The sequence below is a fragment of the Sulfidibacter corallicola genome, from assembly GCF_017498545.1.
Taxonomy (GTDB): domain Bacteria; phylum Acidobacteriota; class Holophagae; order Acanthopleuribacterales; family Acanthopleuribacteraceae; genus Sulfidibacter; species Sulfidibacter corallicola.
On sequence record NZ_CP071793.1, the window covers coordinates 9,482,962 to 9,540,632 of the forward strand.

Consider the following 57,671-nt stretch of genomic DNA (forward strand, 5'->3'; position numbering starts at 1 on the left):
TGTGTACTCAAATCAGGGTATGACGACTCAACAGATACTCATTGAGGAAGCCATGAAGACATCGATATTGTTAGTGTCCGCGAATCCAGACGGACACTTGAGTGAGGTTCTCTTGGACCGGCTCTATCGCGAGCTGAAAGACAGTCTCAAACTGGCCACGAATCGCAACGGTCTCTCCTTGGATCTCCGCCCGGCCGCCCATCCTTCGTGCCTGCGTCGCATCATGCTCGAGCACGGCGAAGGTCCGGTCATCCTGCAGTTCTACGGTCATGGCAAAGGAACGCGAGGCATCGTGTTTCAAGACAAGGCGGAACAGATGCAAGTGGTCTCCACCCGAGCCCTGACCGATTTCTTCCGCATCTTTGCGGATTCGGTTCGATGCGTGGTCCTGACGTCGTGCTACTCACAAACCCAAGCCGCTGAAATATCGAAATATATCCGGTATGTGATCGGCATGAACGACGTCGTTCAACAAAACGCCGCCATCGAATTCAGCGCGGCGTTCTACGACGCCTTGGGTTCGGGCACATCCATCGAAAAAGCGTTCGCAGTCGCCCGGAATGCCATCCAGATGTGCGGTCTGCCAGGACATCGCGTGCCGGTGCTGCACGTCAATGAGGCAATCGAAAACAGCCGGAAAAGCGGAAGTTCCCTGTACGCGTCGATCGAAAGCAACATCCGTCAACAAAAATACGCCAGCGCCCTGGCCGCACTTTCCGAGAAGCTGGCCGAAGATCCTTCCAATCCAAATCTCTGCCTGCTCCATGCCTTCGGTCTGTTGGCGGATCGAGATCCGAGATTCCTGCCGCGACGGTTACTGGGCCAAATCGAGTCGCGGCTCCTGAACGCCTTGGAAGATGCGGAGACGGAAAAGACAGCGGCGCTATTCTTATTGATTCTGCAGAAAAGATTTTATCAAACCAACGCGATTAAAATACCCGTCCAGCCATCCCTTGGTCGACTCGTCCGGATCGCAAAATCCTGTAGGCCCCAGCATAAATATCTACACCTTTTGGAGACTATCAATTGCCCCATCGACTCAACACAGGGCATTCAAGGATAGAATATGTTTCAGAAAACACAATTGGATCCAGCGTTTATCACTCATTTTGCAGTATTCGATCTCCCAGGCTTACCCTATGAACCCAAGGAAAGCTTACTCCAGGCGCTTGGCAATGCAGGAGCATACATCGGTGAAAGAACACACATGTTTTGTGAGATCCCGAATGAAAAATGGCGAATGGTAACTTATTATGGCGACGAACCCCATAGTTACCTTATCGTCACAAACGGCAGAGCCATCGAAATGTGGAAACCCTGCCAAAGCGGGCTGAGCGAAAGATTATGGGATTACTTTGTCTTCGAGACACTGTTCGAGCCCGCCGATACCGAGTTCAAGCACGAACGGTCTGGCCGATCTTTCATCAATGGCTGGGATCGACTTGCCTTGACAAACAAAGAAAGCATATTGCGTTGGGATTACTTCTTCAGACCTAGCCGTCGGTGTTTGGCAAATACCCACCAGCGTGTTCTCAGAAGCGAATCCAAGCGGGCGCAAGAGGAACGTAACAGGATTATCCGGTTGAAGATCTATCTTGGCATAGCCGCTGTCTTCGCCACTCTAACGATCGTCTCATTGATTTCCGGGGAGCATCGGGGACTTGTCTTTCTAGCGGCAATTGGCATGGTATATCACAATATTTTCGAAATTTTTCAGAGAACGAACCATACCCAAAAAGATCGATGTAATAACCCAGGAAGAAGAGATTCTGGCTTAACAGCATTTCTTGTCTCGATCATGTTAATATCTATATTCATTCTTTTCCCCGCACTAATCGGCGGATTAATTATTTCGAAACAGAGCGGTAGTACAGCAATCTTGACGCCAATCATTCCCTACTGCGCCGCGTACGGCAGCCTCCTCTACTATTGCATCAAAAAGTCCGCAACCAAACTCGCCTATTTAGAGCAATTGATCCAAACTTACCACACGGAGAACACCAACCTCATCCGATCCATACCGGCGAACCGTTACGATCCAAGCAGGATTTTCATTCGATTAAACCAGCAACTGCAAGAAGTCGAATACAAGGCTCTCGAATTCCTCAACATCGATCCTTTGGATTTACTCGACTTACCAAAAGAAAGCCAAACGCGCGATCTATCTTGTATCAACATCGTGGAATGGGGTGGGATTCAACAGCCTCATCGGATCAAGTTATCGACGGTGCCCCGGAGCTTCCTCGGAGCCTATCAAGTCACATCCGCCAAGCAACCCATCTATGCCGTCTATTTTGTTCAATTACTGTTCCTGACCGACACTCATATTGCCGCATATGGATTTTTCTACGACTCGATCAACGACACGTTATCAGGTGTCGAAACTGAGGAATACTACCTTCAAAATGTGGTCAGTGTCTCCACCAAAATTGTCGATCAACATTACGTATTCACTTCGAACATGGAAACACAAACACTTATCTTCCGTTTGGCAGTTCAAAATGGAGATGCGATCGAAGTGGCGTTGGTGGACAAGAAGACAATCAACGACATCAACCTTCAAGTTGATACTGCGATTAAAAAACTTCCGCCACCCAAAAAAGCCGACAGCTTTTCCAACCACTTCGGCGAGGACGCCTTCAACAAAATGTCGCTTGAAGAAACACTGAGCCCCTCCACCAACGCCGAGCGAGCGATTCGATTCATCCGGCATCATTTGAAAGAGATCAAACGAAAGGACGGGACCTTCGCCTGATTTGCCAATCTCTATCGAATCGGATTCGTTTAAGGTAGGCTGGAAATGAAGATATTCCTGTTGATCGCGCTGTCCGTATTTACTCTCGACTTCGGTGAATCGATTGTCTCCTCCAATAATCTCGAACGCACATTTTCGGGACTGAGATGGAACATCAAACCCAAGAAGACCCGGAAAATGCTCTTAAAAACCGGGGCAGACCTAGTCAATCCAGCCCACTTTTTCGAAGATCTGGATCATCAGGATACCTATTGGCACCTGCTACACCTCTACATGAACCAACGAGACAAAGGCAAGAAGAAATGGCGCTCCGGTTTGCATCGATTCGATTTGTTCGAGAAGCGGCGCTCGGTTATAGTGGCCCAGTTTTATAACCGAAAACTAGAGGCGATCTACCACATCACGCATTCCAGCATTCGGATCTTTCGGTCTCCCAAATCGGCGGGTAAAAAGCTCCCGTTTGACTTCGGAGCTATCCTCGAACGAGAGTCCGACCAGGAAACGATGGTCCCCATCCCGGAACCCAGATCGCCTAGTGCCAACCCGGAAACCAAACCCAATCCAAACGCCACCCAGGAGGTCGACTCGAGCCCCGAAGACCTGCCCCTTGTTACGAATCCGCTTTTCGTCACCGACCTCCAACATGAGAACTCTGATTCCGTCGAAACCGTGAGCGAAGTTCAAACCACACCTCAAACACTCGCGTCAAAGGCTCGATCCTCCGCATACGAGACCAAATTAGAAGAGCCCGACACAGCGAAATCGAATGCAGTTCCAAGTGAACGACTTGCGGCGGCCAGGCCAGAGCTTGTGCTCGAAAAGACAGCACTTTCGGCACCGGAACCAGCTCCCGCCCAAGATTCGCCACCCGAGATCGAGCTACCGACCTATGGGTTGCTGATCCTTCTCGTGACCATCTCGCTACTCCTGTCATTCACCTACCGCGGTCGCGTTAAACTCAATAACCGATTCAAGCAGCAGGCACGCCATCATCAAGAGGCCCAAACCGTCATCGGCAGGCTCAGTCACGAGTTATCCCATGCCAGGGAACAGTGCGAGCGCTACAACTGTCAGATATCCGAACTGGAAGCCCAAAAAAGAGAACTGGAGCGCCAAAATTTGGATCTGCGCTACCAGAAGAACGCGCACACCAAGAAGGGCGACGGTTTTATCGATCGAACCAAGAAGTTCGTTCGTCGCTGTCGTGAGGTGGATACCCGCAAATACAGATCCTGCAAGACCTCCCTCCAAAAGGCCTTCCACCCGGACCATTACCCCGAGGTACTACAAGACGAAGCAACCGAGTTGTCCAAGGAAATCAACAGCTTGTTCTAAGCCGTTCCTCGAGCATTCCCCGAGATTCCTCAGCGGCGCATCGCCAATCGCCACAGGGCGCCGAGCCCGATCAAACTCAGGCCCATGACCCAGATCCGCACCTCCACCCAGAACGCGAGGCCCAGGCAACCGACCAGACCCAGCCAAGAGAACAGGCGGGGATAGAGGCGCTCGGAGGAGGTCAATTTCAGAGCGCTGGCGTTGGTGACGGCGTAGTATCCCAACACCGTGAACGCGCTGAACGACCAGGTCGTGCCCACGTTGCCGATGAACACCATCGCCAACACGATCGCGCCCATCCCCAGAATGGCGGCACGTGGGGAGCGCGACGCGGTCACCTGGCCGAAAACCCGCGGCATGTCGCCCTCGCGCCCCATGGCGAACAGGACGCGCGAGAGACCCAGGACCAAATTGAGCAACACCCCGATCATCGCGGTGGCGGCGCCGAGCGCGATCAAACCGGCCAACAGCGGCGACTCCCAACGCATCGCCACCGATTCCAGTGGCGCCGCGGGGTTCGCCGCCAACCACTCGCGCGGCACGGTGGCGAGGTTCCAGGCGATCGCGCCGTAGAGCAAGGCCGAAAAGGCAAGGGTCCACAGAATGGCGCGGGGAATGTTGCGGCGGGGATCGGCGACCTCCTCCCCCAACGTGGCGATACGGCCGTACCCGGTGTACGCCACGAACATCAGGGCCGTGGCCTGCAGGAACACCGGCAGGGACGCCTCCTCACCTTCGATCGACCAGGAACTGACCGCACTCTCCGGTGCGAAGAAAAACCCATAACCCGCGAAACAGGCCAGAACCAACACGGAAAATCCCACGATCAGGGTGTTGCCGAAGTTGGAGCGCTTGAGGCCGCTGACCACCAGGGCCGTCACCAGGACGACCACCGTCACCGCGACAGCGGTTTGAAAGGCGGGGTGTTCGATCTCGAACACGACGGCGAGGTAGCCGGCGAATCCCAGCGCCGCCGTCGCCGCGGAGAAGCTCTTGGCCAAGAGAAAGAGCCACCCGGCCATGAACCCCGGCCAGGGGCCGAGGTATCGGGTTCCGTATGCGTAGGTCCCTCCGGAGGTGGGGTGGTTGGCCGCGAGTTGGGCGCTGCTGAGCGCGTTACACAACGCCAGAAAGGCCGCGGCCAGGGTGGCCGGCAACACCCAGCCGCCGGCTTGGATCACGACCAGGCCCACTGACACGAACACGCCGGTTCCCAAAATGGAACCCAGGCCCATCAGAACGGCGCCGAACGGCCCCAATTCCCGCAACAGTTGGGCACGCTGCTGATTTGAACTCAAGGGTGCTCCTTTTTCCCCACGAAAGACGACGGAAAACCGAACCGGATCTCACCCGTGATGGCCGAGGCAGTCCCCCCACTCGACACCAACGCAGGGATCGAATTCATCGAATCCCGTCACGATCGCAAATTTTCCAAAAACCCGAATCGAGGTTAGGCTATTGCTGTTTAGGGTTTCAGGTTCGGGCCACGCTCCGATCGTCATGCCGATCGGGCGGTTCGTCGAAACGGTTCGCCGGGATCGACCCGATACCGCGGTCGTGTGCGCCAGGTTGTGCCACCGGGTCGCGGAAGGGTCGCCGCCACGGAATGGATACTTGACAAAGATGAACGAGGAATCTCTGATGCAGAAAAAATACGTGAAAATCGGTTTCTATGTCGGCGTGGTGCTGGTCGCCTATTTCGGCAACGTCGCCCTTCAAAGTCACTGGGGTCGACAGGCGGTGGAAGCCACCGGCCTGGAAATCCTCAGCCTGGAACAGGCGCTCACCAAAGCCAAAGCCGAAAACAAACTGGTGCTCGCCGATCTCTCGGCGATTTGGTGCGCCTCCTGCCGCAAGTTCGACGAAAAGGTGTTGAGCGACGCGCGCGTGCGCGCGGCCGTCCAACGAGATTTCGTGTTTGCCCGCATCGAATACGAGTCCGAGGCCGGCACCGCGTTCGCCGAGAAATACAAGGTCAGCGGTTTTCCCAACCTACTGATTCTCGACAGCGAAGGTACCATGAAGCGCCACCTGGATCTCACGTTCGAACCGGAACGCTTCCTGACCCAACTGGAACGATAAATACAGGCCAAGCGAGCAGGAAAAGGCCGCCGTCTTCGCGAGAAAACGGCGGTGTGTTTCATGGACAGGTCGACCGATGGAGCCTCAGCCGGCGAGTTTGCGAATCAAGTCGACCATGCGGTTGCTGTAACCGAACTCGTTGTCGTACCAGGTCACGACCTTGACGAAATTGCCGTCGAGTACCTGGGTCAGTGGCGAATCGAAGATCGAGCTGTGGGGATTCCCCAAAATATCGGTCGAGACGATGGGATCGACGGAATAGCCCAAAATGCCCTTCATGGGTCCTTCGGCGGCTTCTTTCATGGCGGCATTGACTTCGTCGGCCGTCACTTCTTTTTGAACCTGCAGCACCATGTCCACGACCGAACCATCGGGTACGGGCACGCGGTAGGCCATGCCGTCCAACTTGCCCTCGAGGGCCGGAATCACCTTGCCGACGGCCTTGGCGGCACCGGTGCTGGTGGGAATGACGTTGACCGCGGCGGCGCGAGAACGGCGCCAGTCGCTGTGCGGCATGTCCATCAGGCGCTGATCGTTGGTGTAGGCGTGAATGGTGTTGATGAAGCCTTTCTCGATCCCGAAAGCGTCTTGAATGACCTTCACGACGGGCGCTGCCGCGTTGGTGGTGCAGCTCGCGTTGGAAACCAGTTTTTCGGAACCGGTCAATTCGTGGTCGTTGACACCGAACACGATGGTCGCATCGAGGGCATCCTTGGCGGGTACCGACAACAGGACCCGATCCGCACCACCGGCGAGGTGTTTGGCGATTTCGGCGCGTTTCCGAAAACGGCCGGTCGATTCGATGACAAAATCCACCTTGAGCGAAGCCCAATCGATTTCGGCGGGGTCCTTGATGGCGGTGACGCGAGCGCGATACTTGGGGGTCACCAACAGGTCGCCTTCGGCATGAACCCCTTCCATGCGTCCAAAAATGGAATCGTACTTCAGGGCGTGCGCGAGTTGCGCGGGTTCGGTCAGGTCGTTGATAGCGACGAGCTCGATATCATCGCTTTGGGAAATGATGCGGGTGACGGCGCGGCCGATGCGGCCAAAACCGTTGATGGCGATGCGAATCGTCATTGGCTTGCCTCCTAGTTACCCATCGGGAGGGGGTCCTTCCCTGGGCGGATTTCGTGGGGGGAATGAAGAACGTGAACAGGCTCATTGGGATCACCGCGATGCTAGCACAGGCCCCACGGCGATGCCACGGTTTCAGGTCGCTTTTTGGTGCCGCAGCGGGACGCGGCGGGTCCCGCGCCGCCAAGGCTCGTGCCACGCGTCGGAAGGGAAAAAATTCCATTCGACCGCGCCGCACACGCATCCCCGGTGCGGGGTGCGCGTCGGCCCATCGCCTATCTCGTGAAACGCCAGGACATACGGTCGTTAATTTTTCGTAAAAAGCTCAAAATAAAGATCGTCACCAGTGGCCCCGGGCTTTCCTCCAACGTCGCGATGCGCGAGAATAGGCACAGTTTGCGTTGCCGGGAGGACGCGTTGACCACACCGACATCTTTTTCCATTGCAGGAGCCGCCGATCACGAATTACGGCGCTCACCCGCAGCGGCCGCGGTCGGCCGTCTCGCCGCGGCAAGCGGGTTGTTCCTGAGCCATTTCGAATACCGCGTGGCCATGCCGGCCCCCGAGCACTGGTTGCCGGCCGACCGACCCGACCTGGGCAGCGTCCGGGACTGGCAGGCCGGCGTCCTGCCGGAAAGTAAATACCAGGGGTTCCGCAACGACGTGATGATCGGCAGCTTCCATCCCGGGCATCGGGCCAAGTGGACCGCTCACGAACTTTGTCACGGCCTCGTGGGCTTCGCCTGGCGACCCGGTGCCTCGAACCTCTTTCACGCGACCGCCGCCCGCCTTTCCGAGCTGTTGCCGGTGGCGCTATTCTATTTCTTCGATGAAGCGGGCCTGCGGCGATGCCCCGATCACGCCGGCGCCGGTCCCCTGTTCGGCCGCTATTGTCGCGCATGTGAGGAAGCCGCCATGCAGGGCCCGCTCGAACGGGACCCGGACGCGGCGTCCTGGATGGCGCAGGGCCGGGAATTCGTGACGCGAGAGCTGGACGCGGTCACCAAGACCCTGCGTTTGGGCCGACCCATCGCCAGGCCCTGGGCCGCATTGGATCTGTGCAGCGACGGTTTGGCCTACGCCGCAGCTCAGGCACGCCGACTGAACAGCGAGGCCTTCGCCCGCTATGTGACGCAATTTCATCACCCCGATCGCGGCCGGCATGCGGACCTGGATAGCCTGATCACGCGCATCGAAACGGTCATGGATTGGCTATGCGGCACTGGCTCGGCATCGCCCTGGCCGGCGAACCCAGCCCTGTGGAAAGTCCAGGACGTGGCCTGGCGGCTCTTCGAAGTCATGGAGGAAACCGAGGGCGAATTACATGGCGAGCTGGATCGCGCACTGGACAGATTGGCAGCCAACCCCGACGAGACCGGCTTGGCCGAAGCGATCGCCACCTACCGCGCTCTTCACGAAGAATATTACATGCCCGATCCCGAAGACGTATTCGCGGTAGGGTATCCCCTCCCGGACGGACTGGGCCTGAGCGCCCGCCAAATCGAGGCCGGCATCGCATCGGCCTGTCCCAACGCCTGGCATCTGCTCGGCGAAGCCGATGCCGATCACCGCGCAGCGCAGGTCACCGCCTTCGCCCACGCGGAACGGCCGGAGCGGCGCGGCATCGGTCTGCGCTTCACCGACTGGTTGACCCGGCACCATCCCGGCCAGGCCGCGGACCTCGCCAGATTCGAAGCGGCCTGCGTGCACGCGCCTCAGGCCGACGCCGCGGTCCTGACGCTCGAGCCCGAGCCCGGTGGGTCCGAGCTCGCCCTTGCACCGGATGTCACGTTGCTGCAAACCACCTGGCCGGTCCTTCGCCATTTGGAATTCACCCAGATCGACATGCCGTCCGGCGTGCAGACCCAACCCACGATCGCGCTGCGTCGCGACGCGTCGGGCGAAGTCCTCGTCTCTCAATTGGAACCGCACATGGCCAAAGCGCTTCGCGTCTTGGAAGTATCGGCGACATCACCAGCGGACCTGGCGTTGCCGCCTGCCGATCTGGATGCGTTGATGACCGCCAAACTCATCGTTCCCCAACGCTGGACGATCTAGACAAACGTGGGCCGCCGTTTCGGCGAGCATCTTTTCCACCAGCGGGTGACTCCGCCGAACGGCCTCGATTCGCCCTCGAACCAGGAACCAGAACATCGAAAAAACGGGAGGAACCCATGGATCGAAGGTCCGAACCACCGCAGCCAACCATCTTGGCTCGCGGTGATTTTGTGCAGTTGGTGCGCGATGGCCATTGGGAATACGCCGAACGCCACAACGCCACCGGTGTGGTGGTCATCGTGGCGGTCACGGACCGGCACGAGCTGGTCCTCGTCGAGCAGTACCGTCCGGCCATCGGGAGTCGGGTCGTCGAAATGCCGGCCGGCCTGGTTGGCGACATCCCCGGTGAAGAACGAGAAAGCATGGAGCGAGCCGCACGTCGCGAACTGCTCGAGGAAACCGGTTACGAGGCCGGCTCCTGGGAATTCCTGACGGAGGGGCCGCCCTGTTCCGGCATGGTGAGCGAAATCATCTCGCTTTATCTGGCGCGCGACCTGACGAAAGTCGGCGAGGGCGGGGGCGACGAGACGGAAGACATCCAGGTCCACGTGGTTCCCCTCGAAGACATCGACGGTTGGCTCGAAGACAAGCGCCGCAACGGCGTCGCCATCGATCCCAAAACCTATGGCGGCCTGTACTTCGCCCTTCGCCGCACCTCGACCTGACACGTTTTTCCATCGTCATTGTGCATTCGAGACCAATGGGTCGAACCCACATTCCCCAAGGAGCTATCCATGACCGACCTTCCGCCCAAACGCCCCAATGACTCCCGTTTCGAGAAACGCTTTTTGTTCGGCAGCGACCCGGGACTCCGCGAGAAGTACATCAACTTCCACGGTGACCTGCGGTTCGGCATGCTCATGGAGGAAATGGACTCGGCCGCCGGCGTGATCGCCTACGACCATACCGACGGTTTCGACAAGGACCTGACGATCGTGACCGCGGCCTGCGATCGCATCGACCTGCTCTGTCCCCTGCAGAGCGATCGCGATCTGCGCATTCTCGGCCAGGTCAATTTCGTCGGGCGCAGCTCCATGGAGGTGGGCCTGCGCATGGAAAGCAAGACACCCAACGGCTGGGAGTTGGTTTCCCGCGCCTACTTCATCATGGTCGCCCGCAAGGACGAACACGCCTTTCAGGTGAACCCCCTCCAACAGGAAACGGAGGAGGACCACCGCCGCCAGGAAGAGGGCAAAGCCCGTGCGGAGCTGCGCAAGCGTTCGGCCCGCGCGCACTATCTGCGTACGCCGCCCAGCGCGGAGGAAGGCGCGTTGCTACACGAGTTGTTCATCGAGACCCGCGGCGGCACCAGCGAGGGCATCCCCATGGCGGCCACCCAGCGCCAAACCACCATCCTGATGCATCCGCAGAACCGCAACATCCACCACAAAGTGTTCGGCGGCTACATCATGCGCATGTGCTTCGAAACGGCCTGGGCCATCGCCCACCTCTTCTGCCGGCGACGCCCGCTGTTCATTGCCGTGGATCACTTCGATTTTTTCAAACCGGTGGAGATCGGCTCGATCGTTTCCTTCAACGGCCTGGTCACCTACACCGGCCATACCAGCTTTCTGGTGGAAGTGACGGTCGAGGTCATGCACCCCATGACCGGCGCCACGGAAGTGACCAACGTTTCCTACTTCACCTTCGTCGCGGCAGACGAACAACGCCGGCCGACACCGGTCCCCAAAATCATTCCTCACAGTTACGAGGAGGGGCTCAAGTACCTGGACGGCGGTCGCCGCTACAAGGCGGGCAAGGACATCAAGGCCCGGCAGGTCGAGGTCGATTAGCGGTGCTGCCAGCGCTTGGCCTTCAACTCGAAGCGCGGCAGGGTGCCCGGGTCGACCAGCCGTACCGGCACGCGTAGGCTGAAGGCCGATTTGAGGGCTTCCGCAAGCCGAGATTTCAGCGCCTCCGGATCGGGGGCGTCTTCCACCGGTTCGATTTCCAACGTCAATTCGGTCATGGCTTCGTGGGATTCCACCCAAACGCGGTACTCGGCCACCTGGGTGAATTCGCGAATCACCGCTTCCACCGCACTGGGAAAAATGTTGACACCGCGAACGACGACCATGTCGTCCGCGCGCCCAAGGATCCCGTTCTCCAAGCCGATCTCGACCGTACCCCAGTCGGGGCCGGGAGTGACCGGCTTGACCAAATCGCCGGTTCGGTAGCGAATCAACGGAGACCCGGTGCGACCCAACGTAGTCAACACCAACTCGCCCCGTTGTCCGAGCGCCACCGGGGCGGCGGTATCGGGGTCCAGCACTTCCACCAGGTAACTGCTCTCGATCAAGTGCATGAGACCGGGAGTGCCAGGGCTCTCGTAACCGGCCGGCCCCACCTCGGTCATGCCGTAGTGGTCCACCACGCGGGCGCCCCCCCACAATTCCGAAATCTTTTTGCGTGTCGCCGGAATGGCGCCTCCCGGCTCACCCGCCACGATGATGCACTCGAGCGGCAGCCGGTCCAGGGCCAATCCTTCACGCCGGGCCACCTCACCCAACCGCAGGGCATAGGTCGGCGTGCAGCACAAACCGGTGACCTGGTTGTCCAGCATGACCCGGAGCCGACCCTGGGTACTCAGGGCTCCGCCGGGCAGGCACATGCACCCGAGCGAGAGTCCCGCCTCGAAGGCCGTCCAAAACCCCAGGAAGGGACCGAACCCGAACGCGAAGAACAAACGATCGCCGGTCTTGACGCCCGCGGCCTCGTACACCCGCCGCCAATTTCCCAGCATCCAGGACCAGCTCTCCGACGTGTCCAGCCAACGCATCGGGGTGCCGGTCGTGCCGCTGGTCTGACAAAACCGCGTATAGCGCGAAAGCGGGTAGGTCAGGTTGGTGCCGTAAGGCGGATGGGCCTTCTGATCCGCCACCAGTTCGGCCTTGGTGGTGAGCGGGAACCGAGCACGAAAATCGTCGAGAGTCACCGTACGCGGATCCAACCCCGAACCCGCCAGACGCGGTGCGTAAAAATCGTTCGACCGCGAAACTTCGGTGAGTAGATGCCGCAGGGCCTCGATCTGCCCTGCTTCCAATGCGGCGCGATCCAGCTTGGATCCGGTAGTCCTGGCGCTCATAAACCTCTCCCCCACTTTCGGTTCACGATAACGGACGGCTGCTTTCTGAGAACCGGTTCGGAGGGCCGGCTCGAACGGTCGGTTTCGTCGCGCAACCCTCGCGGTCCGGGTGACGGCCCAACCGCGACCACCGGCTCCGGCCTACCTCATTCTTCCAATTCCAACAGCTTCTTGGGAGCCACGACGATGCTTCTGGTGATCTCATCGGGAATTTTGGATGCCTTCAATTTGCGGGTCTGAGGATCGACCGAAACGTACACGACGGTCAAATGCCCCTTGGCCACCAATTTCCGATCGGGAAGGCGACGAAAATAGAAAAGGTAGTCCATGGCCTTTTTGTGCTTTTCCGCTACCAGTAGGTGGATTTCGACCTGATCCTCATAGGCGAGCGGCGCCAGATAATCCATCTTGGCGTGGACCCGCGGCCAACCGTAATTTTGTTTTTTCTTCTGCATGAAACCGGAAATACCCAGTTTGCGATAGAAGGCGTGTTCAACGAGCTCCATGTAGCGAAAGTAGTTGGAAAAATGCAGGATCCCCGCCGGGTCGGCCTCACTGAAATCGACCTGCTTCACCAACTTGAATTCATAGATTTCCATATGAACGGATTCCTCGGATGTCTCAGAATTTTTTGAAGATTGGTTCATGCAATTCTAACAGACGCTGATTATAACCGAGAAAGCCGAGAGGAACCCTTTTCAAAAGAATCATTTGTCATCTTCCGCAAATTTCGACGGTCGAGATCCCCTCAGCGCGTCGCGGCGGTGAGCGGTCTCCCATGGCTCAGCGGCTCGGGAAGTGGGGCGAATTCGGACATCGCCTGGAAGAGCTTGTCGAAATCCCTGAAGATGTTGCCGATCAGGCAATCGGTGAGTTCGGGGCGCCGATCCGGATGGCGTTTCACGAGATGGCCGAACCGGAAATCGTGGTCGTAGAACAGGTAGACCAGCTTGCGGAAGGCTTCCATGCCACCGATGAAGGATTCGGCATAATCGGCAAACCGAGACGCGGAAACATCGCCGTCCCGCAACGCTTCGTTCGCGGCCATGCCACCCATTTCCCCACTGACCAGGGCCAGAAACAGCCCCGAAGAGAACACCGGATCCAAGAAAGCGAACGCGTCGCCGACCAACACCAAACCGTCCTCGGCGATGTGCTTGCTGCGGTAGGAATAATCACCGGTTACGCGATATTCGCCGGCGACCCGGGCACCCGCCAAATGGTCCTTGATCCAGAGATTGTTCTCGATTTCGCGCGCAAAAATGGCCGCAGGATCGCGCGTTTCGGCATAGAGATAGTCCTTTTCCGCCACGATCCCGACCGAGGTCAGGTTTTTCGAAAGCGGCAGGAACCAAAACCAGCCCTTGTCCGGCAGGTAGGCGATGGTCGTCGCTCCTTCGTCGAGACCGGTGTCGCGTTTGGCATGTTCGTAGTAGGTCCAAATCGCGACTTTTTTCAGGTAGGGGTCGCGAACGCGCCACTGATTTTTGGTCATCGCGAAGGTGTCGCGTCCGCTGGCGTCGATGGTCAGGGTCGCGGCGAAGGTCAGGGGCTCGTCGCCCCGACGTGCCTGGACGCCAATGACGGAACCGGCATCGTCGCGGATCAGGGCGCGGGCCGCGGTCTCCTCGAACACCTGGACACCCATTTCACGGGCATGGTCCAACAGGATTTGATCGAAAGCCGCGCGATCCACCTGCCAGGTGGTGGCCGCCCGGTGGTTCATGTGCTGTTGGAAATAGAACGGCTGAGAGCAGTTCCCGTTGGTGGAGGCGAATTGCACGCTGTGCTTGGCCTGAAAACCGGCCGCTTCGATCTTGTCCAGCAGTCCCAATCGTTCCAAAGGAAAGTAGCAGTAGGGAATGAGCGATTCTCCGACCATGTAGCGCGGGAATCGTGCCTTCTCCAAAATCGCGACGCGATGACCTTCCTTGGCCAGATGGATTCCGGCGGCGCAACCGGCTGGTCCGCCACCGACAATCACGACATCAAATACATGTTCCATGGAACCTATACCTCCGGTTCATACGAGGGTCGTCCCCACGCGGGTCTCGACCCGATGGCAACCCCAATCGTTCATCCCGACACCACGAACATCGACTATCGACATTCTATCAGGAGCCCGCCCCGAGCGTATCCCGATCCATTTCGAAGGATTCGGGATCCACGGCCTTCGGCGGCAGGATTTCCATCACCTCCGCGATGCACCGGTCATCGTCGGTCAACAATCGGTTGAGGCGGCCGTAAAGGCGGGTGGTTGCGCCCAAACCGAGGATGCGCTCGAGAATCCCGTCGGAAAAACAGGTCACGAAACCCTGCAGCGAAGAGTGATGTCCGATTTGGTAGCGATGGAGCAACCCACCGAGTGGGAAGTAACAGGCCTCCACCAATCGCCGCACTTCGTCGGGAAAAACGTCCAGGAAAATCCGGATGACGCCGAACTCGACGATGCGTCCATCGGAAAGCCGCAGCAGGACTTTGCGGTAGAGCACGTCGCCGTCCTGCATGACCTTGAGCGTATCCAGGTGGATCGGCAATCGGTAGTGGTCCTGCAATCGCAACGTCATATCCCCGTGGTGCACGAGCAGATCACGTTGTGGTGAGGGCATCTCTTCGGGTTGGGCGAGTTCGATGTCGGGCAATGTCAAACCGAGCCGTTCCGCCATCATATGAAAGGGTTGGAGAAGTGTCATAAGTGTCATGGTAAGGCACTACGTCGTGAATCACCAAGGGTTGCAATCGAAGGAACCCCATTGGAGGGAACCCGCGTCCGGACCGTCCCGACGACTCCGTCACCACACCGTTCACCTTTGGCACGGGTTGGGCTCCGTGCGGGATAGACCACCTTTTTCGGGAGGATCTCTATTCCCGAGAAGTCTTCCACAGCCGCGAGAGCTCTTTCTCTGTATTAATTCCCGTGTTCAGTTTTTAAAAACCTTCAACATTTATAGATCACGCAACAAATCGCCCATTTCTCAAAAAATACTTGCCCAAAACGACGACCGAAACGTATGTTATGCAGTACCTAACGAGATAACTCTTTATCCGCTAATGTCAAACGACCTGCCTGCGATGTGGCCCCCGATGGTACCTCGATCGGCGGGCGGGCGAAGCCCTGAACGATTTGGCCGGCTTTGACCGGCGTGCTTCGATTTCTCTTCTTCCTTTGCACTGTTTTCCAATGTGGAATCGCCCTTTGGATGTGGGGCAGATCTTCCACCGGCCTTGGAGCGGGCCGGCCGGAACCTTTCGACATCGGCCCGTGTTTCGAGCCATGCTCGAAGATATGCTGATGGGCTTGGAAAAATCCTTGTGGGAGTTGCATGGTCCATGGAAAAAGTCAGGCTCATGTTGGTCGAAGAGACCCCAGACCGTGCCGGTGACCTGAGTGCCCAGTTGAAGACCCTGGGCTACACGGTCGTGGCAACGGTACCCAGTGCCCGTCAGGCCCTGCAGTGGATCGATCGCGTCGAAGGCCAGGAAAGCCGACCCGACCTGGTGGTCATCGACCTGGACCATTCCACGCCGCTCAAACTGATTCGCGCGGCGATCGGCTTGTTGCAGGAATCCCATATTCCGGTGTTGTTCATCCTGGGATCCGACAATCCCCACCGGACGCCGGCGCCCCAATCACCGGAGGACCCGTTCACCTATCTGCGGCACCCGTTCACGGCGCGCGAATTGGAGTCCTCGATCTCCCTGGCGCTGCACCGTCATCGGTTGGAGCGCCAGATCGAAAACAACGAGCGGATGTTCCACGCCATCATGGACGAGGTCGCCGAGGGCATCATCATGGCCGATGCGAAAGGGCGTATCACCTACATGAACAGGACGGCCCAGAAATTGACGGGGTGGCGGTTCCAGGTCGCCCAGGGCAAACCCCAAACCCAGGTCTACAGGGTTCAAGACAACGTGGGCCGGCCTCTGACCTCATTGCTGGGAACGGTTCTCAGCAAGGGCGAGAAGGTGAACCGCAGGGGTCCCATCGGTCTCAATCCCTATGATGGCGATGCGCTCTGGGTTTGTGAATCGGCCCTACCGGTCCACGACGATCGCCACGAGATCATCGGTGCCATCACCGTTTTCCGCAGAGCACCCAGCCCCGTGCTGTGGGAAGCCCAGAATTGCGAGGTCCTCGTCATTTGAGTTTTGTTCGACGGGCGGCCCTTCGGGATGACGTCGTGGTATCGGCCGGGAAAGGGGATGTCCGCGATCGGGACCGGTTCCGTCGGCTTTGCCGGATTCGGTAACGCATGGAGCGAGAGACCGGACATCGTGCGCTTAAGCGTAAAAGTGACAGGTGCGTACGAGTTCGACGCCAAGGGGTTTCCCCACCACACAAAAGTTTACTGGATGACGAAAACAAAGCACCCGATCGTGGTCGAAGTGCTTCACTTTCGGACAGCCAAGCGCTAAAGTAGAGTCGACTAGGATCATTTTTCAGAGTTTTTTATTCATTACCCCTGTAAGTTCTCGTATCTCAGGATCAAATGCCCGAAAAGGAACCGGCGGTTTCGGTCGGCGCATCGAACGTGATCCGCGAGGCGCCTTGTGAGCATCGACAGCAGCTCCCAGCTTAGGACCAGTATCCGCAGACTGGTTTCCAACCGGCTCGCCGACCTCTTTCGCGTTTTTCACCGACTCGGAAGCGGATGCCTCTTGCTGTCGGCAATGGGTCTGTTGGCCGCCAGTCTCTGTCCGAGCCATGCCGAGATCCAATCCCTGAAGTTCGACCACATCTCGATCGAACAAGGTCTTTCGCAAAGTTCGGTCTTCAGCGCCACCCAGGACAGTCGCGGATTCCTGTGGTTCGGAACCCAGGACGGCTTGAACCGTTTCGACGGGCATCAATTCGTGGTGTACAGCCATCATCCGGAGGACGAGAACACGCTGTCCGACAACAACATTCTCTGCCTGTTGGCCACCGAGAACGATCTTTGGATCGGCACGGAAGGCGGTGGCCTCAATCGCCTGAATCTCGAACGCGACCAGATCATGCGGTTCCGTTTTCACAAGGACCGCCCACGCGGTCTCCCTTCCGATGTGGTCAACGACCTGCTGGCCGAATCGGACGAGCGGATCTGGGTGGCCACCGACAACGGTTTGGCCGTGTTCCACCTGCCGACCGGGCAATTCAAGACCTTCCGCCACCACCGGGACAACCCGACCTCCCTGAGCGCCAATCAGGTGACGTCGCTGGAAATGGACGATGAGGGCTTCATCTGGGTGGGCACGCGGGAGGGGGGCCTCAACCGGCTCGATCCGGCCACCGGCCGATTTCGTCGCTTTCGCCACCATCCCAACCAGGACAACAGCCTGTGCAACGACCAGATCCTCCATCTGGCCCGCGACAAGTCCGGCATGATCTGGGTCGCCACCCAACGCGGCCTCAGTCGACTCAATCCGCACAATTATTTTTTTCTCAATTTCACCCACCAGCCGGACACGCCCAACTCCCTGTCCGACAACACGGTTCACACGGTCCTCGAAGACAGCAAGGGCCGGCTGTGGGTGGGGACGCAAAACGGTCTCAACTACCTGGACCCCACCCAACAGGAGTTTTTTCGGCATTACGCTCGGGTTTCGGCTCCCAAGAGCCTCAGCGAGAGCAACGTGCGCATGTTGTTCGAGGATCGCTCGGGTCTGCTGTGGGTCGGCACGGCCAACGGCGGGCTCAACAAGTTCAACAGCCGCCACAGTGAATTCCAGCACATCCGCCTGCTCCCCAACACGAAAAACACCCTGACCAACCCGGTCGTCTGGTCGATCCTGGAGGACCATCTCGGCTTTCTGTGGATCGCCACGGAAAAAGGCCTGAACCGCCTGGATCCGCAAACCGACCGATACGAACACTTCCTCCACGATCCGAAAGATCCCACCAGCCTCAGTGACGATGTGGTGCGGGTGGTGCTCGAGGATTTTCGCAATCAGATCTGGGTCGGCACCGAATTGGGCGGCCTCAACCGTTTCGAGCGCGAAAACGAAACCTTCCTGCGCTACGGGTACGATCCCGAGAACCCCAAAAACCCCAGCGGCAAGTCCATTCTCTGTATGACCGAGGATCACCAAAACCGCCTCTGGATCGGCACCAAGGACGGCGGGTTGAACCGGTACGATCCCAATCGCGACCAATTCGTGCCCTACACCCACGATCCCAACAATCCTCACTCGATCAGCGACAACAGCGTGTATTCGCTGTACGCCGACGGCAACGACACCCTCTGGCTGGGAACGCTGGGCGGCATGAACCGGCTGGACATGAACACGGGTCGTTTCGAGGCTTTTCGCTACGAACCGAAGAACCCGAATTCCCTGAGCAATGACGGTGTCGGGGTGATCGTGCCCGATCTTCAGGGCGAAATCTGGATCGGCACCGATCGAGGGCTCAACCTCTTTCATCGCGATACGAACAGCTTTACCCGCTTTACGACCGAGGACGGCCTGCCCAACAATTTCATCTACGGCATCATGGTCGACAGCGCCGGCCTCCTGTGGATCTCCACCAACCGGGGCTTGTCGCGCATGGATCCGCTCACCCGCAATTTCCGCAATTTCGACACCCTCGACGGTCTGCAGAGCAACGAGTTCAACACCGGTGCCTACGCCAGCGATCGCACGGGCCGGTTCTTTTTCGGCGGAGTCAACGGCATCAGCGTCTTTCATCCTTTGCTGATCCAGGAGAACAATTACGTTCCGCCCATCGTCTTCACCGAATTTCGTGTGTTCGACGACCCGATCAAATCAAGTCGGAAAGCCGGCGGTCTCCCGGTCCTGCACCTCTCCCACAACGACAATTTTTTCTCGTTCGAGTACGTGGCCCTGGACTACAACATCCCCCAGAAAAACCGCTACAAGTACAAATTGGAGGGGTTCGACAAGTCCTGGAACGATGTGGGCAATCGCCGCTACGGATCCTATACGAACCTGCGCGGCGGCCTCTATACCCTGCGGGTCCTCGGCTCCAACAACGACGGCGTCTGGAACGAGGAGGGCACGGCGGTACGCCTCATCGTCACCCCGCCCCCGTGGTTGTCGATTTGGGCATATGCCGGTTACGCCGGGATCGGGTTATTCCTGATCTACATCACCGTGCGCTACAAAACCCGTCGCCAGGCGCTGATTCTTTCGGAAACCCTGCGCCAGATCACCCACGATCTCAGCCACACACTCGATCTCGATCTGGTGATGAACCAATTGCTGGATCACCTGTTGCGCGTGGTGCCCTACGAGCGCGCCACGGTCTTTCTGGAGCAGGAGAACCGGTTCGATCCGGTGGTGACGCGCACCCGTGAGGGCAGTCTCATCTGCGCGCCGACCTACGCCATGGAGTCCCAGATCATCGCCGATCTGCTGGAAAAGGAGGACACGATCTTCATCGGCAACACCCGCGACATGTTCGCGCGAATGGAAGGCAGCGGGAAGTTGGCGATTCGGACGGTCCTGGCGATTCCCATCGAGGTCAACCACCGCATCATCGGTACGGTCCAGCTCTACCACCATTTGAACGAGGCCTTCAAGCGGGACACGATCGACCTCGCGGTCACCCTGGTCAACCAGGCCGGAATCGCCATCGAGAACGCCCGCCTCTTCTCGCAGGTCAAGCGTTTGGCCACGACCGACGAACTCACCGGCATCTTCAACCGTCGTTACTTTTTCGAGCTGGCCGAACGCGAGTTCGAACGCGCCTCGCGCTACCGCAAGAATTTGTCGCTGATCATGTTCGACATCGACCATTTCAAGCGCGTCAACGACACCTACGGCCATCAAACCGGCGACTCGGTCATCCAGTTCATCGCCGAGACGATTTTGGGGCAACTGCGCAAGAGCGATCTCATGGCGCGGTTCGGCGGCGAGGAATTCATCGTCTTGCTGCCCGAGACGGATCCCGAAAACGCTCGCCTGGTCGCCAATCGCCTCCATCAGTCGCTGCGGAAACGATTCACCACCCGGCCGCCGAGCAACATCCCGCGCGTGACGGCCAGCTTCGGCGTCGTCACGATTCACGACAACGTACGCGACCTGGAGGCATTGATCGAGGAAGCCGATCGCGCCCTCTACCAAGCCAAAGCCGCGGGGCGCGATCAGGTCGTGGTGTATGAACCCCGCGAAGGCTCTCGCATCCAGGTGACCAATCCCAACTGAGCGGGGCCGACTTTACCGGATCGGGCGCTTTCGGGCGGCCCCTTCGATTGTAGGCGCCGCCCGAAACGATTGCGGGTCAGGGCGACGAGAGCACGAACACGTTCTCGTCGGGGTCCTTGAACACGGCCGACGTGCCCCAGTCCTGGGTCTGTGGTTCCTGGGTGAACACCACGCCCTTGGCGACGAGATCCCTGTAGGTTCCCGCCACGTCGTCACTGTAAAACACCACGTTCGAAAAGGTACCGATCCGATCCTCGTGACCCTTCATGGTGAAGAGCACCAGTTTCGTCTGGGCGCCCGGAATGCGCAATTCGATCCAGCGTTGTTCGTCGTCGAACGGCTGGTCCGTGGCGATGGAAAAACCCAACTTCTCCGTGAAAAACGCGAGGGATCGATCCTGATCCCGCACGGCGATACTCGCAAACTTGATCCCTTTGATCACCTTACTCTCCTTTGTCACGGGACCGATCGAGGTCCCGAATTCGCGACCAGTTCATGTGCCGGCGGCATTTTGGGCGGAAACCGAGAGGAGCGGGCCTGGCGGGCACACCTGGCCCCTGCCACGGGCGCACCCCATCCGAGGCCCACGACGAACGCGTTCCACAGCCCTCCAACCATCCTGGCCATGATCGGGCAACTTGTTTCTCTTCAATATCTTGTAGGTTCGTTCCCGCTGCAGTGGTGTTCCGTGACTACCAAAATATCCAGGTTCGCTTCGGTTTACAAGCCGTGTATTGATTGCTAGGCTACTGATTGCCATAGCTGGGAGCGAAAAACTGGAACCCATCACGTTACACCCCTACATCATCGATACCCTGATGCCCGATCTGGTCGGCCACGATCGCCACCCCAGCGCCTTTCTGGTTTTCCTGTTCCTTCACCGCCGCACGGAAATGGGCGCCTGCGCAGTGAGCCTGCGCCAGATCGCCGAGGGCACGGGTTTGTCCAAGAGAGCGATTCAATCGGCATTGACACGCCTGGTAAAACGCAAGTTGGTGTCCATCGAGCGAGCCGGGATCACCGCGATTCCGAAGTACCGAATCCACCAGCCGTGGTGCACCTCCCAGGCGCACGAATAAGACCGGAATCGCTGACACCTGCCCAGCCCCGCTGGCAGCGCGACGATGGGAAACGCGTGCGGTCCGCGCCAACCGCGATCATATGGATGGTTCGAGGCGGATTTTTTCCCTGGAATGCCACCGTGGATGGAGGCATCGATCCGGGTCAGCTCTTCGCGATCCGTCGCCACCGTGCCGTGAATCAGTATTGGAAAGCCCTCGACCGGGATGATAATCTGAATGAATCCAATACCTCCGATATTCTGGAGCCGAAATGCCGGCGTTTGGCGACCTTGAATTGGCCCTGAATCGTGGTGACACGGGTTACGTGATGCAGATGCGTTACGACCAGCCCGACAGCGACGTTCACATCCGCCTCTCCCCCACCGATCACGAGCTGACATTCCGCATCGAGGAGCTCGAAGCGGCACGGCGCAGCCCCATGCGCTACGGTGTCCTGTTGGCCGAAGACCTGTTCGCTGACGAGGAAGTGAAAAAAACCTTTCTGCAGATATGCACCGATGCCACCTCCCGCGGCGCCGGCCTGCGGGTCCGGCTCTCGCTGGCGGCCAACCTGCCCGAACTGCACGCGCTCCACTGGGAGACCCTGTGTGATCCGGTGAGCGGTGACCCGTTGTTCCTCGGTGAAGGCATCGTTTTCAGCCGCATGCCCACCTTCGCCGACTGGCGTCCCGTGGTCATCGGTGACAGCCCCCAATTGAAGGCTGTCGTGGCGGTCGCCAGCCCAAAAAACGCCACCGATTTCGACCTGGTTCCGTTCGACCGGTCAGCGGAAACGGATCGAGCCATGAAAGGCCTGGATTACCTGAACCCGACCGCAGTGGAACCCGCCGATCCCGAGGCGATTCTGTCGGTCATGCGCGAGGGTTGCGACCTGCTCTACCTGGTGTGCCACGGCAGCTTCGAAAAGAATACCGCCTGGCTGTGGTTGGAAGATCGAAACGGCATGGCCAACCGGGTGGCAGCCCGGGATCTGGCACGCCGCATCGCCGACCTGGAGCATCCACCGCGACTGATCGTACTGGTGTCGCCCGACAACTCCGCCTCACCGGCAAACCACCCCCTGGCGAAGTTGGGCCCCGAGTTGGCCGCAGCCGGCGTGCCCGCGGTTTTGGCCCTCCTGGGCGCGGTCTCGGAAAAGGCCATGGACCACTTCATGCCCGCCTTTTTCCACGAACTGGACCGCCACGCCACCATCGACCGTGCAGTGGCCGCGGCGCGAGGGGCCTTGCGAAACAGCCCCGACTGGTGGAAACCGGTCCTGTTCCTGAGATTGAAGAGCGGCCGCCTGTGGCGAACCCGTTACCAGGAACAGGACATGATCGGCCGCCACATCGGTCCCTATCGATTGGAGCGCGAACTGGGTCGCGGCGGCATGGGCGCGGTCTACCTCGGCGTCCGCAGCGACGGCGAATTGCGCATGAAGGTCGCCGTCAAACTGCTGAACCGGGAGATGACCTCACCGCGCATGCTGGACCGCTTTCGTCGCGAACGCCAGGTTCTGGCGGATTTGAATCATCCCCATATCGCCGTGCTCCACGACGCCGGCACCACCGAGGACGGCTTTCCCTGGTTCATCATGGAATACATCGAAGGCGAGCACATCGACCAATGGTGCATCCAAAACCAGCCACCCACCGCCACCTTGCTGCGCATGATCCGCAAATCGGCGGAGGCCCTGGGGTACGCACACAGGGCCGGCATCGTCCACCGCGACATCAAGCCCCACAACCTGATGGTCACGGAAGCCGGCGAGCCCAAACTCCTGGACTTCGGGATCGCACGGCTGGCCCACCTGGAGGAAACCGATACCGCGGGACGCGGCGAAGTGCTGATGACGCCTGCCTACGCCGCGCCGGAACAACGCATGGGTCACCCGGTCGAGGAAGCCACGGACGTCTACGCGCTGGGTCTGGTCCTGCTGCAGCTTTTGACCGGCTTCGCCCCCAATCACCTGGATTGTAAGCCCTCCGAGGCCATCACCCGATTGATGGCGGAAGGACGTCAGGCCACGGTCGCGATGGACCCGCCCAACGACGATCCCACGGTCCCCTTCCCCTCGACGCACAAATCCCATCCCTCGGGTGAGACGCAACCTTCGCCCCTGGCCGGCGAACCCGATTCGAACGCGGCACAAATGGAAAACGGGACCATCGCGCCAGGCGCCTCGAACGCGCTCGAAGATCCCCGTCACCAAGGGGAACCGCTCCCCGAGGCCCTGGGCTACGTGCTGCGCCGCGCGCTTGCGACCAATCCGCGCGAACGATATCACGACATGGACGAACTCATCGCGGGACTCAACCGGGTGCTCGCCGCCCTACTGCGCAACCGGTCGGACCAGCCGGGAACGAAGAAGGTCTACGACGCGCTGTTCTGGTATCACCCCGACGACGCCGACTCGGTCGCCGAGCTGACGCACTATCTGGAAAACGAGGCCGATTTGCGAATTTGGCAGAAGCCCGAATGGCAGGGGCTATCGCCGGATGGCAGCTCCCGCGCCCTCGATACCGCCCTCGAATTGTCGCGGGCCTGCCTGATCTGCCTGGGTCCCGGTCAAGGCCATGCCCGCGAGACGCCTTGGGAACACGATCCGGCCAAGCGCGACACGCTCGCCTTCCGCGCCGAGGACCTGCGCCTGATTCCGCTGTTGTTGCCTGGCGCGGCCTTTCCCGAAAAGCAGAGCGAGTTGCCGGTCTACCTACGCGGACTCACTTGGCGAAGGCTTGACAACCGTCACGATCACAGTGATTTGGCCCAACTGGCGGAGGCGATTCGGGGCATTCGCACAGATGAACGCGCTTCATCGCTACCGGCGGGTATCTGTCCCTTTCGAGGCTTGGAGGTTTTCCGGGAGGAAGATCGCCACTTGTTTTTCGGACGTGAGGCGGTGGTCCAACGGGTGACCGAGTACCTGGACCGGCATCCGTTCATCGCGCTGCTCGGCCCGTCGGGCAGCGGCAAATCTTCGGTGGTGCAGGCCGGCGTAATTCCATGGTTGCGCGACCGCGACTATGCCGTCGCGCTGTTCACCCCCACGCATCAACCGTTGGAGGAACTGGCTTTCGTCCTGCGTTCCCTGCTTCGTGAATCGGGCTCGGATCAACCCACGGAATACTTGCTGAACCGCCTGCGGAGCTCCCCGGAAGCCCTGCATTTCATCACGCGCGAAATTTTCGATCAACGGGGCCAACAGCGACTTTGCCTCGTCATCGACCAGTTCGAGGAAATCTTCACCCTCGCCAAGGACGCCCGCGAACGCGCCGCCTTCGTAGCCGGGTTGTGCTACGCCGTCGACCAACCCGGCAGCAAGGTGTCGGTCCTCGTCACCATGCGCTCGGACTTTTTGGGCAAGTGTGTCGTCTTTCCGGACATCAACCATTTGTTCCTGGAACACGCGCTGCAAGTGACCCCCATGAACCGCGGCGAACTGGCCCGCGCGATCGAAACACCGGCCAGGCTCTCGGGGCTCTCGCTGGAACCCGGCCTGTTGGAGCGGATCCTAGACGACGTGGCGGGTGCTCCCGGCGAGCTGCCGCTGCTGGAGCACGCGCTCCTGGAACTGTACGAACGACGAAGAGGCACCCTGCTGACCCTGGCCGCCTACGGAGAAATCGGCGGCATCGAGGGTGCCCTCGCCAGGCGGGCCGAGTCGGAATACGCGGCCTTGGACGACCACGAACGTCAGACTTTGCGCAAGATGTTCGTGTTGTGCCTGATCCATCCCGGCGAAGGGGCCGAAGATACCCGGCGCCGCGCCACCGGCGAGGAATTGGTTGCGGTCGGCGGCGCCACGGTCGAATCCTTGATCCAACGCTGGACGGCTTCGCGCCTGTTGACCGGAACTCGCGACGAAGGACGTGATGTCGACCTGGTGGACGTGGCCCACGAGGCGTTGATACGGCGTTGGAAACGGATCGGCGAGTGGATGGCCGAAGACCGCGAAACCGCGCGCCTGTTGAACCGCCTGCGCCAGTCCGCCCGAGCCTGGGCCGATGCCGATCGCAGCGAAGACCACCTGCTCCGTGGTGGTCCGCTCTATCAAATGAAAGAGCTGGTAGCGCGCGAAGAGCCACATCTGGGGGCTTTGGAAAAGGAGTTCGTGGCCGCCGGCGTCGCCCTGGCGGAACGCGAGATCCGTGCAGGCGAGGAAACGGCGGCGAGGTTGCGACGCCGTCGGAATCAGGCCTTCGCGGCTACCGCGGTCGCGCTGCTGCTGGCGGCGCTCGCCTTTGCCATGTTCTTCCGTTCGCACCGCGAAAAGATTCGCGCCCAGGCGGAAAAGACCCGTGCCGAGGCCGCCCAGCAAATTGCGGAACAACGCACGCTGGAGAGCAACTACAGCCTTGCAGTGATGTACACGGAAAAAGCCGGCAACGCCCTCGAAAACCATCAGCCCCAAGAGGCCTGGCTGTATGCGTTGGCGGCCCTCTCCGGACACATTCCGGAGGACCGGAGCCTGCCCGCCGCGGTGGGCCGCTTCGCCGATCCGGCGATGGAACACGCCGCCAACCTGCTGTGGACCACTCCCGTGGACCACGGCGTCAATCGGGCCGCTTTCTCGCCCGACGGTGGTTTGCTGGCCCTGGCCGGGAAGGACCACCTGATCCGCCTGATCGATCGAAAGAACGGCGGCCCCGCGGGCCTCTTGGTTGGCCACACCAACCACATTCGCGCCCTGGCCTTTCGACCCGGTGTCGCGGGCTCCTCCGAAGGCCTGCTGGCCTCGGCCGGCGAAGACTTCAAGGTCCATCTTTGGACCCTGCCCGACGGGCCTTGGGCATCCAGCGGGCCCAGTCGGGTTCTGGATCACGGTGAGACTGTCGTAGATCTGGCTTTTTCTCCAGATGGCGAGACGTTGGCCACGGCAACGTCCGAGGGAACGGTTCAGTTGTGGTCGCTCGCATCCCCACCAAAACGGGAACCCACCGCGATTTGGACAGCCGGCGAAACACCCCTCGCGAGCCTGGCCTTTTCCACCGACGGAACCTTGCTGGCAAGGGGTTCGGATTCGGGAATCCTGGAGGTGAGATCGCTGGCTACGGGCGAAACGATCGCCGTGCTCGATGCCAAAGCCGGACGCCTATCCGACCTGGAGGCGACAGGGAATCGCTGGCTCTCGGCCCATGCCGGCGGAGACATCCTGATCTGGGATCCCTCCAAGCAGGCACCCGAACGCATCGCGAGTGGCCAGTCCGGCGGCGTGGCGGCCCTCGCCGTGCTACCGGATGGACGGACGTTGGTTTCCCTGGGAAGCGACGGCAGCATGGTTTCTTGGGATCTTCATGGCGGCGAGCGCTTGGCGACCCTGCGACCGGCACGGGCATCGCGCCGCGCATTCGGTGATTGGCGAATGGACCTGGTTCCGGATCCCGAGGGTACGACGCTCTCGGTGCTTTGGGAGCGATGGTCGCTGTGGGATCTTTCTTCCGGCGAAAGGAAAGCGGCGCTTTCCGGGCACTCGGCCGAAATCAGGGGGATCGCTTTTTCCCCTGACGGAAAAACCCTGGCCTCCGCCTCGGGTGATCGGAAGATCCTGCTCTGGGACGTCCAATCCGGAACCCAGAAGGCCGCGCTCTCGGGTCACGAAGGTACCGTTTGGTCGGTAGCCTTCTCCCCCGACGGGCACACCCTCGCCTCGGCCTCGCTGGACCGCACGATCTTGCTATGGGATATCCAGGCTCGAACACCGCGCGCCAGCCTCGTCGGTCATTCGGCCCCGATCTGGAGTATTGCCTACTCTCCCGACGGTAGAACCCTGGCCTCCGCTTCCTACGACCAGACCATCAAGCTCTGGGACGCCGCGACGGGTGCGGCGCTGCAAACCCTTTCCGGCCACTCTGCGGAGGTCTGGAGCGTGGCCTTCGCCCCGGACGGAAAGACGCTCGCATCCGGTTCCTCGGATCAAACCATCAAACTCTGGGACCTGGCCACGGGCAAGATCGAGAAGGATCTTTCCGGTCATTCGGCGGGTGTGTTCAGCGTGGCTTTCAACCCGGCGGGGAACACGCTGGCTTCCGGTTCCTTCGATCAAACCATCAAGCTCTGGCATCCCGCGACCGGCGAGGCGCGCGCCACATTGCGCGGCCACTCGGCTCAAATCAGAAGCCTCGCCTTCGCACCCGACGGACGCACCTTGGCCTCCGCTTCCTACGATCAGTCCATCAAACTCTGGGATACCGTGACCGGCGAAGAGCCCACCACCTTCTCGGGGCACTCGGATCTGGCCTACCACGTGGCTTTCTCTCCCGATGGCCGGTTGCTGGCCTCGGCCTCCTTCGATCATACGGTCAAGCTCTGGGATGTCACCTGCGCCCAAGCCCCGGCAGCACTGGCCGGCCACGACGCCTCGGTTTGGAGCGTGGCCTTCGCACCCGACGGCGCCTCTTTGGTCTCGGCCTCCTTCGATCAAACCCTCAAATTTTGGCCCGCCCCCGCGGGCAACACGGGAGCGCCACCCAAACCGGAGTCGCTCGCCACCGGGGTCGGGCACTCGGCGGAAGTGCTGAGCGTGTCGTTCTCGCCGGATGGCCGCCTGGTGGCCTCCGCTTCCTACGACCAGACCGTCCGCCTGTGGGATGCCACCAGTGGCGCCTCGAAGGGGCTGTTGCAAGGCCACACGGCACAGGTCTTCAGCGTCGCGTTCTCACCGCGCAGCAACGCCCTGGCCTCCGCATCGTGGGACAAAACGATCAAAATTTGGGATGTGGACCGCAAAGAGGCACGGTTGACCTTGTCCGGGCACGATGCCGCGGCGTATCACGCCATCTTCTCCCCCGACGGGCATTCCCTGGCTTCCGCCTCGCGCGACAAGACCGTGCGCCTGTGGGATGTGCGCACGGGCCGGGAACGGGCGACGCTCTCCGGCCATTCGGGAGCCGTTCTGGGTTTGGCCTTTTCCCCCGACGGGCAGATCCTGGCCTCGGCGTCTCGCGACCGCTCGGTGAAGCTTTGGGACGTACGGGACATCGACGGCCAGGCCGCTTCCGGCAAGGCATTCGCCACGCTCGCCGGGCACCGAGGTGCGGTCCTGGGCGTGGCCTTTTCCCCCGATGGACGCACGTTGGCGACCTCCTCGGGCGACGACAGTGTGCGTCTCTGGGATGTCGCATCCCAACGACCTTTGGCCACCCTTCTCGCGCATGCAGGGGATGTGAATCGCCTGGCATTTGCCCCCGACGGCCGAACGCTGGTCACCCCTCACGACGACGGTTCGCTTCACGTCTGGCGCCTGGACGACCTGGCCCCCTTCATCGCGACCCGCCAGGATCGCGCTGCCTGGCACCAGATCCGCCAGCGCGCGCTGTTCCATTTCGGCTACCGATTGGACGAGGCGGGACTGGTTCACGAGAAGCGTTTCGTCCTGGCGCCCTTGAACGGCTTCGATTTTCCCGAGAGGCATTCCTACGCGGATTTGGCGCGCCCCAAACCTCGGGATACCAAGCTGATCCGCTGGTTGAGGCAAGGGGGTCGGGATTGAGAGGCATTGGCATTTGGGCATCGCGCGCTCGCGAGTCGGGATCTCCCTCGAGGGCAATTGGGTGGCGCTCCGGAACGGACCTGATTTGAATTCTTGGCTCCTACCTGGTTGGTAGCGCCCCAATAAATTACAGGTCGACGCCGATTTCGGATATTTCGGCGAGGCTCATTTCGGCGATTTCCGCGACTTGCCGCTTTTCCAAACCCGCACGCAGCATGCTTTTCACCATTTCAGTTCGAACACGTTGCTCACCTTTTTCCAGGCCTATCTCGATGCCCCGTTGCTCGCCTTTTTCCAGGCCTATCTCAATGCCCCGTTGCTCGCCTATCTCAATGCCTCGTTTTTCGCCTTTTTCCAGGCCTATCTCGATGCCCCGTCGCTCGCCTTTTTCCATCAGCATCTCGCGTACCGTCATGCTCATCTGATTCTCCACTACATCTCGGAGGCGATTTCCACAACTTCGGAGACTGTCATTTCCGCGATCTCCGAGACTTGGGCTTTATCCAACCCCGCACGCAGCATGCTTTTCACCATTTCAGTTCGAACACGTTGCTCGCCTTTTTCCAGGCCTATCTCGATGCCCCGTTGCTCGCCTTTTTCCAGGCCTATCTCGATGCCCCGTTGCTCGCCTATCTCGATGCCCCGTTGCTCGCCTTTTTCCATCAGCATCTCGCGTACCGTCATGCTCATCTGATCCTCCGTTTCCTCGAACAAGATCATAACCCTTCGTTTCTCTTCATCGCTCAATCGAGCGTTGACGTCGATGAAGTCCATGAACCGAAGGAATGTCCCGTGATCGGTCACCCTGTACAAATGAGTATAGGCCAGAGCGGTCACGTGCAACCGCTCCTCCTCCGGGTAGTCCAACAGCGGCGCCAGGACGTACCACACCGGGTTGTCGCTCCCCCAGATTTCGTCCACGGCCTGGTCCCGCAACTTCACCCGCAGGAACGTAAAATCCAGCCAGGTCTCCTCCAGCGCCTCGTGACGAATCTGACGCGGCACGTCGCGCCGCCATCGCGGTCGATCGGTGAACACCACCACCGGCAAAACCGGCAGTCCACCGACCATTCGATCCAGGTCAAGCACGTAATGACACAGCCGATGGATCGAAAACGACGACTTCTTGCTCTGGTGCTCCATCAAACAGATTAGCCCGCCACCCCCGCGAAATTTGAGGTGCATCGCCAAATCCACGATGCGCCCGGGATCGTGCATCATGTGGCGAGGCATTTCCTGACGGAGCTGAACAACCTCCTCCAAGCACCCATACTCCGATTCGAGCCTGGGCACCAGTGCCCGCAACGACTGCTTGGGGAAGGTCAGCACGAGATCCTTGAACGCTCTGTCGTGGGAAAATTCGAGCTTGTTGTCCGTCATGGCGACTCCCTTCCCTTTCCACCATGGGCGACCCCAAACAGGCCCCACGGGAACCGGAGCAAGAGTGATGAATACCTTTTCTGCCGTCCCTCATTCTCCCCTGGCTTTCCAGACCTTGGCAAGTATTATTCGATATCCTTTTTCTCGTTAAAGCACACAAATATTAAAAAGCATTTTTCCTCGCAGCAGACATTCTCTACCACTACTTGCTTCGCGCTCAAATGCTCGCCCGCCACCCTCATTCGAATATGCGTATCATCGAAACATGACCATCAGACCGAGAAAGAACGACACCGTGCTGACAATCATGGCGGCGAAGACACCCGCAGCCACGCGAAGCGCACCACTCATGAACATGATCAGGCACAGAACGGCGGCGCTGACAATGACCGATGCCGCCATCACCGGCCACGCACGCGGGAAAATGAAGTAGATGGCGAATGGCGTCATCTGGAACAGCAATCCGAAAAAAAATCCGAATCGAAAGCTCTCCATGAACCGACTCTGTGGTGGCGCCCGCCGATCGGGCTCTTCCCGGCTCTCTACGTCCCGATCACTCTCGGGCTCCTTGAACGATAACGCCATCTTCGCAGCCTAGCTCCCCATTGCAGATCGGCCCCGATACATTCGAAGTGTGCCCAAGAGCCTGGCCGAACCCGGTCGATCGCCAAGGCCCAGCTCCCGCCATGGGCGGTAGGACTTCTGGCCACGGCGGCCATCCAACCTGGGGCGGTCTATCATGAACACTCTGAGGTCCAATCTTTTTTCGACTCTAGTTACCAGATATACCACCATCTACCCAATTACGCTACGCATGCGCCAAGTCGATGCGCCTTCAGGACTCGGCGGGTTCGAGCCTCATCTGCCCGGTAGATTCCTCCCGGGATAGTTGCTCGAGAACCTGGGTCACCAATCGGGCCAGGTGATCCACGTGCGGCGAATCCAACATTTCGTGGTGCACGCCACTCACGTAATGGGTGTCGATCTCGCTCCCGGTAATCGCATCCCACCCCAGAACCTTGTTCTGCGGCGACATCAGCGGTTGACGCCGGGTCCGGAACAGGGTCAGTGGGCCCGAGTAGGTTTCCGGCTCGTAGACGGAAAAGGCGTGGAAGTGCCGTTTCATCAGGTCGATTCGGTACTCGGGGAAAAAGGAAATATCGACCGCGAAATGGTCGCTCAAGTCGAAGGCAATATCCTCGTTTTGCTGAACCTGATCCAATTCGGCTTCAGCGATCGGCTCCCCGGCTGGCGGCTGCGCACCCGAAGTCAGTTTGCGCCGCAACTTGTGCATCAGATTCGTCGGGTTGTACAACGACCGATCGAAGAACAACCACGGCAGGTTCTTGAGGAAACGCATGGCGTAAACCGGCTTCGTAGGTCGGTTCGCTTCTTCGACCACGGGCGGAATCGCGGAATCCATCAACCCCAGTAAGGCGACCTCCTCGTCGCGCTTGCGCAGTTGAATCGCCATTTCGAAGGCCACGATACCACCGGACGAGTATCCGGCAAGGTAATAGGGACCCACCGGCTGGACCTGTTTGATGCGCTCGATGAAATCGGTGGCGGCCAATGGAATCGTCTCGTGAGGTGGCGATTTTCGATCCAAACCCTGCATTTGCAGACCGAAAACGGGAAGGTCCTCGGGCAGCAACTCGGCGAGGCGACGGTAGATCAGCACATCTCCACCCAGGGAGTGGATCAGGAACAGCGGAGGCCGGCCCTCCGCTCCGACCCGAATCTGGACCAGAGGCGCAAAGGCGGCCAATTCCAACTCTTCCTTCAGGGCCACGGCGTATTCGCCGAGCGTCGGGTGAGTCAGCAGCAGCGCCAATGGCACGTTGCGGCCCAATTCACTCTCGACCCGCGAGGACAGGGTCATGGCCCGCAACGAATCCCCGCCAAGGGCGAAGAAATGGTCACCCATCGAGATGTCGGATACACCCAAAACCTCTTCCCAGACCTTCATCAGCTTGGCTTCCATCTCGTCGTTAGGTTTCACCCGAGCCTGCGATGGTGCGCCCTCGCGCCAGTCCGGATCCGGCAGATTGCGGCGATCAACCTTGCCGGTGGGCGCCTTGGGGAAGACCTCCATCACCTTGGCGGCCGAGGGAGTCATAAAGGCCGGCAACTCCTGCCCCAACCAGCCCAACAACTCGTCCGACGAGAGTTCCTGACCGGAACGCGGGGTCGCGTACGCCACCAACTGTCGGCTACCGGCCGGTGTGGCGCGAACCACGACGGCACCTTCCTCGACAGCGGGATGTCGGGCCAGGACCGCTTCGATCTCGCCGAGCTCGATCCGAAAGCCTCTCAGTTTCACCTGGTTGTCCAGCCGGTCCAGGTATTCGTATTGACCGTCGCGGCGCAACAGGCAACGATCGCCGCTCTTGTACATCACACCGACGCCTTCGCGGAAGCGATCGGGTAAAAAGCGTTCCGAGGTCAAATCCGGGCGCTTCAGATAACCTTCGGCCACTCCCCGTCCACCGATGAACAATTCGCCAGGCACTTCCGGCGGTGCCAGGCGACCCAATTCGTCGATGACGTAACACCAATAGTTGTCGATCGCGGTACCGATCGGGGGATCCTTCTCCATCGGCCGAGCCCCATCACCGACCGGTGGCTGAAACGCGGTGGACATGATGGTGGTTTCCGAGGGACCGTAGGCGTTGATCCAGCGAATCCGTTTGCCGCCCACCAGTAACCAATCGTTGTAGGCCGACCAGGTGGCGCGTTCCCCCCCACAAATGAACAGCCGGACCGAATCGGGGAATTGCAGACCGGCTCCGGCCATATGGTGCACCAGTTCGACCCAGAACAGGGTGGTCAGGTTCAGAACCGTGATCCGCTCGCGTTCCACGAATTCCAGAAACGCGGTCAGGCTGGCCAGCGTGCTGCCGCTGGGCAGGACCAACGCACCGCCCGCGTTCAAGGTTCCGAAAATTTCCTCGATGGACACATCGAAATTGATCGTCGAAACCTGGGGGACGCGGTCACCCGGTTTCATGTCGAACATGCGAATCACGGTGAAGTTGTGATTGACCAGGCCGCGATGGGTCAGCAACACCCCTTTGGGGCGACCCGTGGAACCGGAAGTGTAAATGGTGATACCGCGCGCACACAACGGTACCGAAACCCCGGGATTGTGGGTCGGCTGGGTGGCCAACCACTGGGGATCCTCGTCGGTAGCGACCAACATGACGTTGTCGATGCGAAGCCGCTCGACGAACTTTTCCTGGGTCAACACCATCGCCGGCTGGGTGTCCTCGATCATCAGGCGCAGCCGGTCCTCGGGATAATCGGGATCGAGCGGAATATAGGCCGCTCCGGATTTGAGAATTCCGATGGCGGCCACGATCATCATCAATGACCGTTCGATGCTCAACCCCACGAACGAATCGGGTCCGACGCCGTGCTCGATCAGGTAGTGAGCCAGTTGGTTGGCTTGGGCGTTCAGCTCGGCAAAGGTCACATCACGGCCTTCGCAACGCACGGCCAACGCGTCGGGCATCTCCGCCACGCGCTGTTCGAAGAGCTCGTAGAGGTTTTTGTCTTCGGGAAAGGGCTGATCGCTGTAGGCCATGACCAGGGCCTGATTGCCGGCGTGCAACGTGGGCAGGGCCGTCACCGGGCGATCCACGTAGTCGGGCAGTACCCGCAGGACTTCGACCATCAAATCCATCATGTCGCGCGCCGATTCGCCGCGATAGACGCCCGCGTTGTACTCGAGTACCAAAAGTAAGTCTTCGTCCAGGTAACCACTCATGGCGAGCGCGAATTCGGTGCGCTCGTGAAGGGTGAAACCGCGCTCGGCCCAAGGTCCGCCCTGCTTTTGCAGCACCTTCTCCAACACCTGGTTTTCGAACATCAACATCGTCTGCACCAGGGTCTTCCCGGCCCCGATACGGCACCATTCCTGGATCTGCGCCAGCGGTACGGCTTCGAACTCTCGCGCCGATACCTGCTGATCGCGTAACTCGTTCAACCAGGCACCGACGGTTTGTTCCGAATTGAACCGCACCCGAAAGGGCAATGTGTTGATCAACATGCCCGCCATTTGCTGCAGGTTTTCGATGGGTAGGTAGCGACAGGCCCGAACGGTGCCGAAGACCACGTCGGCACTGCCGGTATAGGCACTGATGGTTTGCGCCCAGGCTGCCTGAACCAAGGTGTGAAACGTCACCCCGATTTCCTCGGCGAATAGCTGTAGGCGATCCACTTGCTCACGATCCAAGCGCATTCGGATCTCGCGCTGGTCGTGCTCCATCTGCTTGTCGAACGGCAGCGGCGTGTGGGGAACCGGCAACTCGGTATCGGCGACGCCGTTGAGAAGTTGGCGCCAGTAGGTCCTGGCCCTTTCGATCGGCTGCTCTTCGACGGCCCGCACGTATTGGCGATAGGCCGGCGCCGCTTCGACCACGGGGGTCTCGCCCGCGCACAGACGATCGTAATAAGTGAACAACCACCGCAATACGATGGGGAACGAACGACCATCCAGCACGATGTGGTGAAAGGTCCACAACATCCGGTAATCCTGATTGTCGAACCGGAACAGATTGACCCGCATCTGCGAGGGCCGGGTCAAATCGAAACCCATCCGGCGATCGGAGGCCAGAAAATCGCGATAGCGGGTTTCCCGCTCTTGGGGCTCGACCCCGCGCCAGTCGTGATCGTTGATTTCCGGGGCCACCTCCCCGTGCACGACCTGCATCGGATGGCTGGGCCGATCCAACACGAACGCGATTCGCAAGGCATCGAACCGCGCCGTCACCATCTGCCAGGCCTGGCACATTTTGTCGAAATTCACGCTTTCGGGCAGGCGACAACAGAGCTGTTCCAGGTTCACTCCGGACGTGCGAGACAAACGCCACTGGTACAGCATGCCCAGTTGCATGGGCGTCAAGGAGAAAGAATCGTTCATATGCATCTCAGTATCTATCATTTAGTGAAGAGTGAATGGCACGGTGACCCCACGCGGCGCGCTCGCCACGAGGTCGTCGATGAATCGTTCGATGGGAAATCGAGGTCACGAAGGAATAACCCATCATAAAACCAAAACGCGAAATGAACCACGAGATCCGCCAGAAAAAAATCGCTCCAGCGAAAAACACCCTAAAGCCGCAAAAGACCGGCGTCCATTCAGCGTTCTCTTCAGATCGTATCGATCCCACCACACATACCTTGCCATTCGAAACATCGATAACCGGTTCGTTCCCCAACCAAAACGCACCGAAGTACAGACCATTGAAAATAAAGCTCGAAAACGGGGCGATAAGCCAAAGAAGGGCATCGTCTCAGGAAAAACCAATCAGGAAAAAGATGAACGTGCGATACCTCGTATGGCGGGCAGTATACAGTAACAGTCTGTAGCACGTCCGAACTTTTTTAAAGTTTTCTTGAGATGATTTTAGTTTTTTTTCGATATATGCGGAAAGCCTTATCAACCCTCGTTTTCAACCATCTGACCGGGCCTTCAATTTTGCAAAATCCTCAAAAATGAAACCCAACAATCGTCCACAAGAGGCGGTTCCCAGCACAGGCCACATCGTCCCTCGTCATACGAGGTACCAATCCGGCGCTTTTTCGACTCCAAACCATGGGGACGATTAACGACGTGAACCGGCGACCGGCATCACCACGGTGAACGTGCTGCCCTTGCCCGGATGTGTTTTGACCCGAATCCTACCGCCGTGGGCATCCAAAATCAGCTTGACGATGTTGAGTCCCAGGCCGACGCCCTCGGCTTCCCGGGTCAGACTGCGATCCGCTTGAAAAAAGCGATTGAAGATCTTCCGCAAGGCGCGGCGCGAGATGCCGATCCCGTGGTCCTGGACCTCGAGGCACACGTGATGCCGATCCTCTAGGTAACTGCGCACCTGAATCCATTTTTCCTCGCGCGAGTACTTGATGGCGTTGTCCAATAGGTTCAGAACGACCGTAGTCATGGCGTCGGCATCGGCCCGAATTCGGGGAAGATCGGGTTCCCATTCGCGATCGGTGCGAAATCCCTCGTGGCGGAGCTTGTCGCCGATGGCCTCGAGCGCCGTCTCTGCGATTTGGGTGACCGACACCGAACTCATCTGGAAACCGGTCTTGTGGCGCTCCAATCGGGAGTAGTTGAGAAAATGTTCGATGAGCCGCGACAGGCGCTGGTTCTCCTTGGCGATCAGTTCCAGATATTCGCGGGTGGTATGGCTGTCGCGGTAATGGCCATCCAGCAGGGTGTCCACCAGCATGCGAACCGAGGCGAGCGGCGTTTTCAGTTCATGGGTGACGGTCGCCAGGAGGTCGTTCTTGAGCCGGGTCTCCAGAATGTGTCCGGTAAGAAATCGGGTGATGATACCGCCGAGCACCAGAATCAAGCCCACGACCATGATGCCGGAGGTGATGTACATGGCACGACGGGATCGAGCGCGGGTGACCAACAACTCGCGGTTGTCCACGCTCAAGGAAAGCACCCAGTCGGGAAAGCCCTCACCCAGGGCGACCGCGCGTCCTTCGTTCCCAGTTTGCGGTGCCTGACCCGGTGCGAGCACGTCCACCAACCAACCGGTCTCCAAAGTCACCATGTGCCGGGAAAGTTCCTGTCGCAATCGTTCTTCACCGAAGAGCCCCACCAGATCGGAGCCGCTCGGGAGCATGGCCCAGAGCCCGTCACTCACCTGGTGAAAGCTTCCGTCGTCGGGTACGGAGGCGCCGCTCGCGGCGAATTGTCGGGCCAGTTCCTCACCTCGCAACAAATGATCGTGCTGCCAATGATCGGGCGCCACGCGTTCCAGGCGCCCGAGAAGTTCCAGGCGTTGGGATGCGGGTAGATGAAAGGCGCCGTAATCTCCGAGACGTCGCAACAAGCCGTTGGCGAGAGGCGCACGGGTGGCTTCTTCAAGATCCATCAAGGCCAGGGCATCGACGAGCCCGTCCATCGCCGGCGCGCGGCCCCGCTCGTCGCGGGCCTCCAGGTACTCGGGTCGGTTCAGCTCGGACACCAACAGGGTGACGGCTTCTTCGCTGCGTTGGAGGGCCACGAGGCAACGAGCTTGACCGAGCAACGCCTGTAGCCGCGTCGTCACCAACCCCGCGCGGGAGGCGACCGACCGATACCGGGCGAGAGCCGCCGGCCAATCGGCGTCGCGCGATTCGGCCAGGCGAGCCGCTTCCAACTGGGGATCTCGATGAACCGGGGCAATCGGCGCCGGCGTTGGGTCCGGGTAGACGATGTGGCCATTCGCTCCGAGAACGACCACACTGTCCAGCGCACCGGCCGTCACCACCTCGGCAAAACGGTGTGCGGCAGGCCGATCGGGTTCCGAATCGGCCAACGCGAGCCACAGTTGACGCCGGTAGTCGTCGGCGGAACGAGCGAGCTCATCGAGACGTCGCTCGTAGAGGCTCAACAGTTGGTTCCGCACGGCCGCATCTTCGTTACCGACGGCCTTCCACATGAACCACAACATGAAAATGGTCGGCACGAACACGGCGAAGATGCCCAGCAGCAAAAGACCCCAAAATTGCCGCTCTTGAGTCGAGAGCGACGTTCCGCGGAAAAAAGCCAAGGATGCGTACTCCGGTTTGCGAATGCGAGGCCACACGAAGCGGCCGACAAACTCCAAGCATATCGCTTTTTGGACCTAGCGGGCGATGGGATGACCACCCTCCAGGCGGGAAAAATTCAAGCGGCGCCATTCAATTCAAACCAAACGATGCCTCCGCCACGACAACACCCCTAGAGGTTCTCCTCCACCATCGTTTCCTTGGTGCCGCAATGCCTCCGAGATGTCAGCGGGTAACGAGGCTGCATCCGGAGTCCATGCTACATTCAAGAGCGACATATCGAATATCTATCTCGAAGGGACATCATGAATCTGGCTTTCATCGTCAAAACCCCCACGCTCATCTCATCCCTGGCGGTGCTTCTTTTGGCGCCCCACCACCCCTTGTCCGCCATGGAAGCGGAAACCCCCCAGGCGCTGGCCATCACCGACATGCCCTCGCCCGCCACGCACGCGAACGACACCTTGCCCTACCTGACCACCGAGGACGGACAGCTCTTCATGAGTTGGGTGCGAACGGACGACCCTTCCTCGGGCCACACCACGATGTATTGGTCGCGATGGAACGGCAAAACCTGGGCGGATCCACAAAAAATCGTGTCCCATGCCGACATGTTCGTCAATTGGGCCGATTTTCCGAAAATCGCCCTGAATGGCAAACTCGTGGCTGCCGCCTGGCCGCAAATGTTGGGTTCCGGAACCTATGCCTACGGATTGCGTCTGGCCGTATCGCGAAACGGCGGAGAGACTTGGCAAGATCCCATCTGGCTCCACACCGATACCAGTCCCACCGAGCACGGCTTCGTCTCGATGGCGCCCCTGGCCGACGGCACACTGGCCGCCGCCTGGCTCGACGGGCGAGCGATGGGGGCCGCCGGACATGGAGGAGGCGGCCACGATCATCACGGTGAAGGGTCCATGCACCTGCTCTACCGTACCATCGGCCTCGAGGGTCTCGGCCCGGAGCAGACCCTGGACGAGCGCACCTGCGAATGTTGCAATACCGCCATCGCCACGAGGGATCGCGACGTGTGGGTCGCCTACCGCGACCGCAGCGACGGGGAAATACGCGACATCGTCGTGACCCATCGAACTGACACCGGCTGGAGCACACCGCGCGCGGCCCAAAAGGACGACTGGAAGATCATGGGTTGTCCGGTCAACGGTCCGGCCCTGGCCGCTCGGGGACAGAACCTGGCGTTGGCGTGGTTCACCGCAAAGGGCCAACCCCAAATCAAGCTCGCCCTGTCCACGGACGGCGGTCGCCAATTTCGGGTCGCCGATTCCCTCGAAGACGGCGTCATCGGTCGCGTCGATGTGCGTCTCACCCCGACGAACGAGGTCATCCTGCTGTGGGTCGCGGAAAAAGACGGACGCCAACAGCCGCGCATTGCAGGATGGAATCTCACAGGTCGAAAACTGTGGGGGCCCATCGGCCTCGATTCGATTCCCACGGGCCGCGGAGGAGGTTTTCCCAGATTGGCCATGACGACGTCGCACCTGTTCATCGGGCAACGCGCGACCGAGGGTAAAGGTGTTCGTGTCATGGCGTTGCCCCTGGATCGGGGGAAGATAACCGCGCCGAAGAAAAAGGCCGAGTAACGCCAAAACAAAGGCAGGGCAATCGATCGCCAGCCATCCGCAACCAACTCGATTCAAAGTTGTTACAAAAGTCCTTGCCAAATGTTGGCGGATTGGGGATCGCCGCCTGTCGTCTAAAAAACATTGACATCGGCCGAACGGGAACGATAAGTTCAAAAGGTATTTTTGAGGTGTCTGTTTGATGAAATTTGCGGCGATCCTGCTCCTGACCACGAACCTATGGGCTTCGTTTTTTTGCTGTTGTCAAGAGCTGAGCTGTACCCGCATGGACGAGGCCGCCTGCAGTGCTCGAGAAGCCGCGGTCTCGCTGGCAACGGAGTCTCGATCCCATTGCCACGGAGACGGAAACGTTTCCGATGAAACCACATCGACCCCTCATCACACCCAGGATCGAGAGAAAGACGCGGCGCGTGATTCATCGAAACGGGCGCAAGGCTCCGTCATGGTCACCAACACCTGTCGTTGCGGCAACCACGCGTCTTCCGAGGTCTCGTTCGCACTGCCGAACCCCCAGACGGCCAAAGTCACCGTCTGGCTGGTGCTCGATCTGTTTTCCTGGCTGGCGAACCACCCACACATGGCTGAAAAGTCTTCCGCCTCATTCGAGGAGTTGTGCGCCTTCGTGCCGCTTCCAAAGGCGCCCAGCCTCAGTGTGCTCTCGCGTTTCCTCATTTGATACCACTCCCAGCACGCACGACCCTCTAGGATTCGGCTCTTCGAATTCCAGGCCCCGTTGTGCGTGCCGTTGATACCGCCTCGACCCTTTTTACATTAGGCATTTTCAACACATTCATTAGGAGTGGTTTACGATGTTCGTTGCCTCACGATGGTGTGGCGCGGCGTTTCTGGTCGTCCTGCTTTGCGGGGGATCCGGCGCCGTGGCGCACGAACTGGATGATTATCTTCGGGAAATTCGGGCCAAAAGTCCCGCCTACCGCGCGGCATTGCACAGATGGCAGGCCGCGGATGCCGAAGTGGATGCGGCCTCGGCGCTGCCGGACCCCTCGGTGGGGCTGGGCGTTTTTATCCAGGAAGTGGAAACCCGCGTTGGCCCGCAGAAACAGCGGGTCAGCCTCAGTCAAAAAGTCCCCTGGCGGGGCAAGCTGGCCTTGAAGGGACGGCGCGCCCGTGCCCTGGCCGACCGAGCCCAAACCGCCCTGAACGCGATCGGTCTGCGCCTGGACTCGGAATTCAAGACCCTCTACGCGGAATACTTCTATGTGGGTCGTGCGATCGCGATTACCCAGGACCACCTCCAGTTGCTGAAGGACTTGGAAGGCGTGATCACGGAGCGCTACGAAACCAACGCCGCCCAATACAACGACCTGATCCGGATCCAAATCGAGATCGATGCCCTTTCCGATCGACTGATCACCCAGCAGGAGGTGGCGCACCCGGTGAAGGCGGCCATGAACGCCCTGCTCGGTCGCGAAGTCGATCAAGCGCTGCCCTTCCCGGAATCGCTGCCGAACGGCGACCGCCCCCGTGACCCGAAAACTTCGTCAACTCTTCTGAACCGCCACAACCCCACGTTGCGCGGCCTCGACTTCCAAATCGAAGCCGACAGGACGGCCGTCGACCTGGCCAAAAAGAACCACTACCCCGATTTCAAGTTCGGCCTGGACTGGATCAATACGGGCAGTGCCGCCATGCCAGGCCAGCCCGAAAGCGGCAAGGACCCGATCGTGCTGTCGGTCGGGGTGAACCTGCCCATCTGGCGAAAGAAATACCGGGCCATCGACCGGGCCGCCGCATCGAGGGTGGAAGCTTCCATCCAACAGCGCCAGGACGCGCGCACCCATCTCGAGGCGCAACTCAAGCGGGCTCTGTTCCAATGGGACGACGCCCGTCGAAAAGTCGAACTGTACCGCGACCAGATCATCCCCAAGGCGGAAGAGAGCCTGACGGTCACGACCAGCGGTTTTCAAACCGGCGAGAACTCCTACCTGGATTTGATCGAAGCCGAAAAAGCCCTGCTCGAGTTCCTGCTATCCCTTCACAAGGCACAGAGCAATCAACTGAAGGCGGCGGCCGCCATCGAAGTCGCGATCGGCGTCGAACGGTCGGCCGAAGCACGGGAGGTGTCGGATCATGGCAAGCTGGATTGAGGACAAAAGAAATATCGGACTGGTCGTACTTTCGCTGACCTGTCTGCTTTTGTTGGGGTTGTTGCTGAACCGCCCCGGCATGCCGCCCCCGCGGGAAGACGACCACCAACACGACGCTTCCAGCGCGGAGGCGACCATCTGGACCTGTTCGATGCACCCCAACATTCGCCAACCGGAGCCCGGCCTCTGCCCCATTTGCGGGATGGACCTGATTCCGGTGAGCGAGGGGTCCGACAGCGACGGCCCCTGGAGCCTGACCCTTTCGGAACACGCGCGCAGCCTGGCCCAAGTCCAAACCGCGCCGGTGGAAAGACGCCACATCGCACACGAGATTCGGATGGTGGGCAAGGTGGCCTTCGACGAAAAACGGGTCGGCGACATCACCGCCTGGGTCGCGGGCCGCATCGATCGGCTGTTCGTGGATTTCACGGGCATCGAAGTTCGCGAAGGCGATCACATGGTCGAACTCTACAGCCCCAGCCTGGTGACGGCCCAACAGGAGCTGCGCCAAGCGGTGCGTTCGGTGAAAAGCGGGCCGAGTTCCATGCGCAAGGCAAGCGAGAGCCGCCTGCGAGCAGCGCGCAAAAAACTGGGATTGCTCGGTTTGTCGTCCCGGCAAATCGAGATGATCGAACGAAGCGATCAACCGACGGATCACCTGACCATCGAATCGCCGATGGAGGGCGTCGTCATCGAGAAGCACCTCAACGAGGGCGCTTACGTCAACACCGGCTCACCGATCTACACCGTCGCGGACCTCTCGCGGGTCTGGATCATTCTGGACGCCTATGAATCGGACCTGGCCTGGCTCCGCTACGGCCAGGAGATCGAATTCGAGGTGGAGGCCTACCCGGGCGAATCCTTCAGCGGCCGCATCGTGTTCATCGACCCGGTCCTGAACCCGCGAACGCGTACGGTGAAGGTGCGCATCGACGTACCCAACCCGAACCGCAAGCTCAAACCGGACATGTTCGTCCGGGCCGTGGCCCACGCGATGATCAGCGGCGGCGGCAAGGTCATGGATCCCGGCCTGGCCGGCAAATGGATCTGCCCCATGCACCAGGAGATCGTCAAGGAGGGCCCCGACGCCTGCGATGTCTGCGGCATGGATCTGGTCCAGGCCGAAGATCTCGGTTTCGTGGCCGAGTCGACCACCGAGCCGCCACTGGTCGTGCCGGCATCCGCGGTGCTGGTGACCGGCGAGCGGGGCGTCGTCTATGTGGAAGCCGGCGAGGCGCCAGGCACCTATGAGGGTCGCGAGATTCGGCTCGGACCGGAAACCGGCGATTTCTACGTGGTGACTTCCGGCCTGGAGGAAGGCGATCGCGTCGTGGTCAACGGCGCCTTTAAAATCGACAGCGAACTGCAGATTCGCGCCAAGTACAGCATGATGTATCACCCCTCGGCGCCCGAGGACGCCCCGAACCTGGTGGTCCTGGAAACCCACGCGCCGTTTCGCCTGAGCCTCGATGCGGTGTACGGCGCCTATTTCCAGATTCAGGATCGGTTGAGCCGCGACGATCTGGCGTCCGCGCACAAAGCCGGCCAAGACTTGGCGGGTGCGCTGAAAAAGGCCGCGGTGATCCACCTCGATGCCAAGGGGAAAATCCACTGGGACCGCATCGACGAAAACCTGGCCGAGAACCTCGATACCTTCGCCAAGGCTCCCGAAATCGAGGCCGGCCGCGCCGCCTTCGAAGCCGTTTCCGAGGACATCTACCGCATGGCCATGCAGTTCGGCTCGTCCGACGCCGTCCGCGTGCTGCGCTTCCATTGCCCGATGGCTTTCGACAACAAAGGCGCCCACTGGCTGCAAAACCACGAAAGTACGGCGAATCCCTACTTCGGCGCGAGCATGTTCGCCTGCGGCTCCCAGGTGGAAGATCTGGCCGAAACCCGCAAGGCGGCGAGTGATGCCCCGCCCCCCAAGGCAGGTGGACATGACCATTGATCCAAGGCCCCGGTCCCTGATGGACAAACTGATTTGGTTCTGCCTGAACAACAAGCTGGTCGTGTTCCTGTTGCTTCTGTTCACCGTGGTTTGGGGCATCCTGGTGGCTCCGTTCGACTGGAAGGTCTATGATCTCCCGCGCGATCCGGTACCGGTGGACGCCATCCCCGACATCGGCGAAAACCAACAAATCGTCTTCACCCAATGGATGGGCCGTTCGCCCCAGGACATCGAAGACCAGATCACCTATCCGCTGACCACTTCCCTGCTGGGCATCCCGGGCGTCAAGACCGTGCGCAGCTATTCCTTTTTCGGGTTTTCGACCATCTATGTCATCTTCAAGGAAGAGATCGACTTCTACTGGTCGCGCTCGCGCATCCTCGAGAAATTGAATAGCCTTCCGGCCGGAACCCTCCCGAGCGGGGTACAGCCTTCGCTGGGACCGGACGCCACCGCCCTGGGTCAAATCTTCTGGTACACCCTCGAAGGTCGCGACCCGGAAGGCAATCCCACCGGCGGCTGGGACCTGCACGAATTGCGGACCACGCAGGACTGGTACGTCCGCTACGCCCTGCTCTCGGCGGAGGGCGTCAGCGAGGTGGCTTCCGTGGGCGGACACGTCCAAGAATACCAGATCGACGTCGATCCGGATGCGATGCGGGCCCACGACGTCACCATCGAGCAGGTCTTCCACGCGGTTCGGATGAGCAACCAGGACGTGGGCGCGCGCAACATCGAAATCAATCGGGTCGAGTATTTCATTCGCGGCTTGGGCTTCATCGACGAGTTGGACGACATCCGCTTCGCGGTCGTCAAAACCAACGACGACGTGCCGATCTACGTGAAAGACGTGGCCACGGTCAACCTGGGCCCCGCCCAACGGCGCGGCGTGCTGGACAAGGGCGGCGCCGAAGCGGTCGGCGGCGTGGTGGTGGTCCGCTACGGCGACAACCCGCTGGAGGTCATTCAAAACGTCAAGGCCAAGATCCGCGAAATCACGCCCGGCCTACCGCAAAAAACCCTGGCCGACGGTACCGTCAGCAAAGTGGAGATCGTGCCCTTCTACGATCGCTCGACCCTGATCTTCGAGACGCTCGGCACCCTGAACACGGCGCTCTCCCACGAGATCCTGGTGACGGTGATCGTCATCCTGATCATGCTGATGAACCTGCGCAGCTCGGTGTTGGTTTCGGGTTTGTTGCCCCTCGCCGTGCTGATGACCTTCATCGCCATGAAGGAGTTCCACGTGGACGCCAACATCGTCGCCCTTTCCGGGATCGCGATCGCGATCGGGACCATGGTCGACATGGGCATCGTCATCGTGGAAAACATCATCAACCGGCTCGAGGAAGCGGATCCCGAAACGCCGGCGGTGGTCACGGTCTTCCGGGCCAGCAGCGAAGTAGGCGGCGCGGTCCTCACCGCGGTGGCCACCACCGTCATCAGTTTCCTGCCCGTGTTCACGATGGAGGCCGCGGAAGGCAAGCTTTTCCGGCCGCTGGCGTTCACCAAGACCTTCGCCCTGATCGCCTCGATCCTGGTGTCGCTGGTGCTGATCCCCCCGATCGCCCACATGCTGTTTGGTCGTCGCACGGGTTCGGACCGGCCCCGCCGGAATTTGCCCTTGTCGAGAGGGCGCCTGAAAATGCCGCGTCCGTCCGAAACGTTCCACGCTTTCCTGATCGTGGCCGGTCTGGTCCTGGGCCCGTTGTGGAGCTGGTGGCTGACGCCGTTGCTGCTGGGATGGGGCGCCTACGGTTTGTGGGGGCACCTCCTGCCGGACTCGGTTCGCACGCGCATTCCGATGACGGTCAACGTGCTTGCGGCGATCCTGGTGGCCGCCCTGCTCACCGAGGAGTGGTATCCGCTGGGACCGGGCAAGGGCTTCACCCGGAACTTCCTGTTCGTCGCCCTGATGATTGCCGGAATCCTGCTGTTTTTCCGCATGCTGCAGTGGCTCTATCCACATCTGCTCGGTTGGGCCATGCGCCATCGGCTGTTGTTCATGACCGCGCCGGTGTCCCTGTTGGTCCTGGGGGCCACAATCTGGTTCGGTTTCGATGCGTTGTTCGGTTGGCTCCCCGCCAAGCTGAAGACCAACAAAGCCATTTCGACCGTAGCCCATGCCTTTCCAGGTTTGGGCAAGGAGTTCATGCCGCCGTTGGACGAGGGCTCCTACCTCTACATGCCCACGACCTCGGTTCACGCGGCCATTAACGAAGCCACCGATGTCATGCAGAAACAGAACATCGGCTTCTATCAAATTCCCGAGGTGGACAGTGCGGTGGGTAAGCTGGGCCGCGCCGAAACGCCGCTCGATCCCGCTCCGATCTCGATGATCGAGACCGTGATCAACTACAAGCCAGAATTCCTGATCGACAAGTCCGGCAAGCGGCTGACGTTCGCGTTCGAGGCCGGAGAACGGGATTTTTTCAGAGATGCCGCCGGCACACCGGTCGCCGCGCCCGATGGCGAGCCCTACGAAGTGCGCGGCAGGTACGCCCGCGACGAAAGCGGCGACCTGATCCCCGATCCGCACGGGGTGCCGTTTCGCCTGTGGCGTCCCGCTCTGGAGCCGGACCTCAACCCGAACCGGGAGGCCTGGCCAGGCATCCGCAATCCCGACGATATTTGGGACGAAATCGTCAGGATGGGACTCATACCGGGCTCGACGTCGGCCCCCAAACTGCAGCCGATCGCGGCGCGCATCGTGATGCTGCAAAGTGGCATGCGCGCGCCGATGGGCATCAAGGTCAAGGGCCCGGACCTGGAGACGATCGAATCGGTCGGGCTCCAGATCGAAAAGTACCTCAAAGAGGTGCCCTCGGTTCAAACCCACGCGGTCATCGCCGACCGCATCATCGGCAAACCCTACCTGGAATTCAATCTCGATCGCCGCGCCATGGCTCGTTACGGCGTCAAGTTGGAGCAGGTCCAGAAAGTCATCGAACTGGCCATCGGCGGCCGCACCATCACCACCACGGTCGAGGGCCGCGAACGCTACCCGGTGCGGGTGCGCTACCAACGGGAGTTGCGCGACACGCTGGGCAAGCTTCAGCGGGTGCTGGTGCCGACCCCGGGCGGCGCCCAGGTCCCCATTGCGCAATTGTCCGATTTGGCGTACGTCAGCGGGCCCCAGGTCATCAAGAGCGAAGACACCTTCCTGGTGAGCTACGTCATCTTCGACAAACGCGACGGCTACGCCGAAGTCGATGTGGTCGAACAGGCCAAAGCCTACCTGGACGGCAAGATCGCTTCGGGCGAGTTGATAATCCCCCCCGGCGTCAGCTACGAATTCGCGGGCAGCTACGAGAACCAGATCCGCGCCACCAAGAGGCTCGCACTGGTCCTACCGCTGGCACTCTTCCTGATCTTCATGATCCTGTACCTTCAGTTCCGCTCGATCGCCACCACGACGCTGATCTTCTCCTCGATCCTGGTGGCCTGGGCGGGCGGCTTCCTGATGATTTGGATGTATGGCCAGTCCTGGTTTCTCGACGGACACCTGTTCGGGATCAACCTGCGCGATCTGCTGGCCATCGAACCCATCAACCTCAGCGTGGCCGTGTGGGTCGGGTTTCTGGCCCTGTTCGGCATCGCCTCCGATGACGGCGTGTTGATCTCCACCTACCTGGATCAGTCGTTTGCCGAGGCCAAACCCGATTCGGTCACAGCCATCCGAGAAGCCACCATGATCGCCGGTCAACGCCGGGTGCGACCGGCGCTGATGACCACGGCGACCACCATCATCGCCCTGATCCCGATTCTCACGTCGACCGGGCGCGGCTCGGACATCATGAAACCGATGGCGATCCCCACGTTCGGCGGCATGGTCGTCGCCTTGATCACCATTTTCGTGGTGCCCGTGCTGTACAGCCTGATCGCCGAAATCAAACTGAAACACGCCCATGCCCCTGCCGGGGAAAGGGCCCAAACCAAAAACTGAAAACAATCGAGGATGGAATCATGACATTCAAAACACTTTTCTTGTCGACACTGCTGATGCTGGGCGCCCAAGCCCTGGCCGGCGGACCACTGGAGCCCCTGTTCGAAAAATACCACCAGGTCCAAACCTCTCTGGCCGCGGATAAATTCGAGGATGCCAAAGCGGGTGTGGCCTTGCTGGAAAAGGCGGTGGCCGTGGTACGCGACGACAATTTCTCCCCTTCGGTCAAGAAAACCTGGAACGAACAGTCCAAGGCACTCGGCGCCGCCCTCGCCGCCAGCGCCAAAACCAAGGACATCGGGGCGCTGCGCGTTCAGTTCGAACACATCTCCAACGCCATGATCGCCCTCGCCAAGGTGACCCATCCAAAGGGTTTCCAAGAATACCGCTGTCCCATGGCCTTCAACAACAAGGGAGCCAACTGGCTGCAAAAAGAGAAAGCCGCCGCCAATCCCTACTACGGCGCCTCGATGCTGCGTTGCGGGTTCCCCGTGGCCACCAAGTAGCCTCTCGCCCATTCGGGCCACCAACACCAAGGGTCCAGGTCCGGCACGTCCGGGCCCCTCCGAATCGGGTCGACATCGTAGTCAGCCCGATTCGGCCGCCCCCAAAGGTGAAACGGTATCCTCTGGCAAGAGGCGATACCCTCCCGACTTCCCCCCAAAACGGCCAATCGGGCACTCGGCCTTTCACCCGATCACCGGTTCCGCTCGGCGAGGATGCCGAATCGCAATTTTTTTCGAAAGAACGCTTGACCCTGCACCTTACTTCAGGGTTTACCTTGAAGTCAGAGGCGAACCAAAGACGCACGACGCCGGAGACGGATGTCGCATCGGCTATCGTTCGCTGGTTCCAATCCGCCACGCACAAGCGAACATCGAAACGATCCCAAGACGCCGCATCGAACGAGGCAAGGGGGGAATTCATGGCAAAACTGATGACCATCGGTCGGCTGGCCGCACAGGCAGATATCAGTATCGAAACCATTCGTTTCTACGAGAGCCAGGAGCTGTTGATCCCCGACGAGCGGACGGATGCGGGTTACCGCCTGTACCACCGGAATGCGGTCGAGCGCATCACCTTCATCAAGAGCGCCCAAAACTTGGGGTTCGCCCTGCGAGAAATCAAGGATCTGCTGTTCCTCAGAACCGACGATCACGCAACCCGCGCCGATGTGCGCCGGCACATCGAGGAAAAAATGGCCGTCGTTCGCCGGAAAATCGAAGCGCTCGAACGGATTCAGGAGTCGCTGGAAACGCTGTTGGGCTCTTGTGAGGGCCAGGGTTCGGCCAGTACCTGCCCCATCCTGGAAGCGTTCGCCAATTCGGTGGATCCCGAACACGTGGAAACGTGACGACGGCCGGCAAGATGGCCCATCTTGGTTCCCGAGCCATCATCCTCTCTAAAATCAACACCTTGCTCCTTTGTGAAAGGCCATCGAATCACGGGAACCGTTGCTTGTCGGGCCGACCGCCAGCGAGGCGAAACGCCCTGAACCGCGCTCCGTGCATTTCTTCGGAGGCGCACGTTTTCAACCGCCCGGGTTCTCGTCCCCGAGGCGAAAGAACCGAAGCGGATATCACGACCATGACCGGGAGGCACACCCCATGTCGATTCAACTTACCGAAGTTTCGAAAGACCGGCTCGATCAGCGAAAGGACGGAGCACCGAAAAGCTGCTGCAGCCAGCGGTCCAAACATGCGCCGTCTCCCCACCCGACACCCGAGGCGGCCCACGGTGAGTTCACCTGCCCCATGCACCCGGAGATTCGCCAAATGGGTCCGGGCGCCTGCCCCACCTGTGGGATGGCCTTGGAGCCGGTCAGACCGGTCGAACGCAAAAAGCCGGGGTACACCTGCCCCTGCCACCCCGAAATCTTCCAGGACCATCCCGGTGACTGCCCGAAGTGCGGCATGCCGCTCGAACCGACGATGCCCATCGCGGAAGTTGCGGAAGCTTCGGAGGAGCGCGAGCTGTATCGGCGATTTTGGATCGGCCTCGCGTTCACTTTGCCGGTGTTCCTGCTGGCCATGGGAGAAATGCTGCCAGGCCAACCGCTGGCGAAGTTGATTCCCAACCAGGTGGCGGGCTGGCTGCAGTTGTTGCTCACCACGCCGGTGGTGTTGTGGTCCGGATCCCTATTTTTCCAGCGCGGCTGGGCTTCGCTCGTCCATCGCCATCTCAACATGTTCACCCTCGTGTCCACCGGGGTGGGGGTGGCCTTTTTGTACAGCATCGTCGCGCTGGGCTTTCCCGACCTGTTTCCCGCATCCCTTCGCAATGCCGAGGGCCGAGTGGGTCTCTATTTCGAGGCGGCCGCCGTCATCACCGTGCTGGTCCTGCTGGGCCAGATCTTGGAGATCCGGGCACGCAACCAAACCAACAGCGCCCTCGAGGCCCTGTTGAATTTGGCGCCGCAGCAGGCGCGAAGGTTCAAGGGAGATGGATCCGAAGAGGACGTCCCGCTGGATCGCGTCCTCCCCGGCGATCGCTTGCGGGTGCGACCCGGTGAAAAGGTCCCGGTCGACGGCATCGTCCTGGAGGGCACCTCCGCGGTGGACGAATCGATGATCACCGGTGAATCGATTCCACGGGCCAAGGTGACTGGCGATCGGGTCATCGGCGGCACCGTCAACCAGACTGGCGGATTGGTGATGAAGGCCGAAAAGGTGGGTGCGGCAACGCTACTCTCGCAGATCATTCACATGGTCGCCGAAGCCCAACGCAGTCGTGCGCCGATCCAACGGCTTGCGGACAGTGTCTCGGGCTACTTCGTGCCGGCCGTCATCGCCATCGCATTGTTGACCTTCGGCCTCTGGGCCTGGCTCGCCCCCGTTTCCGGCATGAATTACGGGTTGGTGAACGCGGTGGCGGTTTTGATCATCGCCTGCCCCTGCGCCCTGGGCCTGGCCACGCCCATTTCGATCATGGTCAGCACCGGCCGCGGCGCCCGCAACGGCATCCTCGTCAAGAACGCCGAAGCCATCGAAACCCTGGAAAAAGTGGATACGCTGCTCCTCGACAAGACCGGGACGCTCACCGAGGGCAAGCCTCGCTTGGTTTCCATTGCAAAGCGAAACGGCTTTTCGGAGGAGACGTTGTTGGGGCTGGCGGCGAGTGTGGAACGCGCCAGCGAGCACCCGCTCGCCCAGGCCGTGGTCAACGCCGCCCGCGAGCGGGATCTTCGGATGGTGGAGCCCACAGATTTCGAATCCGTGACCGGCAAGGGGGTGTCGGGTTCGGTCGACCGACGGTCGGTCCTGATCGGAACGTCGCGGTTCCTCGAGGAGCGCGGCATCGTTCACGAGGATCTGAAAGCCGAGGCCGAAGCGCTGCGCCAACAGGGCCAGACGATTCTTCTGGTTGCGGTCGACGGACGTGCGGCGGGGCTCCTGGGCGTGGCCGACCCGATCAAGGAGTCCAGCGCCAACGCCCTGGCGGCCCTGCGGAAGGAAGGCATCCGGCTGGTGATGGTGACGGGGGACAGCGAGACGACCGCGACGGCCGTGGCGGCCAAGCTGGGCGTGGACGAGGTCCATGCCGAATTACTGCCCCAGCACAAGGCCGAGATCGTCGCTGACTACCAGGCTCGCGGTCGCGTGGTGGCCATGGCCGGCGACGGCATCAACGACGCACCCGCCTTGGCCCGTGCCGAGGTCGGCATCGCCATGGGCAAAGGAACCGACGTCGCCATGGAAAGCGCGGGCATCACGTTGATCGAAGGTGACCTGCGGGCCATCGCTCGCGCCCGCCGACTCAGCCGCGAAACCATGCGCAACATCCGCCAAAACCTATTTTTCGCCTTCGCCTACAACAGCTTGGGGATCCCGATCGCCGCGGGCCTGTTCTTCCCGTTCACCGGTTGGCTGCTCAACCCCATGCTGGCCGCCGCGGCGATGAGCCTCAGCTCCGTCTCGGTCATCGGCAATGCCTTGCGGCTGCGCAGCGTCAAGCTCTAGATGGTGGCCATCCCGGCCGGTGGTGACTGCGGGTTTTTACCACAAAGTCGCCGCCCAGGCCGGGGGCCGGAATGCCGGACCACGGATTGCCGGTGGTCGGTATGCCGAACCACCGGCACACCGGCCACCGGGTTTCAGGTGGATAACTAATCGAAGCGAATTGCTTGGAGTTCCCGCAATTGTGAGAGGGGCGTCGTGGCAGTAGGTGTCGGGCCATACCGGCCGTACCCGCCAAGGGCGCCGGGCCGACATTTTTCTACGAACTCCCCGCACATCGGCCTTTTAAGGTTTTTATCTTTATCTTCGAGCTTTACAGAGTTTGTTACATAAGAGCCCCGCACCAGCGGGCATACCCGCTCGATTTCGAGAAAGAAACACCCTACCTGGTTTCTGGCGAAGGGCCATGGCTCATTCATCCCTAAAATTAAGCAGGAATTCATGAAGATTGGAAACCAGGAAAGGATCGGCATTGGTGACATATTATGGTCCTGCTTTTCCTGGATTCGATCATTCCTGCCTTCCTGATCAAGATGTGACGACGGCAAAACCCAGCTCTGGTTAAAGGTACCATTGTGTTTCAAGAGAGTCGCCGCCCAGGCCGGGGGCCCGGGTTTCAGGTGGGTAACTAATCGAAGCGAATCGTTTGGGAGTTCCCGCATTTGTGAGAGGGGCGTCGTTGCAGTAAGTTGGCCCGCCGGGCCGACATTTTTCGACGAACTCCCTGCACATCCGCCTTTTTAGGTTTTTATCTTTATCTTCGAGCTTTACAGAGTTTGTTACATAAGAGGTCACATAGGGAACGGAGTAATTGGCACACTTTTCGGCCAAAAAAGTCCGTCCACGGATCACACAGATTGACACGAATTTGGAAAACCATCCTCAGATCTCGAACGCCAGCAATCTCAGGACGCAAGTAGGCAAAATATTTTTCATCATAACCTGTTCAATTATGCTTAATTACGCTAACTCGTGTAAATGGACAGCTTAGAGGGGAGAGCCTTAGCCTCATCCAAGGCAAATTGGTGATCAGGTCCAAGAAAAGACCATCAGGTACTAAAACCGTTCATCCTTCCGTTCCTCCGAGGGCCTGGGGGAATCCACCCTGGCCCTTCTTCTCTGCTCTGGGAGACCCTGTCTCCTCAGCCATCCCAGCTCCGCACCCTCTGCGAACTCCGTGGTAAAAAACAACTTATACATGAATAACTCCTAATCTACGAAGAACCTCCCTCCACCTCACCGACCTCCAAAGAGTTGATCGATATTTCCTGACGGTTTTCCAAATCGTTTTGCGTGTTCCCGGATGACAGGCTTCGATGCGCACGGGAGAAGTAATGACTTCCCCGCCATCGACTCGCGCAACACGCGGATTTGGAGGCGTCTCCCACCATGAGCGACCGGTTCCCCGAAATCAAAAGGGCCCCCACGAACCCGAAAAGACTATCCATGCGTCACTTCGGCGCCGCCTGCTCCCTGTTCGCCGCACTGACGCTTCTTTCCTATTTGATCACGCCGTCGGGATCCGCCGCCCTCCCCTCCACCATCGATAAGGGGTTTCTCGCGGCCCATGCCGTTCTGGTGTCGTTGGCCGTGTTCGCAGCGGGAATCCTCCGACATCGCGTCGCTCCGGCAGCCACCGCGCTCGGCCTGATCTACATCGCCATCTGGGGCGTGACCGAAGTCAGCCAGCAGACCTTTCTCCAGCAAACACTCGGCGCGCTCTGCAGCCCCGCTCATCGAGCCGCCGCGATGGTCGCCGGCGAGAACATCGGCCTCACGCCTCCCAGTCCATTTCCCATTCAAAGTGAATTCCTGCTGTTCGTGCTGAGTTCCAGTTTCGCCGTCGGCTCCCTCTCGTGGGGATTCGCCTTTTGGTCGGGGGACGACCCGGCGCGCCCGCTCGCCTGTATCTGGCTTCTCATCGGTGCCATGACCCTTTCCGCACTCGCCATTCGGTCTGCGGGCTTCCATGCCCTCGCACCCGCCGTCAAACTCTGGAACTGCTACCTGTTCGGTCCCTCCCGTATCGTGCAATGCCTGCTGCTCGGGTTTTGGCTGTGGCCCACCGGAAGGCCGACACCGGAATCCGACCCCCAAAGCCCACCACTGGTCAAGGGTCCGCTCCGCACGAGCCCCTGAATGGCTCGACCAGGTGCCGCCCGCGCGTGTTCGCAAGCACGCGAGAAAGCTATTCAATCGAACGGTGGTTTGAGATAACGCCTTGCGACAAAACCGGATCCATTGTGCAAACTCGACTCGGCCCTTCCGCCATCCCCCACTACATAGATCGTTCGATTACGTCCAATCCTCCGCGGAGCACCCTGTTTTTCAACTCATAAAAACAAAACACATACGCAATTGTTTTTCAATTCCACATATAAATCAACCAGATTCTATAAATTCGTAATTACTCACTGTTCATTGTAATTTTTATCACTTGAATTAACCTATACAGTAAAGTTATGGTGTATCAACTTATTGATCTGCACATCAAACCTACGTCAGACCGAAGCCTACACTTAGCCAAGAGCACGATTTAATTTTTCTACAAGCTCTCCTCTCACGCTTCCTGACATCCCCACAGGGCTACTGACTTTTGTCTTCGACCCTACATCAGGACATGCATCATGAATTCTTCCATGCCCCTCGCCGGCCTGGATTCACGTACCGGTGTGGGTACGTTTGGGATCCCGCCGGAACTGGCCCTCGATTTCGAAGCCTTCAAGGCGACGCTCAGTCCTGAAGAACAACGGGCGCTCACTGTCCTGGCGGCTGGTATGAAGCACCAGTCGGCCGAGGAATTCATCGGGAACATCCCCGAAGAAGAGATCCTCAACGCCCATGAACGGCGGGTATTCGCCGCGGAAATGGCGCGCGAGGTACCCGAAAAGAGATCGCCCAGCGCAAAATTCGTCATGGTTCTCAAAGCGACCCGTTTGTGTAATTTGCGCTGTACCTACTGCCGTTCCTGGGCGGAAGGACACAATCAGGTCATGTCCTTCCCCGTTCTGGTTCGCGCCATTCGCGAGGTTCTCTCGATGCGCGGCCTTCAGCATGTGGAAATCGTCTGGCACGGTGGCGAGATCACTTTGCTGAAACCGAAGTTCTTCAAAAAGTTGATTTGGGTGCAACAGCAGTTCCGGCGCCCCGGCCAGGTCATTCGCATCTCCCTGCAAACGAACGCCACCCATTTGACCGACGAGTGGATCGAATTCCTGTCCACCCTCAATATCGGCGTCGGGATCAGTATCGATGGACCGCCGGAGGTGCACGACCGGCGTCGGGTGGACAAGGACGGCAAGCCCAGTTCTCCCTTGGTGGTCGAGGGCATTCGCCGTTTGCGGACGGCCGGCATTCCCCACGGTGCACTGGTCGTGGTGGACCGCTTCCTCCAGGACATCGGGGCCGAGCGCCTGTTGACATACTTTCACGAAATCGGCCTGAAGAATCTCGATTTCCTCAACATCGTGCCCGAAAACCACAAGGGCGCAACGGCTTCGAGAGAGGACGGCTTCATCTGCTTCGACGAATACGTCGACTTCCTCCGCGAGGCGTTCGACGTGTGGTGGCGCAAGTATCGCGACGAGATGTTCATCACGACGTTCGCCGACTTGATCCCGGCGCTCAGCGACGGAGCCAAGCCGAACAATTGCTATTGGGCGGGCAACTGCATGGTCTCGACCCTGACCATCGAAGCCAACGGCGACATGGCGCCCTGCGACAAGTTCATCGGCGACGAGGGCTCGATCTTCGGCAACGTCATGCGTCAATCGATTGCCGACGTCATGCGCCAGACGGCCTACATCAAGAACGCCAATCGCGAACGGGCCTCGAGCCTGTCGCGCATGAAGACATGTGACTTTTTCCAAATTTGCCAGGGCGGTTGTCCCCACGACCGCCTCGTCAACCGGCGCCACGTGCCCGACCACGACCCCGATTGTTGTGGCCTGAAGCCGCTGGTTCGACACATTCGCGACGCCGCCATGGCCTAGCGAATCCAGCCCCGTTTACCCTCGCCCGGATATCGATGCGGCGGAGAGGGACCCTGCGACGGATCTCGTCGCCGCGTTCCGTCGTGTCTTCGATCGGGGCGGGGGCATTTCGACCCCACTCAAAGAGGAGGATTCCCATGAATCTGCAAACCTACGCCACTCCATCTGCCGACGTCGTCAATGTAGCCGACAAGCTCGCCGGTTTCATGAACGCCAACGGCGTGGTCTCCGGAAACGTCACCAAGCGCGCCCATCAAATGGAAGCCCTGGCCGCCGACGACGGCAGCCTGACCCTCGATGCCGACGCGTTGGCACGTATCCACGACCGCAACGACAACCACGGCAAGTGGCGTTGGAGCTGGCCTTTCTAATCGCTTCTTTCCTCTTTCCTCGAAAGCGGGCGGGTGGCCGCCCGCTTTTTTGGGGCAGGCCGCTTTCGGTGGCCATCACTTCGGCCGAAGCCTGCCCGGTACATCAGCCAGGGAGCCCATCATGAACCTTCCCCATTCCATGCTCGAACTGCTCGAACAACAAGAGATCGGCCTCCACCCGATCTATGCGGCCAGGGTTACCGGCCTGCAGGAACGAAATTTCGTGACCAATTCCAAGGTCATGCGCGCCATGAACGAAGCGATGTTCGCCGATAACCGCGCCCTCGCCTTCCGCCTGAAACGCCATTCCGAACACGAGACCCTGGGGGCGCGCTTCATCGAGGCCATCGCCACGGAGCACGCCGACGGCCAGCTCCAGGAAGACCTACTGGCGCACGCTGCGGACGAATACCGTCATGGCCGCATGTTCAAGACCATATATAAAGAAGTGGCGGCCACGACGATGACCGACGATTTCGACGATCACCGCGAGACCGTCGAGAACGAATTGGCGGCCTTCGACGGCGCACTGGTGAGTTTTCTCTTCGCCAGCCATACGGCCGAGATCCGCAACTATTATTTATTGCACCAATATCTCGAACTGATCACCGGCGTCGACAAGCCCTACCGCCATCGGCTGGAGGCGGTGCTCCACCAGGTGATGGGCGACGAGATCCGCCACGTGGTCTATACCGCACGCTACGTCAACGAGCTGTTGGCGGAGGATCCATCTCGCGCGATCCTCCTGGACGGGTACCTGGCCGAGTATTCGCGCATGTCCTGGCAGGAAATGGCCTTGATCGCCTCCTACTTCGCCACCCGGGAACCGGAACCGGTCGCCGTGTCCGCGCTCTGAGCCTCGCTTGCCAAAGGGTCACACCATGCTTACGATTCCCGTTTCCGCCACCCACCGAGCGCAATACGAACAGGAAGGCGCGACCCTCGTCGAGGGCGTCGCCGGTCGCGGTTGGACTCGCCGGCTGGCCGCGTTTCTCGAAGAGATGATCGCGAGAAATCCCATGACCCGGCCCCTTTCGGACAACGTCATGTTCGTCCGCCGCAACGGCTGCGTGTATTTGGAAGCCCTGTTCCGAGATTTCGCGTTGTTTCGAACCTTCTTGGAAACCATTCACCTGGCCGAGGTCGTGGCCGAGGTGATCGGTGCCGACGCGCTGCATCTGTGGCGTGACGAGATGCACTACAAGGAGGCCACCGGCGACGCGAACGGCACCCCTTGGCACCACGGGGTCGCGTCCTTTCCCTTTGCGGGGGCCCATATGCCCACCGTCTGGATCCCGCTCCACGACATCGATCCGGACCAGGCCCCGTTGCGCACCATCACGGCCAGTCACCTGCGTCGCGAAGCCCGCTTCCTGCCGCCGACTCGCGAAGACCGGGCCCTGGCGCCCGGTTACCGCTTCATCCCCGACTTCGATGCGATGATCCGCGCCGGCGACGTGGCGGTCCGCACCTGGACGGTTCGGGCCGGCGACGCGGTCATTTTCCATCCCTACACCATCCACGGCGCCGCCCCCTTGCACGGCAGCCGTCCACGCATCGCCTACACCACCCGCTGGCTGGGCGCCGACACCACCTGGCAGCCGAACCCGCACTGCACCATCGACCAGGCCTTGACCCGAGCCGATTTGGCGCCCGGAGATCTCTTGCCAGAATCCCTGTTTCCCATCATGTACCGGAGGCGGCCCTGATGGCAGCACGCCG

The 57,671-nt window shown here is 60.1% G+C and carries 38 protein-coding genes (1 of these 38 running past the window's edge); 26 read left to right on the top strand and 12 right to left on the bottom strand.

Translation table 11 applies throughout. The features are described 5' to 3' along the window. Positions 1 to 19 precede the first annotated feature (19 nt). From J3U87_RS28600 to J3U87_RS28610, 3 genes are read left to right on the top strand one after another with little or no spacing between them, the layout of a single operon-like run. Positions 20 to 1,063, top strand: a complete 1,044-nt coding sequence (locus J3U87_RS28600; protein ID WP_237379207.1) for a CHAT domain-containing protein — start codon at positions 20 to 22, stop codon at positions 1,061 to 1,063. Positions 1,064 to 1,066: 3 nt separating this feature from the next. Further along, positions 1,067 to 2,755, top strand: a complete 1,689-nt coding sequence (locus tag J3U87_RS28605) for a hypothetical protein (RefSeq protein WP_237379208.1) — start codon at positions 1,067 to 1,069, stop codon at positions 2,753 to 2,755. Positions 2,756 to 2,800: 45 nt separating this feature from the next. Next, positions 2,801 to 4,090 (top strand): hypothetical protein, encoded by a 1,290-nt coding sequence (locus J3U87_RS28610; protein WP_237379209.1) that lies wholly within the window; start codon positions 2,801 to 2,803, stop codon positions 4,088 to 4,090. Between the two features lie 29 nt (positions 4,091 to 4,119). On the opposite strand, the gene J3U87_RS28615 is transcribed toward J3U87_RS28610, so the two are convergent. Then, entirely contained in the window at positions 4,120 to 5,388 is a 1,269-nt protein-coding gene (locus J3U87_RS28615) for an APC family permease (protein ID WP_237379210.1), read from the bottom strand. 325 nt (positions 5,389 to 5,713) lie between these two features. On the opposite strand from J3U87_RS28615, the gene J3U87_RS28620 reads away from it, so the two are divergent. Then, positions 5,714 to 6,172, top strand: coding sequence for a thioredoxin family protein (locus J3U87_RS28620; RefSeq protein ID WP_237379211.1), 459 nt, complete (start codon positions 5,714 to 5,716; stop codon positions 6,170 to 6,172). 84 nt (positions 6,173 to 6,256) lie between these two features. On the opposite strand, the gene gap is transcribed toward J3U87_RS28620, so the two are convergent. Further along, entirely contained in the window at positions 6,257 to 7,252 is a 996-nt protein-coding gene (gap, locus tag J3U87_RS28625; RefSeq protein WP_237379212.1) for a type I glyceraldehyde-3-phosphate dehydrogenase, read from the bottom strand. 414 nt (positions 7,253 to 7,666) lie between these two features. Between gap and J3U87_RS28630 the strand changes: the two genes are divergently transcribed. The 3 genes from J3U87_RS28630 to J3U87_RS28640 all read left to right on the top strand — a co-directional run bounded on the left by J3U87_RS28630 (position 7,667) and on the right by J3U87_RS28640 (position 11,100). Then, positions 7,667 to 9,307, top strand: a complete 1,641-nt coding sequence (locus tag J3U87_RS28630; RefSeq protein WP_237379213.1) for a hypothetical protein — start codon at positions 7,667 to 7,669, stop codon at positions 9,305 to 9,307. Positions 9,308 to 9,423: 116 nt separating this feature from the next. Continuing rightward, the gene (locus J3U87_RS28635) at positions 9,424 to 9,972 is read left to right on the top strand and encodes an NUDIX hydrolase (RefSeq protein WP_237379214.1); all 549 of its coding nucleotides are present in this window, start codon (positions 9,424 to 9,426) and stop codon (positions 9,970 to 9,972) included. Positions 9,973 to 10,041: 69 nt separating this feature from the next. Then, positions 10,042 to 11,100 carry a hotdog domain-containing protein gene (locus J3U87_RS28640; protein ID WP_237379215.1) on the top strand — a complete coding sequence of 353 codons (1,059 nt, stop codon included), beginning with the start codon at positions 10,042 to 10,044 and terminating at the stop codon, positions 11,098 to 11,100. Here J3U87_RS28640 and J3U87_RS28645 read toward each other — a convergent pair. The 4 genes from J3U87_RS28645 to J3U87_RS28660 form a co-directional block, all read right to left on the bottom strand. Then, positions 11,097 to 12,392, bottom strand: a complete 1,296-nt coding sequence (locus J3U87_RS28645; protein ID WP_237379216.1) for a phenylacetate--CoA ligase family protein — start codon at positions 12,390 to 12,392, stop codon at positions 11,097 to 11,099. The two genes, J3U87_RS28640 and J3U87_RS28645, sit on opposite strands and share 4 nt — an antisense overlap. Positions 12,393 to 12,538: 146 nt before the next feature. After that, entirely contained in the window at positions 12,539 to 12,991 is a 453-nt protein-coding gene (locus tag J3U87_RS28650) for an acyl-CoA thioesterase (RefSeq protein WP_237379217.1), read from the bottom strand. Positions 12,992 to 13,140: 149 nt separating this feature from the next. Next, on the bottom strand, positions 13,141 to 14,397 hold the full coding sequence (locus J3U87_RS28655; RefSeq protein WP_237379218.1) for an NAD(P)/FAD-dependent oxidoreductase: 1,257 nt from the start codon (positions 14,395 to 14,397) through the stop codon (positions 13,141 to 13,143). Between the two features lie 109 nt (positions 14,398 to 14,506). Continuing rightward, on the bottom strand, positions 14,507 to 15,094 hold the full coding sequence (locus tag J3U87_RS28660; protein WP_237379219.1) for a hypothetical protein: 588 nt from the start codon (positions 15,092 to 15,094) through the stop codon (positions 14,507 to 14,509). A gap of 628 nt (positions 15,095 to 15,722) precedes the next feature. Between J3U87_RS28660 and J3U87_RS28665 the strand changes: the two genes are divergently transcribed. Together J3U87_RS28665 and J3U87_RS28670 are read left to right on the top strand one after the other, a co-directional pair. After that, a complete protein-coding gene (locus J3U87_RS28665) occupies positions 15,723 to 16,538 on the top strand; it encodes a PAS domain-containing protein (protein WP_237379220.1) in 816 nt (271 codons plus the stop codon). Between the two features lie 513 nt (positions 16,539 to 17,051). Then, the gene (locus tag J3U87_RS28670) at positions 17,052 to 20,534 is read left to right on the top strand and encodes a two-component regulator propeller domain-containing protein (protein WP_237379221.1); all 3,483 of its coding nucleotides are present in this window, start codon (positions 17,052 to 17,054) and stop codon (positions 20,532 to 20,534) included. 76 nt (positions 20,535 to 20,610) lie between these two features. Here J3U87_RS28670 and J3U87_RS28675 read toward each other — a convergent pair whose 3' ends face one another. Continuing rightward, positions 20,611 to 20,976: a VOC family protein gene (locus J3U87_RS28675; protein ID WP_237379222.1), complete on the bottom strand. Its 366-nt coding sequence runs from the start codon at positions 20,974 to 20,976 to the stop codon at positions 20,611 to 20,613. 292 nt (positions 20,977 to 21,268) lie between these two features. On the opposite strand from J3U87_RS28675, the gene J3U87_RS28680 reads away from it, so the two are divergent. Both J3U87_RS28680 and J3U87_RS28685 read left to right on the top strand, forming a co-directional pair. Then, entirely contained in the window at positions 21,269 to 21,613 is a 345-nt protein-coding gene (locus J3U87_RS28680) for a helix-turn-helix domain-containing protein (protein WP_237379223.1), read from the top strand. Between the two features lie 253 nt (positions 21,614 to 21,866). Then, on the top strand, positions 21,867 to 29,090 hold the full coding sequence (locus tag J3U87_RS28685; RefSeq protein WP_237379224.1) for an nSTAND1 domain-containing NTPase: 7,224 nt from the start codon (positions 21,867 to 21,869) through the stop codon (positions 29,088 to 29,090). Positions 29,091 to 29,217: 127 nt separating this feature from the next. Here J3U87_RS28685 and J3U87_RS28690 read toward each other — a convergent pair whose 3' ends face one another. From J3U87_RS28690 to J3U87_RS28705, 4 genes are all read right to left on the bottom strand, one after another. Continuing rightward, positions 29,218 to 29,511 carry a FliH/SctL family protein gene (locus tag J3U87_RS28690; RefSeq protein ID WP_237379225.1) on the bottom strand — a complete coding sequence of 98 codons (294 nt, stop codon included), beginning with the start codon at positions 29,509 to 29,511 and terminating at the stop codon, positions 29,218 to 29,220. Positions 29,512 to 29,522: 11 nt separating this feature from the next. Further along, complete coding sequence (locus J3U87_RS28695; RefSeq protein ID WP_237379226.1) at positions 29,523 to 30,470, bottom strand: RpnC/YadD family protein; 948 nt, start codon at positions 30,468 to 30,470, stop codon at positions 29,523 to 29,525. A gap of 255 nt (positions 30,471 to 30,725) precedes the next feature. Continuing rightward, a complete protein-coding gene (locus tag J3U87_RS28700) occupies positions 30,726 to 30,932 on the bottom strand; it encodes a hypothetical protein (RefSeq protein WP_237379227.1) in 207 nt (68 codons plus the stop codon). Between the two features lie 373 nt (positions 30,933 to 31,305). Then, positions 31,306 to 35,394, bottom strand: a complete 4,089-nt coding sequence (locus tag J3U87_RS28705) for a non-ribosomal peptide synthetase (RefSeq protein ID WP_237379228.1) — start codon at positions 35,392 to 35,394, stop codon at positions 31,306 to 31,308. Positions 35,395 to 35,473: 79 nt separating this feature from the next. Between J3U87_RS28705 and J3U87_RS28710 the strand changes: the two genes are divergently transcribed. Beyond that, on the top strand, positions 35,474 to 35,833 hold the full coding sequence (locus J3U87_RS28710) for a hypothetical protein (protein WP_237379229.1): 360 nt from the start codon (positions 35,474 to 35,476) through the stop codon (positions 35,831 to 35,833). A 246-nt stretch (positions 35,834 to 36,079) separates the two neighbouring features. Here the strand turns inward: J3U87_RS28710 and J3U87_RS28715 are convergent, their stop codons facing one another. Then, positions 36,080 to 38,026, bottom strand: a complete 1,947-nt coding sequence (locus J3U87_RS28715) for a sensor histidine kinase (protein WP_237379230.1) — start codon at positions 38,024 to 38,026, stop codon at positions 36,080 to 36,082. A 303-nt stretch (positions 38,027 to 38,329) separates the two neighbouring features. Here J3U87_RS28715 and J3U87_RS28720 point away from each other — a divergent pair, with 303 nt between their 5' ends. The 14 genes from J3U87_RS28720 to J3U87_RS28785 all read left to right on the top strand — a co-directional run. After that, positions 38,330 to 39,625, top strand: coding sequence for a sialidase family protein (locus J3U87_RS28720; RefSeq protein WP_237379231.1), 1,296 nt, complete (start codon positions 38,330 to 38,332; stop codon positions 39,623 to 39,625). Between the two features lie 181 nt (positions 39,626 to 39,806). Continuing rightward, the gene (locus J3U87_RS28725; protein ID WP_237379232.1) at positions 39,807 to 40,301 is read left to right on the top strand and encodes a hypothetical protein; all 495 of its coding nucleotides are present in this window, start codon (positions 39,807 to 39,809) and stop codon (positions 40,299 to 40,301) included. A gap of 133 nt (positions 40,302 to 40,434) precedes the next feature. Beyond that, entirely contained in the window at positions 40,435 to 41,733 is a 1,299-nt protein-coding gene (locus J3U87_RS28730) for a TolC family protein (RefSeq protein WP_237379233.1), read from the top strand. Beyond that, positions 41,717 to 43,684 (top strand): heavy metal-binding domain-containing protein, encoded by a 1,968-nt coding sequence (locus tag J3U87_RS28735; RefSeq protein ID WP_237379234.1) that lies wholly within the window; start codon positions 41,717 to 41,719, stop codon positions 43,682 to 43,684. The genes J3U87_RS28730 and J3U87_RS28735 overlap by 17 nt, the downstream gene beginning before the upstream one ends. Next, positions 43,674 to 47,630, top strand: a complete 3,957-nt coding sequence (locus J3U87_RS28740; RefSeq protein ID WP_237379235.1) for an efflux RND transporter permease subunit — start codon at positions 43,674 to 43,676, stop codon at positions 47,628 to 47,630. The genes J3U87_RS28735 and J3U87_RS28740 overlap by 11 nt, the downstream gene beginning before the upstream one ends. 20 nt (positions 47,631 to 47,650) lie before the next feature. Continuing rightward, positions 47,651 to 48,136 carry a DUF3347 domain-containing protein gene (locus J3U87_RS28745; RefSeq protein ID WP_237379236.1) on the top strand — a complete coding sequence of 162 codons (486 nt, stop codon included), beginning with the start codon at positions 47,651 to 47,653 and terminating at the stop codon, positions 48,134 to 48,136. Positions 48,137 to 48,555: 419 nt separating this feature from the next. Next, positions 48,556 to 48,984, top strand: coding sequence for a heavy metal-responsive transcriptional regulator (locus tag J3U87_RS28750; RefSeq protein ID WP_237379237.1), 429 nt, complete (start codon positions 48,556 to 48,558; stop codon positions 48,982 to 48,984). A gap of 253 nt (positions 48,985 to 49,237) precedes the next feature. Continuing rightward, on the top strand, positions 49,238 to 51,589 hold the full coding sequence (locus J3U87_RS28755) for a copper-transporting P-type ATPase (protein WP_237379238.1): 2,352 nt from the start codon (positions 49,238 to 49,240) through the stop codon (positions 51,587 to 51,589). Positions 51,590 to 52,975: 1,386 nt separating this feature from the next. After that, positions 52,976 to 53,725 carry a hypothetical protein gene (locus tag J3U87_RS28760; protein ID WP_237379239.1) on the top strand — a complete coding sequence of 250 codons (750 nt, stop codon included), beginning with the start codon at positions 52,976 to 52,978 and terminating at the stop codon, positions 53,723 to 53,725. 488 nt (positions 53,726 to 54,213) lie between these two features. Further along, positions 54,214 to 55,578 (top strand): radical SAM/SPASM peptide maturase DarW, encoded by a 1,365-nt coding sequence (gene darW, locus J3U87_RS28765; RefSeq protein ID WP_237379240.1) that lies wholly within the window; start codon positions 54,214 to 54,216, stop codon positions 55,576 to 55,578. Positions 55,579 to 55,715: 137 nt separating this feature from the next. Next, entirely contained in the window at positions 55,716 to 55,949 is a 234-nt protein-coding gene (locus tag J3U87_RS28770; protein ID WP_237379241.1) for a hypothetical protein, read from the top strand. A 121-nt stretch (positions 55,950 to 56,070) separates the two neighbouring features. After that, the gene (locus J3U87_RS28775) at positions 56,071 to 56,805 is read left to right on the top strand and encodes a hypothetical protein (protein ID WP_237379242.1); all 735 of its coding nucleotides are present in this window, start codon (positions 56,071 to 56,073) and stop codon (positions 56,803 to 56,805) included. Between the two features lie 25 nt (positions 56,806 to 56,830). Beyond that, the gene (locus J3U87_RS28780; RefSeq protein ID WP_237379243.1) at positions 56,831 to 57,658 is read left to right on the top strand and encodes a phytanoyl-CoA dioxygenase family protein; all 828 of its coding nucleotides are present in this window, start codon (positions 56,831 to 56,833) and stop codon (positions 57,656 to 57,658) included. Beyond that, on the top strand, positions 57,658 to 57,671 hold the 5' end (the start) of the coding sequence (locus J3U87_RS28785; protein ID WP_237379244.1) for a cyclic peptide export ABC transporter. Its footprint extends 1,702 nt past the window's final position; 14 of the gene's 1,716 nt are visible here — the first part of the coding sequence; the start codon lies at positions 57,658 to 57,660; its stop codon lies off the right edge, out of view. Before J3U87_RS28780 ends, J3U87_RS28785 begins: the two co-directional genes overlap by 1 nt.

Bases quoted from the DNA above. Each gene is read 5' to 3' on its own strand.
- J3U87_RS28780 (WP_237379243.1), top strand. From the start codon at position 56,831: ATGCTTACGATTCCCGTTTCCGCCACCCACCGAGCGCAATACGAACAG.
- J3U87_RS28620 (WP_237379211.1), top strand. From the start codon at position 5,714: ATGAACGAGGAATCTCTGATGCAGAAAAAATACGTGAAAATCGGTTTC.
- J3U87_RS28725 (WP_237379232.1), top strand. From the start codon at position 39,807: ATGAAATTTGCGGCGATCCTGCTCCTGACCACGAACCTATGGGCTTCG.
- J3U87_RS28730 (WP_237379233.1), top strand. From the start codon at position 40,435: ATGTTCGTTGCCTCACGATGGTGTGGCGCGGCGTTTCTGGTCGTCCTG.
- J3U87_RS28605 (WP_237379208.1), top strand. From the start codon at position 1,067: ATGTTTCAGAAAACACAATTGGATCCAGCGTTTATCACTCATTTTGCA.
- J3U87_RS28685 (WP_237379224.1), top strand. From the start codon at position 21,867: ATGCCGGCGTTTGGCGACCTTGAATTGGCCCTGAATCGTGGTGACACG.
- J3U87_RS28660 (WP_237379219.1), bottom strand. From the start codon at position 15,094: ATGACACTTATGACACTTCTCCAACCCTTTCATATGATGGCGGAACGG.
- J3U87_RS28650 (WP_237379217.1), bottom strand. From the start codon at position 12,991: ATGGAAATCTATGAATTCAAGTTGGTGAAGCAGGTCGATTTCAGTGAG.
- J3U87_RS28750 (WP_237379237.1), top strand. From the start codon at position 48,556: ATGGCAAAACTGATGACCATCGGTCGGCTGGCCGCACAGGCAGATATC.
- J3U87_RS28600 (WP_237379207.1), top strand. From the start codon at position 20: ATGACGACTCAACAGATACTCATTGAGGAAGCCATGAAGACATCGATA.
- J3U87_RS28705 (WP_237379228.1), bottom strand. From the start codon at position 35,394: ATGAACGATTCTTTCTCCTTGACGCCCATGCAACTGGGCATGCTGTAC.
- J3U87_RS28665 (WP_237379220.1), top strand. From the start codon at position 15,723: ATGGAAAAAGTCAGGCTCATGTTGGTCGAAGAGACCCCAGACCGTGCC.
- J3U87_RS28655 (WP_237379218.1), bottom strand. From the start codon at position 14,397: ATGGAACATGTATTTGATGTCGTGATTGTCGGTGGCGGACCAGCCGGT.
- J3U87_RS28710 (WP_237379229.1), top strand. From the start codon at position 35,474: ATGAATCGTTCGATGGGAAATCGAGGTCACGAAGGAATAACCCATCAT.
- J3U87_RS28745 (WP_237379236.1), top strand. From the start codon at position 47,651: ATGACATTCAAAACACTTTTCTTGTCGACACTGCTGATGCTGGGCGCC.
- J3U87_RS28775 (WP_237379242.1), top strand. From the start codon at position 56,071: ATGAACCTTCCCCATTCCATGCTCGAACTGCTCGAACAACAAGAGATC.
- J3U87_RS28645 (WP_237379216.1), bottom strand. From the start codon at position 12,392: ATGAGCGCCAGGACTACCGGATCCAAGCTGGATCGCGCCGCATTGGAA.
- J3U87_RS28770 (WP_237379241.1), top strand. From the start codon at position 55,716: ATGAATCTGCAAACCTACGCCACTCCATCTGCCGACGTCGTCAATGTA.
- J3U87_RS28635 (WP_237379214.1), top strand. From the start codon at position 9,424: ATGGATCGAAGGTCCGAACCACCGCAGCCAACCATCTTGGCTCGCGGT.
- J3U87_RS28755 (WP_237379238.1), top strand. From the start codon at position 49,238: ATGTCGATTCAACTTACCGAAGTTTCGAAAGACCGGCTCGATCAGCGA.
- J3U87_RS28695 (WP_237379226.1), bottom strand. From the start codon at position 30,470: ATGACGGACAACAAGCTCGAATTTTCCCACGACAGAGCGTTCAAGGAT.
- darW (WP_237379240.1), top strand. From the start codon at position 54,214: ATGAATTCTTCCATGCCCCTCGCCGGCCTGGATTCACGTACCGGTGTG.
- J3U87_RS28760 (WP_237379239.1), top strand. From the start codon at position 52,976: ATGAGCGACCGGTTCCCCGAAATCAAAAGGGCCCCCACGAACCCGAAA.
- J3U87_RS28720 (WP_237379231.1), top strand. From the start codon at position 38,330: ATGAATCTGGCTTTCATCGTCAAAACCCCCACGCTCATCTCATCCCTG.
- J3U87_RS28640 (WP_237379215.1), top strand. From the start codon at position 10,042: ATGACCGACCTTCCGCCCAAACGCCCCAATGACTCCCGTTTCGAGAAA.
- J3U87_RS28610 (WP_237379209.1), top strand. From the start codon at position 2,801: ATGAAGATATTCCTGTTGATCGCGCTGTCCGTATTTACTCTCGACTTC.
- gap (WP_237379212.1), bottom strand. From the start codon at position 7,252: ATGACGATTCGCATCGCCATCAACGGTTTTGGCCGCATCGGCCGCGCC.
- J3U87_RS28690 (WP_237379225.1), bottom strand. From the start codon at position 29,511: ATGAGCATGACGGTACGCGAGATGCTGATGGAAAAAGGCGAGCGACGG.
- J3U87_RS28735 (WP_237379234.1), top strand. From the start codon at position 41,717: ATGGCAAGCTGGATTGAGGACAAAAGAAATATCGGACTGGTCGTACTT.
- J3U87_RS28740 (WP_237379235.1), top strand. From the start codon at position 43,674: ATGACCATTGATCCAAGGCCCCGGTCCCTGATGGACAAACTGATTTGG.